General features: G+C 73.5%; 26 protein-coding genes (1 of these 26 running past the window's edge). 13 read left to right on the top strand and 13 right to left on the bottom strand.

The features are described from left to right. From ACH45E_RS35615 to ACH45E_RS35585, 7 genes are all read left to right on the top strand, one after another. Positions 1–5,530 carry the 3' portion of an SDR family NAD(P)-dependent oxidoreductase gene (locus ACH45E_RS35615; RefSeq protein WP_361456295.1) on the top strand. Its footprint begins 1,589 nt before the window's first position, so the window shows 5,530 of its 7,119 coding nt (coding positions 1,590–7,119); the start codon falls outside the window, past its left edge; it ends in the stop codon at positions 5,528–5,530. Between the two features lie 3 nt (positions 5,531–5,533). Next, positions 5,534–10,399, top strand: a complete 4,866-nt coding sequence (locus ACH45E_RS35610; RefSeq protein ID WP_361456292.1) for a type I polyketide synthase — start codon at positions 5,534–5,536, stop codon at positions 10,397–10,399. A gap of 100 nt (positions 10,400–10,499) precedes the next feature. Then, positions 10,500–25,949, top strand: a complete 15,450-nt coding sequence (locus tag ACH45E_RS35605; protein ID WP_399042276.1) for an SDR family NAD(P)-dependent oxidoreductase — start codon at positions 10,500–10,502, stop codon at positions 25,947–25,949. After that, positions 25,934–31,942: an SDR family NAD(P)-dependent oxidoreductase gene (locus ACH45E_RS35600; protein ID WP_399042274.1), complete on the top strand. Its 6,009-nt coding sequence runs from the start codon at positions 25,934–25,936 to the stop codon at positions 31,940–31,942. Before ACH45E_RS35605 ends, ACH45E_RS35600 begins: the two co-directional genes overlap by 16 nt. A gap of 81 nt (positions 31,943–32,023) precedes the next feature. Further along, positions 32,024–32,920, top strand: coding sequence for a proline iminopeptidase-family hydrolase (locus ACH45E_RS35595; protein ID WP_361457675.1), 897 nt, complete (start codon positions 32,024–32,026; stop codon positions 32,918–32,920). A gap of 634 nt (positions 32,921–33,554) precedes the next feature. Next, the gene (locus ACH45E_RS35590; RefSeq protein WP_361457678.1) at positions 33,555–35,198 is read left to right on the top strand and encodes an MFS transporter; all 1,644 of its coding nucleotides are present in this window, start codon (positions 33,555–33,557) and stop codon (positions 35,196–35,198) included. 287 nt (positions 35,199–35,485) lie between these two features. After that, complete coding sequence (locus tag ACH45E_RS35585) at positions 35,486–36,259, top strand: TetR/AcrR family transcriptional regulator (protein WP_361457681.1); 774 nt, start codon at positions 35,486–35,488, stop codon at positions 36,257–36,259. Here the strand turns inward: ACH45E_RS35585 and mftE are convergent. From mftE to ACH45E_RS35525, 12 genes are all read right to left on the bottom strand, one after another. Then, positions 36,253–36,981 carry a mycofactocin biosynthesis peptidyl-dipeptidase MftE gene (mftE, locus tag ACH45E_RS35580; protein ID WP_361457684.1) on the bottom strand — a complete coding sequence of 243 codons (729 nt, stop codon included), beginning with the start codon at positions 36,979–36,981 and terminating at the stop codon, positions 36,253–36,255. The genes ACH45E_RS35585 and mftE overlap by 7 nt on opposite strands. Beyond that, a complete protein-coding gene (gene mftF, locus ACH45E_RS35575) occupies positions 36,978–38,366 on the bottom strand; it encodes a mycofactocin biosynthesis glycosyltransferase MftF (protein ID WP_361457687.1) in 1,389 nt (462 codons plus the stop codon). The genes mftE and mftF overlap by 4 nt, the downstream gene beginning before the upstream one ends. Next, entirely contained in the window at positions 38,363–39,253 is an 891-nt protein-coding gene (locus ACH45E_RS35570; protein ID WP_361457690.1) for a mycofactocin-associated electron transfer flavoprotein beta subunit, read from the bottom strand. Before ACH45E_RS35570 ends, mftF begins: the two co-directional genes overlap by 4 nt. Continuing rightward, a complete protein-coding gene (locus ACH45E_RS35565; protein ID WP_361457693.1) occupies positions 39,250–39,561 on the bottom strand; it encodes a 4Fe-4S dicluster domain-containing protein in 312 nt (103 codons plus the stop codon). Before ACH45E_RS35565 ends, ACH45E_RS35570 begins: the two co-directional genes overlap by 4 nt. Further along, entirely contained in the window at positions 39,558–40,889 is a 1,332-nt protein-coding gene (locus ACH45E_RS35560) for an FAD-dependent oxidoreductase (RefSeq protein WP_361457696.1), read from the bottom strand. Before ACH45E_RS35560 ends, ACH45E_RS35565 begins: the two co-directional genes overlap by 4 nt. Continuing rightward, entirely contained in the window at positions 40,879–41,850 is a 972-nt protein-coding gene (locus tag ACH45E_RS35555) for a mycofactocin-associated electron transfer flavoprotein alpha subunit (RefSeq protein WP_361457699.1), read from the bottom strand. The genes ACH45E_RS35560 and ACH45E_RS35555 overlap by 11 nt, the downstream gene beginning before the upstream one ends. Next, a complete protein-coding gene (locus tag ACH45E_RS35550) occupies positions 41,847–43,814 on the bottom strand; it encodes a mycofactocin system FadH/OYE family oxidoreductase 2 (protein WP_361457702.1) in 1,968 nt (655 codons plus the stop codon). The genes ACH45E_RS35555 and ACH45E_RS35550 overlap by 4 nt, the downstream gene beginning before the upstream one ends. Further along, positions 43,811–45,754: a mycofactocin system FadH/OYE family oxidoreductase 1 gene (locus ACH45E_RS35545; protein WP_361457705.1), complete on the bottom strand. Its 1,944-nt coding sequence runs from the start codon at positions 45,752–45,754 to the stop codon at positions 43,811–43,813. The genes ACH45E_RS35550 and ACH45E_RS35545 overlap by 4 nt, the downstream gene beginning before the upstream one ends. Next, positions 45,751–46,965, bottom strand: a complete 1,215-nt coding sequence (mftC, locus tag ACH45E_RS35540) for a mycofactocin radical SAM maturase (RefSeq protein ID WP_361457708.1) — start codon at positions 46,963–46,965, stop codon at positions 45,751–45,753. Before mftC ends, ACH45E_RS35545 begins: the two co-directional genes overlap by 4 nt. Next, a complete protein-coding gene (gene mftB / locus ACH45E_RS35535) occupies positions 46,962–47,264 on the bottom strand; it encodes a mycofactocin biosynthesis chaperone MftB (protein ID WP_361457711.1) in 303 nt (100 codons plus the stop codon). The genes mftC and mftB overlap by 4 nt, the downstream gene beginning before the upstream one ends. Before the next feature lie 12 nt (positions 47,265–47,276). Then, positions 47,277–47,375 (bottom strand): mycofactocin precursor MftA, encoded by a 99-nt coding sequence (gene mftA, locus ACH45E_RS35530; protein WP_361457714.1) that lies wholly within the window; start codon positions 47,373–47,375, stop codon positions 47,277–47,279. A 114-nt stretch (positions 47,376–47,489) separates the two neighbouring features. Then, complete coding sequence (locus ACH45E_RS35525) at positions 47,490–48,128, bottom strand: TetR/AcrR family transcriptional regulator (RefSeq protein WP_361457717.1); 639 nt, start codon at positions 48,126–48,128, stop codon at positions 47,490–47,492. A 165-nt stretch (positions 48,129–48,293) separates the two neighbouring features. Between ACH45E_RS35525 and ACH45E_RS35520 the strand changes: the two genes are divergently transcribed. The 5 genes from ACH45E_RS35520 to ACH45E_RS35500 all read left to right on the top strand — a co-directional run bounded on the left by ACH45E_RS35520 (position 48,294) and on the right by ACH45E_RS35500 (position 55,261). Further along, entirely contained in the window at positions 48,294–49,256 is a 963-nt protein-coding gene (locus tag ACH45E_RS35520; protein ID WP_361457720.1) for an ACP S-malonyltransferase, read from the top strand. A 181-nt stretch (positions 49,257–49,437) separates the two neighbouring features. After that, positions 49,438–50,949: an amino acid adenylation domain-containing protein gene (locus tag ACH45E_RS35515; RefSeq protein WP_361457723.1), complete on the top strand. Its 1,512-nt coding sequence runs from the start codon at positions 49,438–49,440 to the stop codon at positions 50,947–50,949. Positions 50,950–51,113: 164 nt separating this feature from the next. Further along, a complete protein-coding gene (locus tag ACH45E_RS35510; RefSeq protein WP_361457726.1) occupies positions 51,114–51,884 on the top strand; it encodes an SDR family oxidoreductase in 771 nt (256 codons plus the stop codon). A 37-nt stretch (positions 51,885–51,921) separates the two neighbouring features. Then, the gene (locus ACH45E_RS35505) at positions 51,922–54,819 is read left to right on the top strand and encodes a BTAD domain-containing putative transcriptional regulator (protein ID WP_361457729.1); all 2,898 of its coding nucleotides are present in this window, start codon (positions 51,922–51,924) and stop codon (positions 54,817–54,819) included. 172 nt (positions 54,820–54,991) lie between these two features. Continuing rightward, positions 54,992–55,261 carry a hypothetical protein gene (locus tag ACH45E_RS35500; protein ID WP_361457732.1) on the top strand — a complete coding sequence of 90 codons (270 nt, stop codon included), beginning with the start codon at positions 54,992–54,994 and terminating at the stop codon, positions 55,259–55,261. A gap of 8 nt (positions 55,262–55,269) precedes the next feature. Here ACH45E_RS35500 and ACH45E_RS35495 read toward each other — a convergent pair whose 3' ends face one another. Continuing rightward, complete coding sequence (locus ACH45E_RS35495) at positions 55,270–56,349, bottom strand: alpha/beta hydrolase (RefSeq protein WP_361457735.1); 1,080 nt, start codon at positions 56,347–56,349, stop codon at positions 55,270–55,272. A gap of 215 nt (positions 56,350–56,564) precedes the next feature. Here ACH45E_RS35495 and ACH45E_RS35490 point away from each other — a divergent pair. Then, the coding region (locus tag ACH45E_RS35490) for a 2-oxoacid:acceptor oxidoreductase family protein (protein ID WP_399042225.1) at positions 56,565–57,671 on the top strand (1,107 nt) is incomplete at its 3' end.

The following is a 57,671-nucleotide window of genomic DNA, read 5'->3' as shown; positions in this document are numbered from 1 at the left end:
GGCCGGCTGCGGCACCCTGGACGAACTGACCCTGCACGCCCCGCTGGTGCTGCCCGAGCGCGGGGGAGTGGCCCTCCAGGTGCTGCTCGGCGCCCCCGACGACTCCGGCGCCCGCACCGTCGGCATCCACTCCCGCGCCGACGGCGACGACCAGCCCTGGATCCGGCACGCCTCCGGTGTGCTCACCCCGCAGACCTCCGACGCCGGCTTCGACCTCACCCAGTGGCCGCCCGCCGGCGCCGAGCCGATCGGCCTGGACGGCGCCTACGACCGCCTCTTCGGCCGCGGCTACGCCTACGGCCCCGTCTTCCAGGGGCTGACCGCCGCCTGGAAGCGCGGCGAGGAGCTGTTCGCCGAGGTGACCCTGCCCGAGCAGGCCCACGCCGACGCCCAGGCCTTCGGCCTGCACCCGGCGCTGCTGGACGCCTGCCTGCACGCCGAACTCGTGGGCGCCGAGGGCCAGGACGACGGAGAAACGGTCCTCCCCTTCGCCTGGACCGGAGTCAGGCTGCACGCCGTCGGCGCCACCGCGCTGCGCGTGCGCCTGGTCACCGACGCCCAGGGCAACACCCTGCTGGAGGCCACCGACAGCGGCGGCAGCCCGGTCGTCAGCGTCGAGTCCATCGTGGCCCGCGCCGTCTCCGCCGGCCAGCTCGAGGCCGCGGGCGGACGCCGTGAACTGCCCTACCGCCGCACCTGGACCGCCGTACCCGTGGACGGCGCCACCCCGGACGCCGGTCTCGTCCACGTCACCGCCCTGGACCAGCTCGACCCCGAGCAGCCCGTCCCGGCCACCGTGGTCGTCGAGTTCCCCGCACCCGACGCGGACGGCACCCTCGACGCCGTCCGGGACACCGCCCACCGCGCCCTGCACCTCGTCCAGACCTGGCTCGGCGACGACCGGTACGCCGACGCCCACCTGGCCGTCGTCACCCGCGGTGCCGTCGCCGCCCCCGGTGACACGGCACCCGACCTCACCCTGGCCCCCGCCTGGGGCCTGCTGCGGGCCGCACAGGCGGAGAACCCCGGCCTGATCACCCTGGCCGACCTGGACGACACCGACGCCTCCCGCAGCGCCCTGCCCGTCGCCCTGGCCACCGGCGAACCCGAACTCGCCCTGCGCGCCGGCATCCCGTACGCCCCCCGGCTCACCCGCACCCCCGACAACCCCACCCCCGCCGAGCCCACCCCGCTCGACCCCGAGGGCACCGTGCTGATCACCGGCGGCACCAGCGGCCTGGGCGCCCTCCTCGCCCGCCACCTGGTCGCCGAGCACGGCACCCGGCACCTGCTGCTCACCAGCCGACGGGGCGCCGACGCCCCGGGCGCCGCCGGACTGCGCGACGAACTCGCCGCCGCCGGCGCCACCGTCACCCTGGCCGCCTGCGACGTCGCCGACCGCGACGCGCTCGCCGCCCTGCTCGGCACGATCCCCGAAGCGCACCCCCTCACCGCCGTCATCCACGCGGCGGGCGTCCTCGACGACGGCACCGTGGCCGCCCTCACCCCCGAGCGCCTCGACACCGTCCTCGCTCCCAAGGCCGACGCCGCCTGGCACCTGCACGAACTCACCGCCGGACACGACCTGGCGCTGTTCGCGCTGTTCTCCTCCGCCGCCGGCACCCTCGGCGCCGCCGGACAGGGCAACTACGCCACCGCCAACGTCTTCCTCGACGCCCTCGCCGCCCACCGCCGCGCGGCCGGGCTGCCCGCCACCTCCATGGCCTGGGGGCTGTGGGCCGAGGCCACCGGCATGACCGGCGGCCTCGACGAGGCCGACACCGAACGCCTGCGCCGCCAGGGCTTCCCCGCCATGAGCACGGCCGAGGGCCTCGCCCTGTTCGACCAGGCGCTCGTCAGCGACGAGCCGCTCCTGCTGCTGCTCCATCTCGACCTGGCCGCCCTGCGCGCCCAGGCCGGCGCCGGCAGCCTGCACAGCATCCTCAGCGAGCTGGTCCGGGTCCCCGTCCGCAAGACGGCACGGTCCGGCGGCGCGGACGGCACCTCGCTGGCCGACCGGCTGGCCCGGCTGCCCGAGCAGGAACGCGACACGCTCCTGCTCGACCTCGTCCGCTCCCACGTCGCCGACGTCCTCGGCCACGACTCCGCCGACGCCGTCGAACCCGACCGCGCCTTCAAGGAACTCGGCTTCGACTCGCTGACCGCCGTCGAACTGCGCAACCGGCTCAGCGCCACCACCGGCCTGCGCCTGCCCGCCACCCTGGTCTTCGACCACCCCAACTCCCGCGCCGCGGCCCAGCACCTCAAGGAGACCGCGCTCGGCGCCTCCGCGACCGGCGCCCCCGCACCCGCCGCCACCACGGCCGCCACCGACGAGCCGATCGCCGTCGTCGCCATGTCCTGCCGCTACCCCGGCGGCGTCCAGACCCCCGAGGACCTGTGGCGGCTGGTCGCCGAGGGCACCGAGACCATCTCCGAGTTCCCCACCGACCGGGGCTGGGACATCGACGGCGTCTACCACCCCGAGCCGGGCACCCCCGGCCGCACCTACACCCGATCCGGCGGTTTCCTGTACGACGCCGCCGAGTTCGACGCCGAGTTCTTCGGCATCTCCCCGAACGAAGCGCTCGGCATGGACCCGCAGCAGCGGCTCCTGCTGGAGACCTCCTGGGAGATCTTCGAACGCGCCGGCATCGACCCCGCCACCCTCCGGGGCAGCCGCACCGGCGTGTTCACCGGCGCGATGTACCACGACTACGCCAACTCCCGCGCCACCGGCTCCATCAACTCCGGCCGCCTCTCCTACACGTACGGCCTCGAAGGCCCCGCCGTCACCGTGGACACCGCCTGCTCGTCCTCCCTGGTCGCGCTGCACCTGGCGATCCAGGCGCTGCGCTCGGGCGAGTGCACCCTCGCCCTGGCCGGCGGCGTCACCGTGATGGCCACCACCGAGGTCCTCGTCGAGTTCGGCCTCCAGCAGGGCCTGTCCCCCGACGGCCGCTGCCGGTCCTTCGCCGAGGGCGCCGACGGCACCGGCTTCTCCGAGGGCGTCGGTCTGCTGCTCGTCGAGCGGCTCTCCGACGCCCGCGCCCAGGGCCATCCCGTGCTCGCGGTCGTCCGCGGCTCCGCCGTCAACCAGGACGGCGCCAGCAACGGCATCTCCGCCCCCAACGGCCCCGCCCAGCAGCGCGTCATCCGCCAGGCCCTCGCCAACGCGGGGCTCCGGGCCGCCGACATCGACGTGGTCGAGGCCCACGGCACCGGCACCACCCTCGGCGACCCGATCGAGGCCCAGGCCCTGCTCGCCACCTACGGCCAGGACCGCCCCGAGGACCGGCCGGTCTGGCTGGGCTCCATCAAGTCCAACATCGGCCACACCCAGGCCGCCGCGGGCGTCGCCGGCCTGATCAAGGTCATCGAGGCCATCCGGCACGGCGTCCTGCCCAAGACGCTGCACGCCGACACGCCCTCCACCAAGGTGGACTGGACGGAGGGCAACCTGCGTCTGCTGACCGAGTCCCGCGACTGGCCGCAGACCGACGAGCTCCGCCGCGCCGCCGTCTCCTCCTTCGGCATCAGCGGCACCAACGCCCACGTCATCGTCGAGCAGGCCGCCGAGCAGACGGCCCCCGAGCCGACGGCCCCCGAGCCGTCCGGCGACACCGGCGCGGACGACACCGGTGTGCTGCCCTGGCTGCTGTCCGGCCGCACCCCGCAGGCCCTGCGCGCCCAGGCGGCCAAGCTCGCCGCCTGGCTCGGCACCCACCCGGACGCCGACGCGCCCGACATCGCCCAGGTCCTCGCCGTCGAACGCACCGCCTTCGACCACCGCGCGGCGGTACTCGCCGAGGACCGCGAACAGGCCCTGCGCGCCCTCACCGCCCTGGCCGACGGCGACCTCCCCGCCACGGCCGTGCGCGACCGGGCCCGCGCCTCCGGCCGCAAGCTCGCCTTCCTGTTCACGGGGCAGGGGGCGCAGCGGATCGGCATGGGCCGGGAGCTGTACGACGCCTTCCCGGTGTTCGCGGAGGCCTTCGACGCGGTGCTCGCGGAGATCGAGCTGCCGTTGCGGGAGGTGGTCTGGGGTGAGGACGCGGACCGGCTCAATCGCACCGAGTTCACTCAGCCCGCGCTGTTCGCGGTTGAGGTGGCGCTGTTCCGGCTGGTGGAGTCGTGGGGTGTCAGGCCGGACTATCTGGCCGGTCACTCGATCGGTGAGTTCGCCGCCGCGCATGTCTCGGGTGTGCTGTCGCTGGCGGATGCGGCGAAGCTGGTGGTCGCGCGCGGCCGTCTGATGCAGGCGCTGCCCGAGGGCGGTGCGATGGTCGCCGTGCAGGCCACGGAGGACGAGGTGCGTCCTCTCCTGGCGGACGGTGTCGGCATCGCGGCGGTCAACGGGCCTACGGCGGTGGTGGTTTCGGGCGTGGAGGCCGAAGCCCTGCGGATCAAGGCGCACTTCGAGGCCGAGGGCCGCAAGACGACCCGTCTGAAGGTCTCGCACGCGTTCCACTCCCCGCTGATGGAGCCGATGCTCGACGACTTCCGCGCGGTGGCACAGGAGTTGACGTACGGCGAGCCGACCATTCCGATCGTCTCCACCGTCACCGGCCTCCCCATCGGCGCCGAGGAGATCGGCACCCCCGAGTACTGGGTCCGGCACGTCGGTGCCACCGTCCGTTATGCCGAGGCGGTGGCCCAGCTCGAGGCGCGGCAGGTCGGGACCTTCCTGGAGATCGGCCCGGACGCGGCGCTGACCGCGACCGGCCCCGAGTGCCTGAGCGGCGGGGACGAGGCCGACGCCGTGTTCGTGGCCGCGCTGCGCCGGGGCCGCGAGGAGCGCCGGGAGCTGGCGGCGGCCGTCGCGCTGGCCCACTGCCGGGGCGCCGCCGTGAACTGGAAGGCGTACTTCGCAGGGCTCCCGGCCCGCCGGATCGACCTGCCCACGTACGCGTTCCAGCGCCGCTCCTACTGGCTCGCCGAGACCGGCGGGGACGGCGTCGTCGTCATCGGCGGCGACACCGGCGCACCCGAGCAGGAGGACGCCGACACCGGGCGCTGGCAGGAGATCCTCGCCCTGCCCGACGGCGAACGGGAGCGGGCCGTCCTGACCCTGGTGCGCGGCCAGGTCGCCGCGGTGCTCGGCCATGAGTCGGCCGACGCGGTCGAGGCCGACCGGGCCTTCACCGAACTCGGCTTCGACTCGGTGGCGGCCGGCGAACTTCGCAAACGGCTCACCCGCGTCACCGGACACGGGCTGCCGGCCACCCTCGCCTTCGACCACCCCAACTCCCAGGCGGTGGCGGCCCTGCTGCTGGAGGCGGACGCGACGGCCGAGGCCGGACCGGCCCACTCGCTCCTCACCGAACTCGACCGTGTCGAAGCGGTCCTGTCGGCCGCTCCCGAGCTCAACGGCGACACCGCCCGGGTCACCACCCGGATCGAGGCCCTGCTGCGTGCCTGGCGCGACGCCCGTGGGAGGGCGGCCGACGAGCAGCCGGACGACGACTTCACCACGGCCAGCGACGACGAGCTCTTCCAGGCACTGGACAACCTCGAGATTGGTTCATGAGCGATGGGGACTGACGACAAACTTCGTGAATACCTCAGGCGCGCCACGGCCGATCTCCAGCAGACCAAGCGGCGGCTGCGCGAGGCCGAGGCCAAGGATCACGAGCCGATCGCCATCGTGGCCATGAGCTGCCGGTACCCGGGCGACGTCAGCTCGCCCGAGGAACTGTGGGAGCTCGTCGACTCCGGCCGGGACGCCATCTCGTACTTCCCGGACAACCGCGGCTGGGACACCGAGGCGCTCTACGACCCCACGCCCGCCACCCCCGGCAAGACCTACAGCCGTGAGGGCGGGTTCCTGCACGACGCCGGGTACTTCGACGCCGACTTCTTCAAGATGAGCCCGAAGGAGGCCAAGGAGACCGACCCCCAGCAGCGGCTGCTGCTGGAGACGGCCTGGGAGGCCCTGGAGCGGGCGGGTATCGACCCGGTCACCCTCAAGGAGACCAAGACCGGCGTCTTCGTCGGCGTCGTCTACCACGACTACCTCGTCGGCGGCGGCACCGGCAGCCTGGCCAGCGTCGCCTCCGGTCGCATCGCGTACACCCTCGGCCTGGAGGGTCCGGCCGTCACCGTCGACACCGCCTGCTCCTCCTCCCTGGTCTCGCTGCACCTGGCGGTGCAGGCGCTGCGTGCCGGCGATTGCACCCTCGCCTTCGCGGGCGGTGCCACCGTCATGGCCCACCCGCACTCCTTCGTCGGCTTCAGCCAGGACCGCGGTCTGTCCCCCGACGGCCGCTGCAAGTCCTTCGCCGCCGCCGCGGACGGCACCGGCTGGGGCGAGGGCGTGGGCATGCTGCTCGTCGAGCGGCTCTCCGACGCCCGCGCCCAGGGCCACCCCGTGCTCGCGGTCGTCCGCGGCTCCGCCGTCAACCAGGACGGCGCGAGCAACGGCATCTCCGCGCCCAACGGCCCGTCCCAGCGCCGTGTCATCCAACAGGCTCTTGCCTCCGCCCAGTTGACCGCGGCCGACGTGGACGCGGTCGAGGCGCACGGCACGGGCACAGTGCTCGGCGACCCGATCGAGGCGCAGGCCCTGCTCGCCACGTACGGGCAGGGACGACCGGAGGACCAGCCCCTGTGGCTGGGCTCCCTGAAGTCGAACATCGGGCACGCGCAGGCCGCGGCCGGCGTCGGCGGCATCATCAAGGTCGTCGAGGCACTGCGCCACGGCGTGCTGCCCCGGACGCTGCACGTGGACGAGCCCAGCTCCAAGATCGACTGGTCCGAGGGCGCGGTACGGCTGCTGACCGAGGCCCGGGAGTGGCCCGCCACTCCGGGCCGCCCGCGCCGGGCCGGTGTCTCCTCCTTCGGCTTCAGCGGCACCAACGGCCACGTCATCATCGAGGAGGCGCCGACCGCCGAGGAGCCGGAAGAAGCCCAGGCCGAGCCGGTCACCGGGGCCGCCGAGGTCGTCCCCGTCCTCCTCTCCGGCAAGGGCGCGGACGCCCTGCGCGACCAGGCGCGCCGCCTGCTCGCCCGCGCCGAGGCCGACGACCGGCCCTCCCTGCTCGACCTCGGCCGCTCCCTGGCCACGGCCCGCACGGCCCTGCCGGACCGGGCCGCCGTCATCGCCGCCGACCGCACCGAACTGCTCCGCAGGCTCACCGCCCTGGCCGAGGGCCGCCCCTCACCCGGCGTCGTCCAGAGCGGGGCCGCACGCTCCGACGGCCTGACGGCGTTCCTGTTCACGGGGCAGGGGGCGCAGCGGGTCGGCATGGGGCGGGAGTTGTACGAGGCTTTCCCGGTGTTCGCGGAGGCTTTCGACGCCGTGCTGGCGGAGGTCGAGCTGCCGTTGCGGGAGGTCGTCTGGGGTGAGGACGCGGACCGGCTCAATCGCACCGAGTTCACTCAGCCCGCGCTGTTTGCCGTTGAGGTGGCGCTGTTCCGGCTGGTGGAGTCGTGGGGTGTCAGGCCGGACTATCTGGCCGGTCATTCGATCGGTGAGTTCGCCGCCGCGCATGTCTCTGGGGTGCTGTCGCTGGCGGATGCGGCGAAGCTGGTGGTCGCGCGTGGCCGTCTGATGCAGGCGCTGCCCGAGGGCGGTGCGATGGTCGCCGTCCAGGCCACCGAGGACGAGGTACGTCCTCTCCTGGCCGACGGTGTCGGCATCGCGGCGGTCAACGGGCCCACTGCGGTGGTGGTTTCGGGTGTCGAGGCGGAAGCCCTGCGGATCAAGGCGCACTTCGAGGCGGAAGGTCGTAAGACGACCCGTCTGAAGGTCTCCCACGCGTTCCACTCCCCGCTGATGGAGCCGATGCTGGCCGAGTTCCGCGCGGTGGCAGGGGAGTTGGAGTACGGCACCCCGTCGATCCCGATCGTCTCCACCCTCACCGGCGAGTCCGCGACCGCGGCCGAGCTGGCCGACCCCGAGTACTGGGTCCGCCACGTCCGCGAGGCCGTCCGCTTCGCCGACGCCGTAAGGGTGTTGGCGGACAAGGGCGTCACCACGTACCTCGAACTCGGCCCCGACGCGGTCCTGTCGGCCACCGGGCCCGCCTGCGTGGCGGCGGGGGAGCCGGACGACGTCGCCTTCGTGCCGCTGCTGCGCCGCGACCGGGACGAGGAGACCGAGCTGGTCACCGGTGTCGCGCTGGCCCACTGCCGGGGCGTCCGCGTCGACTGGCGGGCCTTCTTCGCCGGACGCGGAGCCGGGCTGGTCGACCTGCCGACGTACGCCTTCCAGCGCCGCTGGTTCTGGCGCGACCCGGAGACGGCCGCCACCGCCGCCACGCCGGTGACCGCCGACGCCGTGGACTCGGCCGTCTGGCAGGCGCTCGAAGGGGCGGACGCCGACACGCTGGCCGACCGGATCGGCGTCTCCGCCCCGGTGCTGGGCGAGGTGCTGCCCGCGCTGAACCAGTGGCGGCGCCGGCAGCGCGACGAGGCCCGCACCGACGGCTGGTGCTACCGCGTCGACTGGCAGCCCGTGGACCTCCCGGCCCCCGAGCGGACCACACCGGACGGGACCTGGCTGCTCGCCGTGCCCGAGGGACGTACCGACGACCCGCGGGTGCGCGCGGTCACCGAGGGGCTCGCCGCACAGGGCGTGTGGACGGTACGGCTGGAGGTCGGCGACGAGAGCCGCGAGGAGCTCGCCGGACAGCTGCGTGCCTACACCAACCTGGCCGGCACGCTTTCCCTGCTCGCCCTCGACGACCGCCCCCACCCGCGCCATGGCTCGCTGTCGCGCGGCACCGCCGCCACCGTCACCCTGGTGCAGGCACTGGAGGACGCCTCCCTCGGCGCCCCGCTGTGGTGCGTCACCGCCCAGGCGGTGGCCGCCGGACCCGACCAGGGCACCGCCGACCCGGCCCAGGCGGCCGTGTGGGGCCTGGGCTCCTCCCTCGCACTCGACCTGCCCGAGCGCTGGGGTGGCCTGGTCGACCTGCCGGGCACCGTCGACGAGGACACCGTGCGCCGGCTGTGCGAGGTGCTGGCCGGCCCCGGCGACGAGGACCAGCTCGCCCTGCGCGGCGACCGGGTGCTCGGCCGCCGCATGGTCCGCACCCCGCTCGCCGAGCGTCCCGCCACCCGCGACTGGACACCGCGCGGTACGACCCTGATCACCGGCGGCACCGGCGGTCTCGGCGCCCACGTGGCCCGGCTGCTCGCCGACCGGGGCGCCGAACACCTGCTGCTGACCAGCCGGCGCGGAGCGGACGCCGACGGCGTCATGGACCTGATCGACGAACTGGCCGCGCGCGGCACCCGGACCACCGTCGCGGCCTGCGACGTCGGCGACCGCGAGGCGGTGCGCCGCCTGCTCGACTCCATCCCCGAGGACCGGCCGCTGACCGCGGTCGTGCACGCGGCCGGCGTCATGCAGCGCATCGCCCCGCTGTCCGAGCTGACCCTGGAGGAGTTCGCCGCCGTCGCCGATGCCAAGGCGGGCGGCGCCCGGCACCTCGACGAACTGCTCGGCGACCGCCCGCTGGACGCCTTCGTGCTGTTCTCCTCCGGATCGGCGGTCTGGGGCAGCACCGGCCAGGCCGCCTACGGCAGCGCCAACGCCTGCCTCGACGCACTCGCCCGCGCCCGTCGCGCCCGTGGCCGCACCGCGACCTCCGTCGCCTGGGGCTCCTGGGACGGCGGCATGGTCGACGCCGAACTCGGCGCCGCCCTCGGCCGGATCGGCACGCCGCCGATGGACCCCGCGCTCGCCACCGCGGCCCTCGGCCGCATCCTCGACCGCGACCTGACCCACCTGGTGGTCGCCGACATCGACTGGCGGCGCTTCGCCCCCGTCTACACCATGGCCCGCCCCCGCCCGCTGATCGACGCCGTGCCCGAGACCCGGGCCGCCCTCGACAGCGGCACGGCGGAACCGGGCGGTGCGGGCCAGGAGGGGCAGAACCTCGCCGCGCGGCTGAAGGAGCTCTCCCAGGCCCAGCAGGGCCGGGCTGTCCTCGACATCGTCCGCGGTCACGTGGCCGCGCTGCTCGGCTACGACGACCCGTCGACCCTGGACCCGGCACGTCCCTTCACCGACCTCGGCTTCGACTCGGTGGCCGCGACCGACCTCAAGCAGGCGCTGACCGCTGCCACCGGCCTGCAGCTGTCGGCCACGCTCGTCTTCGACCACGCCACCCCGGCCGCGCTCGCCGCCCACCTGCGCGACGAGCTGTGCCCGGAGCCGGACGGCGGCGGGGTCATGGCCGTTTTGGCCGAACTCGACCGGCTGGAGGAGACCCTGGCGGCCCTGCCGCCCGAGGACGTCGAACGGCACCGCATCCCCGGCCGGCTCCAGACGCTCACCTCCCGGCTGACCGGCACCGGCGGCGGGCCGTCGCCGGACGAGCAGCTCGCCGACGACGCGAGCGTCGACGACGTCCTCTCCTTCATCGACAAGGAGCTCGGCCTTGCCTGAGCACCCCGGCACCGGCCGAACACGATGACCCGAACCACCCGAACCACCCGAACCACCCGAAGCACCCGAACCACCGGAACCATGCGTATCCCAAAGGATGTTGCGAGGCGGGCAGATGGCTGACGATCAGAAGCTCCTCGGGTACCTCAAGCGGGTCACGGCCGACCTGGCCCAGACCCGCCGCAGGCTCCAGGAGTACGAGGCCAGGGAGCAGGACCCGATCGCAATCGTGGCCATGAGCTGCCGCTACCCGGGCGGGGTCGCCTCCCCCGAGGAGCTGTGGCGGCTGGTGGCCGAGGGCGTCGACGCGGTCGGCCCCTTCCCGGCCGACCGCGGCTGGAACCTGGACTCCGTCGACGACGTCGACTTCGCCCGCCGCGGCGGATTCATCGACGGCGCCGCCGAGTTCGACCCCGCCTTCTTCGGGATCTCGCCGCGCGAGGCCGTGGCCATGGACCCGCAGCAGCGGCTGATGCTGGAACTGTCCTGGGAGGCGCTGGAACGGGCCGGCGTCCCCGCCGACAAGGTGCGCGGCGGCCAGGTCGCCGTCTTCGCCGGTTCCGGCTTCCAGGACTACGGTGACCTGCTCAACGCCGCCCCCGAGGCGGCCGGCCCCTTCATGGGCACCGCCGCGGTCGCCGCCGTCATCGCCGGCCGGGTCTCCTACACCCTCGGCCTCGAGGGCCCGTCGGTGACCGTCGACACCGCCTGCTCCTCCTCCCTGGTCGCCGTCCACCTCGCCGCCCAGGCCCTGCGGGAACGCGAGTGCAGCCTCGCCCTGGCGGGCGGCGTCATGGTGATGTCGACGCCCGGCCCGTTCATCGGCATGGCCCGGCAGGGCGGCCTGGCCGCCGACGGCCGCGCCAAGGCCTACGCCGACGCCGCCGACGGCACCGGCTGGGCCGAGGGCGCCGGCATCCTCGTACTGGAGCGCCTCTCCGACGCCCGCGCGCACGGCCACCCGGTGCTCGCCGTCATCAAGGGCTCCGCGATCAACCAGGACGGCGCCAGCAACGGCCTCACCGCCCCCAACGGCCCCTCCCAGCAGCGGGTCATCCGTGAGGCGCTCAGCACCGCCGGGATCTCCGCCACCCAGCTCGACCTGGTCGAGGGGCACGGCACCGGCACCACGCTCGGCGACCCGATCGAGGCGCAGGCCCTGCTCGCCACCTACGGCCAGGGCCGCTCCGACGACCGTCCCCTGTGGCTGGGCTCCCTGAAGTCGAACATCGGGCATGCCCAGGCCGCCGCCGGCGTCGGCGGCATCATCAAGATGGTCATGGCGATGCGGCACGCGACCATGCCGCGCACCCTGCACATCGACCAGCCCTCCACCCACGTCGACTGGAGCGCCGGCAACGTCCGCCTGCTCGCCGAGGAGCGCCCCTGGCCGCGCGGCGAACACCCGCGCCGCGCCGCCGTCTCGGCGTTCGGCGTCAGCGGCACCAACGCCCACCTCATCCTGGAGGAGCCGCCCGCCGCACCCGAACCCGCCGAGGACGAGGCCGACCAGGCCCCGGTCCCGGCACCGGTCGCCTGGCCGGCCGGTGTCCCGCTGCCCTGGACGGTCTCCGCCCGCAGCGCCGACGCCCTGCGCGCCCAGGCCGAGCGGATCGCCGCCTACGTCGAAGAGCGCGCCGACCTGGGCGCCCTCGACCTGAGCCACTCCCTCGGCACCACCCGTGCCGCACTGGAACACCGCGCGGTCGTCCTCGCCGAGGACCGCGCCGCCGCCGTCACCGCCCTCACCGGCCTCGCCCAGGACGAGACCCGCTCCGATGTACTGCGCGGGGTCGCCTCCGACGGCCTGACGGCGTTCCTGTTCACGGGGCAGGGGGCGCAGCGGATCGGGATGGGGCGGGAGCTGTACGACGCCTTCCCGGTGTTCGCGGAGGCCTTCGATGCGGTGCTCGCCGAGATCGAGCTGCCGTTGCGGGAGGTGGTCTGGGGTGAGGACGCGGACCGTCTCAACCGCACCGAGTTCACTCAGCCCGCGCTGTTCGCCATCGAGGTGGCGCTGTACCGGCTGGTGGAGTCGTGGGGTGTCAGGCCGGACTATCTGGCCGGTCACTCGATCGGCGAGTTCGCCGCCGCCCACGTCTCCGGTGTCTTCTCCCTGGCGGACGCGGCGAAGCTGGTCACGGCACGCGGCCGTCTGATGCAGGCGCTGCCCGAGGGCGGTGCGATGGTCGCCGTCCAGGCCACCGAGGACGAGGTACGTCCTCTCCTGGCCGAAGGCATCGGCATCGCCGCCGTCAACGGCCCCAACTCGGTGGTCGTCTCCGGCGTGGAGGCCGAAGCCCTCCGTATCAAGGCGCACTTCGAGGCCGAGGGCCGCAAGACGACCCGCCTGAAGGTGTCGCACGCGTTCCACTCGCCGTTGATGGAGCCGATGCTCGACGACTTCCGCGCCGTCGCACGGGAGTTGGAGTACGGCACCCCGTCGATTCCGATCGTGTCCACTCTCACCGGTGCCCTGGTGACCGGCGGCGAGCTGGCTGACCCGGAGTACTGGGTCCGCCATGTCCGCGAGGCGGTCCGTTTCGCCGACGCGGTGAAGGTGCTGGAGTCGGAGGGGGTCACCCGCTTCCTGGAGTTGGGCCCCGACGGTGTGCTGACCGCGATGGCGCAGCAGTCGGTCGAGTCGGAGACGGCGGTACTGACGGCCGCGCTCCGCAAGGACCGCCCGGAGGCCGCCGCCGTGCTCACGGCGGCCGGACAGCTGCATGCGCGCGGTGTCCCCGTCGACTGGGCGGGCGTCTTCGCCGGGCGCGGCGCGGCCCGCGTCGAACTGCCGACCTACGTCTTCCAGCGCGGCCATTACTGGATCACCCCCGAGAACGGCGCCGGCGACGTGGCCTCCGCCGGGCTCGACGCGGCCGACCACCCGCTGCTCGGCGCGGCCGTGACGCTGGCCGACACGGACGGCGTGGTGCTGACCGGCCGGCTGTCGACGTCCGCGCAGCCGTGGCTGGCCGACCACGTGGTGGGCGGCACGGTCCTGTTCCCCGGCACCGGCTTCGTCGAACTGGCCGTCCGGGCCGGTGACCAGGTCGGCTGCGACGTCCTGGAGGAGCTGACCCTCGAGGCCCCGCTCGCCCTGCCCGAGCGCGGCGCGGTCCAGGTCCAGGTCGCCGTGGGGGCGGCAGACGGCTCCGGCACCCGCACGCTGACCGTCCACTCCCGCCCCTCGCAGGAGGCCCCGTGGACCCGGCACGCCGCCGGTGTGCTGGCGCGCGGCGCGGACCAGGGGCGCTTCGACCTGACCCAGTGGCCGCCCCCTGGCGCCGAACCCCTCGATGTGGCCGGGCTGTACGAGGACCTCTCGGGGCTCGGTCTCCAGTACGGCCCGGTGTTCCAGGGCCTGAAGGCCGCATGGCGCGACGGCGAGACCGTCTACGCGGAGGTCACCCTCCCCGAGCAGGGCCACAAGGACGCGGAGCGGCTCGGTCTGCACCCCGCCGTCCTCGACGCCGCCCTGCACGCGGTGAGCTTCACCGGGGTGACCGGCGGGCAGGCCGCGCTGCCCTTCGCCTGGTCGGGGGTCACCCTGCACGCCGCGGGAGCGGCCGCCGTGCGGGTACGGCTGACGCCCACCGGTTCGGGCGTCGCCCTCGCCATCGCCGACTCAGGCGGTCGTCCGGTGGCCACGGTCGAGTCCCTGGTGCTGCGGCAGATATCCGAGGAGCAACTGGCCGCCGCCCGGACCGGTTTCCACGACTCGCTGTACCACGTCGAGTGGACGCCCCTTCCGGCCGTCCCGTCCGACGCCGGCCCGGCCACCGCCGTCTACGCCGGCGCTCCCGGCACGGACGCCGGGGAGGTGCGGTCGGCGGTGCACCGCGCGCTGGCCGAACTGCAGTCCGCGCAGGACCGGTTGGTGATCGTCACGCGGGGCGCGGTGGCGCTGCCGGGCGAGGACGTCACCGACCTGGCGGGTGCGGCCGTATGGGGTCTGGTCCGCTCGGCGCAGGCCGAGGACCCGGGCCGCTTCGTCCTCGTGGACGTGGACGTGGACGGGGGCAGCGCCGAGGACGCCGTCTCCCTCGCCCTGGCGACCGGCGAGCCGCAGGTCGTCGTGCGCGGCACGACCGCCCACGGCGCCCGCCTGACCCGTACGCCCGTCCCGCTGGACGAGCAGGACCCGGTGTTCTCCGCCGAGGGCACGGTGCTGCTGACCGGTGCCACCGGTACCCTGGGCGGGCTGTTCGCCCGGCACCTGGTGACCGAGCACGGTGTGCGTCGTCTGCTGCTGACCAGTCGCCGAGGCGAACAGGCCCCGGGCATGGCCGAGTTGACGGCGGAGCTGACCGCTCTGGGTGCCGAGGTGACGGTGGCCGCCTGCGACGCCGCCGACCGCGAGGCGCTGGCCGCGCTGATCGCCGACGTAGACCTGTCGGCGGTGGTCCATGTGGCCGGTGTCCTGGACGACGGCATCATCTCCTCCCTCACCCCGGAGCGGGTGGACAAGGTCCTCCGCCCGAAGGTGGACGCGGCCCTCAACCTGCACGAACTCACCGCCGACAAGAACCTCACCGCCTTCGTCCTGTTCTCCTCCGGCTCCGGCACCCTCGGCGCCCCCGGCCAGGGCAACTACGCCGCCGCCAACGCCTTCCTCGACGGCCTCGCCGCCCACCGCAAGGCGACCGGCCTGCCCGCGCGCTCCCTCGCCTGGGGCCTGTGGGCCGGGGGCATGGCCGACACACTCGACGAGACGGAGCGCGGCCGGATCTCGCAGGGTGGCATCCATGCCCTCGCCCCGGAGGAGGGGCTCGCCCTCTTCGACGCCGCCCAGCGCAGCACCGAGGCCACCCTCGTCCCCGTCAGGTTCGACCTGGCCGCACTGCGCTCCCAGGGCGAGGACGTCCCCGCCCTGCTGCGTGCCCTCGTCCCCGCCGGCACCCGGCGCCGCCGCAGCGCGGGCACCGCGAAGACCGAGACCGGCACCCTGAAGCAGCGGCTCGCCGTACTGCCCGCCGAGGAAAGGCAGCAGGCGCTGCTCGACCTCGTGCTCAACCGGGCGGCCGTCGTCCTCGGCTTCGCCGACGCCCGGGCGATCGAGCCCGAGCGCGCCTTCCGGGACCTCGGCGTCGACTCCCTTGCCGCCGTCGATCTGCGCAACGGCCTGAACGACGACACCGGCCTACGCCTGCCCGCCACCCTCGTCTTCGACTACCCGAGCCCGGTCGACGTGGCCCGCCACATCCTGGAGGAGCTGTCCGGCCAGGACGCGGACGCGCCCGCGGCCACACAGGCCGCCACCACCGCGCTCGACGGCGACGATCCGATCGTGATCGTCGGCATGAGCTGCCGTTACCCGGGAGGGGTGGAGACGCCGGAGGATCTGTGGCGGCTGGTGGCCGACGGGGTGGACGCGGTGTCGGAGTTCCCGGTCAACCGCGGCTGGAACATCGACGAGCTGTACGACCCGGACTCCGAGCGGCCCAACACCAGTTACGTCAAGCACGGAGGCTTCCTGCACGACGCGGCCGACTTCGACCCGGCCTTCTTCGGCATCTCCCCGAACGAAGCACTCGGCATGGACCCGCAGCAGCGCCTGCTGCTGGAGACCTCCTGGGAGGCGATCGAACGGGCCGGCATCGACCCCGCCACGCTCAAGGGTTCGGCGACCGGTGTCTTCGCCGGGATGATGTACCACGACTACGCGGCGAACAGCGGCACCGGCGCCATCGCCTCCGGCCGCGTCTCGTACGTCTTCGGCCTCGAGGGGCCGGCCGTCACCATCGACACCGCGTGCTCGTCGTCGCTGGTCGCGCTGCATCTGGCGGCGCAGGCGCTGCGGTCGGGTGAGTGCTCGCTGGCGTTGGCTGGCGGTGTGGCGGTGATGGCGACGCCGGAGGCGTTCGTGGAGTTCAGCCGTCAGCGGGGGCTCGCTCCCGACGGCCGTTGCAAGTCCTTCGCCGCCTCGACCGACGGCACCGCCTGGGGCGAGGGCGTGGGCATGCTCCTGCTGGAGCGCCTCTCCGACGCCCGCGCCCACGGCCACCCCGTCCTCGCCGTGGTACGCGGCACCGCCCTCAACCAGGACGGCGCGAGCAACGGCCTGACGGCACCGAACGGCCCTTCCCAGCGCCGGGTGATCCGTCAGGCGCTGGCCTCGGCGGGCCTGACCACCCACGACGTGGACGCGGTCGAGGCGCACGGCACGGGCACGACTCTCGGCGACCCGATCGAGGCGCAGGCCCTCCTCGCGACCTACGGCAAGGACCGTCCCGAGGACCGGCCCCTGTGGCTGGGCTCCATCAAGTCGAACATGGGCCACACCCAGGCGGCTGCCGGTGTCTCGGGCATCATCAAGATGGTCGAGGCGATCCGCCACGGCGTCCTGCCCCCGACCCTGCACGTGGACGAACCCACCCCGCAGGTCGACTGGACCGAGGGCAACATCCGTCTGCTGACCGAGTCCCAGCCCTGGCCCGAGACCGGCCGCCCCCGCCGCGCCGGTGTCTCCTCCTTCGGCATCAGCGGCACCAACGCCCACGTCATCATCGAACAGGCCCCGGAACCCACCTCTGAGCAGCCCGCGACCGGGGCGGAGTTCCCCGCCGTACCGTGGCTGCTGTCGGCGAAGACGGACGAGGCCCTGCGCGGCCAGGTCGAACGCCTGCGGGCCCACGTGGCGAACGATCCCGCCCTGCGCCCCGTCGACGTCGCCTATTCCCTCGCCGCCGACCGAGCCGCCATGGACCGCCGCCTCGCGGTGGTGGGCACGGACCGCGAAGAACTGCTGGCGGGCCTGACCGCGTTCCTGGAGGGCCGGGCGGCTGCGGGTGTGGTGCAGGGGGGTGTGCGGGGGGCCGGTCGTACGGCGTTCCTGTTCACCGGGCAGGGGGCGCAGCGGATCGGCATGGGGCGGGAGCTGTACGACGCTTTCCCGGTGTTCGCGGAGGCCTTCGACGCGGTGCTCGCCGAGATCGAGCTGCCGCTGCGGGAGGTCGTCTGGGGTGAGGACGCGGACCGTCTCAACCGCACCGAGTTCACTCAGCCCGCGCTGTTCGCCATCGAGGTGGCCCTATACCGGCTGCTCGAGTCGTGGGGTGTCAGGCCGGACTACCTGGCCGGTCACTCGATCGGTGAGTTCGCCGCCGCCCACGTCTCCGGTGTGCTCTCCCTCGCGGACGCGGCGAAGCTGGTCACGGCACGCGGCCGTCTGATGCAGGCGCTGCCCGAGGGCGGTGCGATGGTCGCCGTGCAGGCCACCGAGGACGAGGTACGTCCGCTGCTGGCCGAGGGCATCGGCATAGCGGCTGTCAACGGACCTACGGCGATGGTAATTTCCGGCGTCGAGGCCGAAGCCCTGCGGATCAAGGCGCACTTCGAGGCCGAGGGCCGTAAGACGACCCGCCTGAAGGTCTCCCACGCGTTCCACTCCCCGCTGATGGAGCCGATGCTCGACGACTTCCGCGCGGTGGCACAGGAGTTGGAGTTTGGCACCCCGTCGATTCCGATCGTCTCCACCCTCACCGGCGAGTCCGCGACCGCCGCGGAGCTGGGGGATCCCGAGTACTGGGTCCGCCACGTCCGCGAGGCGGTCCGCTTCGCCGACGCGGTGAAGGTGCTGGAGTCGGAGGGTGTCACCCGCTTCCTGGAGCTGGGTCCGGACGCCGTACTGACCGCGATGGGCCAGCAGTCCGCCGACAACGCCGTGTTCGTGCCCGCGCTCCGCCGTGACCGGCCCGAGGCGGCCGAGGTCGTCTCGGCCGTCGCCCGGATCGCGGTGCGGGGCGGCACGGTCGACTGGACGGCGTTCTACACGGGCACAGGAGCCCGGCGCGTCGACCTGCCGACGTACGCCTTCCAGCGGCAGCGCTACTGGCTGGACGCGCTGGAGTACTGGGCCGAGGCATGGGCGGGCGCGGACACCGGCGGGGTCACCTCTGCCGGACTCGACCGGGCGGCGCATCCACTGCTCGGTGCCGTGGTGGCGTCGCCGGACAGCGACGGCGTGGTCCTGACGGGTCGGCTGTCCGTCTCGTCCCAGCCGTGGCTGGCCGACCACGCCGTGGGCGGCACCATCCTCTTCCCGGGCACCGGACTGGTCGAGCTGGCGATCACCGCCGGTGAACGGGTCGGCTGCGACGGGCTGGAGGAGCTGACGCTGGAGGCGCCGCTGGTGCTGCCCGAGCGGGGCGGAGCCGCCGTACAGGTGGTGGTGGGCGCCGCCACCGACGACGGCACCCGGGACGTGAACATCTACGCGCGCACCGACGACGAGGAGCAGGTCTGGACGCGCCACGCGACCGGTCTGCTGTCCGCCCCGGTGCCCGCCGCCTTCGATCTGACCCAGTGGCCGCCGCGTGGCGCCGAGCCGGTCGACCTGACCGGCCTGTACGAGACGCTGGCGGAGGCCGGTCTGGAGTACGGGCCGGTGTTCCAGGGGCTGACGGCCGCCTGGCGCTCCGGTGAGGACGTCTACGCGGAGATCGCGCTGCCGGAGGACACGGTCGTCGACGGGTTCGGGCTGCACCCGGCGCTGCTGGACGCCTGCCTGCACGCGACCGGGTTGATGGCGGGCGGTGCCGAGACCACCCGCCTGCCCTTCGCGTGGACCGGTGTCTCCCTGCACGCCACCGGCGCCACCCGACTCCGGGTCCGGCTCTTCCGCGAGGGCGCCGAGGGTGTCGCCCTGGCGGTGGCCGACGACCAGGGCCGTCCGGTCGCGACGATCGGTTCGCTGGTCCTGCGCGAAGTGGCGGCGGACCGGCTGGCGGCGGCGCGGCCGGCGTTCCACGAGTCCTTGTTCCAGCTGGAATGGGTACGACTGCCGGGGGTGCGGACGCATGCTTCGACGCCGGGTGATGTGGTGGTGCTCCGCAGTACGGCGGGTGCGGACGCGGACGCGGTGCGGTCGGCGGTGCATCGGGCGCTCGCCGAACTGCGCTCGGCTGCCGGACGGCTGGCGGTCGTAACGCGCGGTGCGGTCGCGCTGCCGGGTGAGGACGTCACCGACCTGGCAGGGGCCGCCGTGTGGGGCCTGGTCCGCTCGGCGCAGTCGGAGGACCCGGACCGCTTCGTCCTCGTCGACGTGGACGAGGACGGCGACGCAGCGGTCTCCCTGGCGCTCGCGTCGGGGGAGTCCCAGGTCGTCGTGCGGGACGGTGCCGTGTACGGCGCCCGGCTCGTGCGCACCCCGGTGGCGCGGGACGACGACGCACGGCCCGCGTCGGGGTTCTCCGCCGAGGGCACGGTCCTGCTGACCGGTGCCACCGGCACCCTGGGCGGGCTGTTCGCCCGGCACCTGGTGACCGAGCATGGTGTGCGTCGTCTGCTGCTGACCAGTCGCCGAGGTGAACAGGCGCCGGGTATGGCGGAGTTGACGGCGGAGCTGACCGCTCTGGGTGCCGAGGTGACCGTCGCCGCCTGCGACGCCGCCGACCGCGAGGCGCTGGCCGCGCTGATCGCCGACGTCGATCTGTCCGGTGTGGTGCACGTGGCCGGTGTCCTGGACGACGGCGTGATCGCATCGCTCACCCCGGAGCGGGTGGACAAGGTGCTCCGCCCGAAGGTGGACGCGGCCCTCAACCTGCACGAACTCACCGCCGACAAGAACCTCTCCGCCTTCGTCCTGTTCTCCTCGGCCGCCGGCACCCTCGGCAACCCCGGCCAGGGCAACTACGCCGCCGCCAACACATTCCTGGACGCCCTCGCCGCCCACCGGCAGGCCCAGGGCCTGCCCGCGCAGTCCCTCGCCTGGGGCCTGTGGGGCGGCGGCATGGCCGGTGAGCTGAGCCAGGCCGATCTCGACCGGATGAGCGACACAGGCGTGCACGCGCTCACTCCCGAGCAGGGTCTGGCCCTGTTCGACACGGCGGGCGCGCTTCCCGCACCCGCGCTCGTCCCCATCCGCCTCGACGTCCGGGCGCTCGGCGCCGGAGCCGGCGAACTGCCCGAGCTGTTCCGCGCGTTGGTCCGTCGCCCCGCCCGCCGTGTGGTCAGCGGCACGGCGGGTGCCGGGGCCGGATCGGCCCTCGCCCAACGACTCGCCGGGCTGTCACCCGAGGCGCAGGAGGCGGAGATCCTCGGCCTCGTCCGGTCCACGGCCGCCGCGATCCTCGGCCACGCCGGACCGGAGGCCATCGACCCCGAACAGGCCTTCAGCGAGCTGGGCTTCGACTCGCTCAGCGCGGTCGAGTTCCGCAACGGGCTCGGCGAGGCCGTCGGCCTGAGGCTGCCCGCCACCCTCGTCTTCGACTACCCGAGCCCGGCCGTGCTCGCCCGCCATCTGGCCCAGGAGGTCACCGGAACCGGCGACGACCCGGTCGGCGCGGCCACCACCGTGGCCGTGACCGGCGGCGACGATCCGATCGTGATCGTCGGCATGAGCTGCCGTTACCCGGGAGGGGTGGAGACGCCCGAGGATCTGTGGCGGCTGGTGGCCGACGGGGTGGACGCGGTGTCGGAGTTCCCGGTCAACCGCGGCTGGAACATCGACGAGCTGTACGACCCGGACTCCGAGCGGCCCAACACCAGTTACGTCAAGCACGGCGGCTTCCTGCACCATGCCGGCGACTTCGACCCCGACTTCTTCGGCATCTCCCCGAACGAAGCCCTGGCCATCGACCCGCAGCAGCGCCTGCTGCTGGAGACCTCCTGGGAGGCGATCGAACAGGCCGGCATCGACCCCGCCACGCTGAAGGGTTCGGCGACCGGCGTCTTCGCCGGGATGATGTACCACGACTACCAGGACAACACGAACACCGGATCCGTCGCGTCCGGCCGTGTGTCCTACACCTTCGGTCTCGAAGGCCCCTCGGTGACGGTCGACACCGCGTGCTCGTCGTCGCTGGTCGCGCTGCATCTGGCGGCGCAGGCGCTGCGGTCGGGTGAGTGCTCGCTGGCGTTGGCTGGCGGTGTGGCGGTGATGGCGACGCCGGAGGCGTTCGTGGAGTTCAGCCGTCAGCGGGGGCTCGCTCCCGACGGCCGTTGCAAGTCCTTCGCCGCCTCGACCGACGGCACCGCCTGGGGCGAGGGCGTGGGCATGCTCCTGCTGGAGCGCCTCTCCGACGCCCGCGCCCACGGCCACCCCGTCCTCGCCATCGTCAAGGGCTCGGCGGTGAACCAGGACGGTGCGAGCAACGGCCTGACGGCACCGAACGGTCCTTCCCAGCGTCGGGTGATCCGTCAGGCGCTGGCCTCGGCGGGCCTGACCACCGACGCCGTCGACGCGGTCGAGGCGCACGGCACCGGCACGACCCTCGGCGACCCGATCGAGGCGCAGGCCCTCCTCGCGACCTACGGCAAGGACCGTCCCGAGGGCCAGCCGCTCTGGCTGGGCTCCATCAAGTCGAACATGGGCCACACGCAGGCCGCGGCCGGCGTGTCCGGCATCATCAAGATGGTCGAGGCGATCCGCCACGGCGTCCTGCCCCCGACCCTGCACGTGGACGAACCCACCCCGCAGGTCGACTGGACCGAGGGCAACGTCAAGCTCCTGACCGAGTCCCAGCCCTGGCCCGAGACCGGCCGCCCCCGCCGCGCCGGTGTCTCCTCCTTCGGCATCAGCGGCACCAACGCCCACGTCATCATCGAACAGGCCCCTGCCGAGGACCGTGCGGAGGCCCGCGCCGAGGACTCGGGCACGACTCCCGCCACGGTCGTCTGGCCGCTCTCCGGCAAAACCCCGGAGGCCCTGCGCGCCCAGGCCGCACGCCTGCGGGCATACGTCGAGTCCGGCCCCGCCCCGCGCCCCCTGGACGTCTCCTACTCCCTCGCAACCCGCCGCACCGCCCTCGACTTCCGGGCGGCCGTGGTGGGCGCGGACCGGGAGGAACTGCTGGCGGGCCTGTCCGCGTTGGCGGAGGGTCGGTCGGCGGCCGGTGTGGTGCAGGGGGGTGTGCGGGGGGCCGGTCGTACCGCGTTCCTGTTCACCGGGCAGGGGGCGCAGCGGATCGGCATGGGCCGTGAACTCCACGCAGCCTTCCCGGTGTTCGCGGAGGCCTTCGACGCGGTGCTCGCCGAGATCGAGCTGCCGTTGCGGGAGGTGGTCTGGGGTGAGGACGCGGACCGTCTCAATCGCACCGAGTTCACTCAGCCCGCGTTGTTCGCCATCGAGGTGGCGCTGTACCGGCTGGTGGAGTCGTGGGGTGTCAGGCCGGACTATCTGGCCGGTCACTCGATCGGTGAGTTCGCCGCCGCGCATGTCTCTGGGGTGCTGTCGCTGGCGGACGCGGCGAAGCTGGTGGTCGCGCGTGGTCGTCTGATGCAGGCGCTGCCCGAGGGTGGTGCGATGGTGGCCGTGCAGGCCACGGAGGACGAGGTACGTCCTCTCCTGGCGGACGGTATCGGCGTCGCGGCCGTCAACGGCCCCAACTCGGTGGTCGTCTCCGGCGTGGAGGCCGAAGCCCTCCGTATCAAGGCGCATTTCGAGGCCGAGGGCCGTAAGACGACCCGTCTGAAGGTCTCGCACGCGTTCCACTCGCCGCTGATGGAGCCGATGCTGGCCGGCTTCCGTGCGGTGGCAGGGGAGTTGGAGTACGGCACCCCGTCGATCCCGATCGTGTCCACTCTCACCGGTGCCCTGGTGACCGGCGGCGAGCTGGCTGACCCGGAGTACTGGGTCCGCCATGTCCGCGAGGCGGTCCGTTTCGCCGACGCGGTGAAGGTGCTGGAGTCGGAGGGGGTCACCCGCTTCCTGGAGTTGGGCCCCGACGGTGTGCTGACCGCGATGGCGCAGCAGTCGGTCGAGTCGGAGACGGCGGTACTGACGGCCGCGCTCCGCAAGGACCGCCCGGAGGTGCCCGCACTGCTGGCCACCGTGGCCCGGCTGCACGTCGCCGGGGTCACGCCCGACTGGACGGCGTTCTACGCCGGCACCGGCGCCCGCTCGCTGGAGGGGCTGCCTACGTACGCCTTCCAGCGCGGCACGTACTGGCTGGAGAGCATCCCCGAGACGGGTACCGCCCTGTCCGAGATGGGCATCGGCTCCTCCGGGCACGCGCTGCTCGGCGCGGCCGTGACACTGGCCGACAGCGACGGCGTGGTCCTGACGGGCAGGCTGTCGGTCTCGTCGCAGCCGTGGTTGGCCGACCATGCCGTGGGCGGCACCGTCCTCTTCCCGGGCACGGGACTGGTCGAGCTGGCCATCCGCGCCGGCGACGAGGTCGGCTGCGACCGGCTGGAGGAGCTGACGTTGGAGGCGCCGCTGGTGCTGCCCGAGCGGGGCGGTGTCCAGGTCCAGGTGTCCGTGGGGGCGCCCGGCGAGTCGGGCGCCCGGCCGGTCGGCATCCACTCGCGTGCCGAGGGCGCCGACGAGCCCTGGGTGCGCCATGCCGTGGGTCTGCTCTCCGCCGCCGCAGTCGAGCCCGTCTTCGACCTGGTGCAGTGGCCGCCGGCGGGTGCGGAGTCGGTGGATGTGGAGGGTCTGTACGACGGGCTGGCGGAGGCGGGTCTGGAGTACGGGCCTGTGTTCCAGGGTCTGACGGCTGCCTGGCGCTCCGGTGAGGACGTGTATGCGGAGATCGCGTTGCCGGAGGAGACGGGTGTCGAGGGCTACGGGGTGCACCCGGCGCTGCTGGACGCCTGTCTGCACGCCATAGGGCTGCGGGAGTCCGGTGAGGGCGACCGTTCGGCGCGGCTGCCCTTCGCGTGGACGGGTGTGTCCTTCCACGCCTCGGGTGCCACCCGGGTCCGGCTGAAGCTCACCTTCACGGGCGAGGCGGTCTCGCTGACCGTCGCCGACGGCACGGGCCGTACGGTGGCCAGTGTCGAGGCGCTCGCCCTGCGGGAGATCTCCGCCGACCAGCTGGCGGCGGCCCGGTCGGCGTTCCACGAGTCGCTGTTCCAGCTGGACTGGGTGCGACTGCCGGCGGCGCGGAGCGGACCGGTGCCGGGTGACGTGGCCGTACTGCACACCACCCCCGGAGCGGACGCGGAGACGGTACGCACCGAGGTCCACCGGACGCTCGCCGAACTTCAGTCAGCCGATGGCCGGTTGGTGATCGTCACCCGCGGTGCGGTCGCGCTGCCGGGCGAGGACGTCACCGACCTGGCCGGAGCCGCCGTCTGGGGCCTGGCCCGCTCGGCGCAATCCGAGTCCCCCGACCGTTTCCTGCTGGTCGACACCGACGAGGCCGGAGCGGACGAGGCCGTGTCCCTGGCTCTGGCGACCGGCGAACCGCAGGTGGTCGTGCGCGGCACGACGGCCTACGGCGCCCGGCTCGCCCGTACACCGGTGGCCGTGGACGAGCAGAACCCGGTGTTCTCCGCCGAGGGCACGGTGCTGCTGACCGGTGCCACCGGCACCCTGGGCGGGCTGTTCGCCCGGCACCTGGTGACCGAGCATGGTGTGCGTCGTCTGCTGCTGACCAGTCGCCGAGGCGAACAGGCCCCGGGCATGGCGGAGTTGACGGCGGAGCTGACCGCTCTGGGTGCCGAGGTGACGGTGGCCGCCTGTGACGCCGCCGACCGCGAGGCGCTGGCCGCGCTGATCGCGGACGTCGACCTGTCGGCGGTGGTGCACGTGGCCGGTGTCCTCGACGACGGGGTGATCTCCTCCCTCACCCCCGAACGCCTCGACAAGGTGCTCCGCCCGAAGGTGGACGCGGCCCTCAACCTGCACGAACTCACCGCCGAGAAGAACCTCTCCGCCTTCGTCCTGTTCTCCTCCGCGGCCGGTGTCTTCGGCAACCCCGGCCAGGGCAACTACGCCGCCGCCAACGCCTTCCTGGACGCGCTCGCCGCGCACCGGCAGGCCCAGGGCCTGCCCGCGCAGTCCCTCGCCTGGGGCCTGTGGGGCGACGACGCCGAGGGCATGGCCGGTGAACTGAACCAGGCCGACCTGGAGCGCATGCACCGCACCGGCGTGCACGCGCTGTCGGCCGCTGAGGGCCTGGCCCTGTTCGACACGGCGGGCACGGTCCCCGCGCCCGCGCTCGTGCCGATCCGCCTCGACCTGAAGCCGCTGCGCTCGGCGGGCGAGGAGCTGCCCGCCCTGTTCAAGGGCCTGGTCCGCACCCCCGCCCGGCGCGCCGCGGCGGCGGGTGCCGACCCCGCCTCGGCGAACGTCCTCAAGCAGCGCCTCACCGGCCTCTCCCCCGCGGAGCGGGAAGCGCTGCTGCTGGAGACCGTGCGCGAGCACGCGGCGACGATCCTCGGCCACGCCGGTGCGGATGCCATCGACCCGGACCGGGCCTTCAGCGAGCTGGGCTTCGACTCGCTCAGCGCGGTGGAGTTCCGCAACGTGCTTAACGCCCTCAGCGGACTGCGGCTGCCGCCGACGCTGGTCTTCGACTACCCCAACGCCAGGGCCCTCGCCGACCACATACGAGCGGAACTCGTCCCGGAATCGGGCGGTGACGGCAACGCTGAGGGGTCGGGCGAGACCCAGATCCGCGCGGTCCTGCAGACGATTCCGCTCAGCAGGCTGCGGGACGCGGGTCTGCTGGACGCCCTGCTCGAACTCGGCGGCGTCAGCGACGCACTGACCGAACCGGACGAGGCCGACGAGGCCTGGGAGGGCTCGATCGACGACATGGACGCCGAAAGCCTCATCAGCCTGGCGCTCAGCGGCGGGGAATCGGGAGATGCGTAATGGCCGGCTCTGACCAGAACAAGCTCGTCGACGCGCTCCGGTCGGCGCTGAAGGAGACCGAGCGGCTGCGCGCACAGAACAAGAAGCTCACCGCGACGCTCCGCGAACCGATCGCCATCATCGGCATGAGCTGCCGCTACCCCGGAGGCGTGCAGACCCCCGAGGACCTGTGGCGGCTGGTCGCCGACGGGGTGGACGCGGTGTCGGAGTTCCCCGTCGACCGGGGCTGGGACGCCGACCAGCTCTTCGACCCCGAGGCACAGCGCCCCAACACGACCTACGTCCGTCAGGGCGGCTTCCTGCACGACGCCGCCGACTTCGACCCGTCCCTCTTCGGTATCGCGCCGAACGAGGCCCTGATCATGGACCCGCAGCAGCGGCTGCTGCTGGAGACGGCCTGGGAGGCGATCGAACGGGCCGGCATCGACCCGGCCACGCTGAAGGGTTCGGCCACCGGCGTCTTCGCCGGGATGATGTACCACGACTACGCGGCCAACGCGAACACCGGCTCCATCGCCTCCGGCCGCGTCTCCTACGCCCTCGGCCTCGAAGGGCCGTCGGTGACGATGGACACCGCCTGCTCCTCGTCCCTGGTCGCCCTCAACTCCGCCGTGCACGCGCTGCGTTCAGGTGACTGCTCACTCGCCCTCGTCGGCGGCGTCTGTGTGATGGCGACGCCCGAGACCTTCGTCGAGTTCAGCCGGCAGCGAGGCCTGTCCCGCAGCGGCCGGTGCAAGTCCTTCGCCGCCGCCGCGGACGGCACGGCGTGGGGCGAGGGCGCGGGCATGCTGCTCGTGGAACGCCTCTCCGACGCCTGCGCCAACGGCCACCCGGTCCTCGCGGTCGTCCGCGGCGTCGCCGTCAACCAGGACGGCGCGAGCAACGGCCTGACCGCGCCCAACGGTCCCTCCCAGGTCCGTGTCATCCGTCAGGCACTCGCCAACGCCCAGCTCGCCCCCGACCACATCGACACGGTCGAGGCCCATGGCACCGGCACCACGCTCGGCGACCCGATCGAGGCGCAGGCCCTGCTCGCGACCTATGGCAAGGACCGTCCCGAGGACCGTCCCCTCTGGCTCGGCTCACTGAAGTCGAACATGGGCCACACCCAGGCGGCGGCCGGCGTCGGCGGCATCATCAAGATGGTCGAGGCCATCCGCCACGGCGTCCTGCCTCCGACCCTGCACGTGGACGAGCCGACCCCGCAGGTCGACTGGGAATCCGGCCAGGTCCGCCTGCTGACCGAGTCCCGTCCCTGGCCGGAGACCGGCCGCCCGCGCCGCGCCGGTGTCTCCTCCTTCGGCATCAGCGGCACCAACGCCCACGTCATCATCGAACAGGCCCCGGAACCCGAACCCGAGGAACCCACGACCGGCGACCGCGCCCTCCCCGCCGTCCCCCTCCTCCTCTCCGGCAAGACGGAACAGGCCCTCCACGACCAGGCCCGGCGCCTGAAGACCCACCTCGACACCCACCCCGACCTGCGCCCCCTCGACATCGCCCACTCCCTCACCAGCACCCGCACCGCCCTCGACTTCCGGGCAGCCGTGGTGGGCACGGACCGGGAGGAACTGCTGGCGGGTCTGACCGCGTTGGCGGAGGGCGAGTCGGCTGCGGGTGTGGTGCAGGGGGGTGTGCGGGGGGCCGGTCGTACCGCGTTCCTGTTCACCGGGCAGGGGGCGCAGCGGATCGGCATGGGGCGGGAGCTGTACGACGCCTTCCCGGTGTTCGCGGAGGCCTTCGACGCGGTGCTCGCCGAGATCAACCTGCCGCTGCGGGAGGTGGTCTGGGGTGAGGACGCGGACCGGCTCAATCGCACCGAGTTCACCCAGCCCGCGCTGTTCGCCATCGAGGTGGCGCTGTACCGGCTGGTGGAGTCGTGGGGTGTCAGGCCGGACTATCTGGCCGGTCACTCGATCGGCGAGTTCGCCGCCGCCCACGTCTCCGGTGTCTTCTCCCTGGCGGACGCGGCGAAGCTGGTCACGGCACGCGGCCGTCTGATGCAGGCGCTGCCCGAGGGCGGTGCGATGGTCGCCGTCCAGGCCACCGAGGACGAGGTACGTCCTCTCCTGGCCGAAGGCATCGGCATCGCCGCCGTCAACGGCCCCAACTCAGTGGTCGTCTCCGGCGTGGAGGCCGAAGCCCTCCGTATCAAGGCGCACTTCGAGGCCGAGGGCCGTAAGACGACCCGCCTGAAGGTCTCCCACGCGTTCCACTCCCCGCTGATGGAACCGATGCTCGACGACTTCCGCGCCGTCGCACGGGAGTTGGAGTACGGCACCCCGTCGATTCCGATCGTCTCCACTCTCACCGGCGAGTCCGCGACCGCCGCGAAGCTGGCCGACCCGGAGTACTGGGTCCGCCACGTCCGCGAGGCCGTCCGCTTCGCCGACGCCGTAGGGGTGTTGGCGGACAACGGCGTCACCACGTACCTCGAACTCGGCCCCGACGCGGTCCTGACCGCGATGGGCCGGCAGACCACCGACGGAACCTTCGTGCCCAGCCTGCGCCGCGATCGCGACGAGGCCCGCGAGCTGGTCTCCGCGGTCGCGAGGATCGCGGTGCGCGGCGGGACGGTCGACTGGACGGCGTTCTACACGGGCACGGGCGCCCGGCGCGTCGACCTGCCGACGTACGCCTTCCAGCGGGAGCGTTACTGGTTCCACACCCTGGACTACCTGGCCGAGTCGTGGGTCGCCGCCGAACTGGGGGGCGGGCTGTCGCAGGCCGGTCTGGAACCGGCCGGTCACGCGCTGCTCGGCGCCGCCGTGCCCCTTGCCGAAAGTGACGCCGTGGTGCTGACGGGCCGGCTGTCGGTCTCGTCGCAGCCGTGGCTGGCCGACCACGCCGTGGGCGGCACCATCCTCTTCCCCGGTACCGGACTGGTCGAGCTGGCGCTGGCCGCCGGTGAGAGGGTCGGCTGCGACCGGCTGGCGGAACTGACGTTGCAGGCGCCGCTGGTGCTGCCGGAGAGCGGCGGCGCCGTGGTGCACGTAGTCGTCGACGAGCCGGACGAGTCCGGGACGCGCCGGGCCGTGCGGCTGTACACCCGTACCGACGACCCCGACGACGTCCAGTGGACCCTGCACGCCACCGGGACCCTCTCCGCCGCCGCAGCCGAGCCCGTCTTCGACCTGGTGCAGTGGCCGCCGACGGGCGCGGAGTCGGTGGATGTGGAGGGTCTGTACGACGGGCTGGCGGAGGCGGGTCTGGAGTACGGGCCGGTGTTCCAGGGTCTGACGGCCGCCTGGCGCTCCGGTGAGGACGTCTACGCGGAGATCGCGTTGCCGGAGGAGACGGGCGTCGAGGGCTACGGGGTGCACCCGGCGCTGCTGGACGCATGCCTGCACGCCATAGGGCTGCGGGAGTCCGGTGAGGGCGACCGTTCGGCACGGCTGCCCTTCGCGTGGACGGGTGTGTCCTTCCACGCCTCGGGTGCCACCCGGGTCCGCCTGCAGCTCTCGCCCGCCGGTGCCGACGGCGTGGCCCTCCGGGTCGCCGACGAGGAAGGCCTGCCGGTGGCCACCGTGGAATCCCTCGCACTGCGGGAGATCTCCGCCGGCCGGCTCGCCTCCGCGCAGTCGCAGGCGCACGAATCGCTCTTCCAACTCGACTGGGTGCCCCTGCCCGCCGCTCAGGTGAACGGTACGGCGCCCACCGACGTGACGGTCCTGCGCACCACCCCCGGCACGGACGCCGAGGCGGTACGGGCGGCGGTGCACCATGCGCTGGCTCAACTACAGTCAGCGGAAGGGAAGTTGGTGTTCGTCACTCGGGGTGCGGTGGCGCTTCCCGGGGAGGACGTCACCGACCTGGCCGGGGCAGCCGTGTGGGGTCTGGTCCGCTCGGCGCAGTCGGAGGAGCCGGGTCGCTACGTCCTGGTCGACGCGGACGGCGACGACTCCGCCGTCTCCCTCGCCCTGGCGACCGGCGAACCGCAGACCGTCGTGAGGGGCGGTACCGTCCACGGCGCCCGCCTCGCCCGTACGCCGGCTCCCACCGACCCCGCCACCGACCCCGCCACCGGGCCCCGCTTCTCCGCCGAGGGCACGGTGCTGCTGACCGGTGCCACCGGCACCCTGGGCGGGCTGTTCGCCCGGCACCTGGTGACCGAGCACGGTGTGCGTCGTCTGCTGCTGACCAGTCGCCGAGGCGAACAGGCCCCGGGCATGGCCGAGTTGACGGCGGAGCTGACCGCTCTGGGTGCCGAGGTTACGGTGGCCGCCTGCGACGCCGCCGACCGCGAGGCGCTGGCCGCGCTGATCGCCGATGTCGACCTGTCGGCGGTGGTGCACGTGGCCGGTGTCCTCGACGACGGGGTGATCTCCTCCCTCACCCCCGAACGCCTCGACAAGGTGCTCCGCCCGAAGGTGGACGCGGCCCTCAACCTGCACGAACTCACCGCCGAGAAGAACCTCTCCGCCTTCGTCCTGTTCTCCTCCGCGGCCGGTGTCTTCGGCAACCCCGGCCAGGGCAACTACGCCGCCGCCAACGCCTTCCTGGACGCGCTCGCCGCGCACCGGCAGGCCCAGGGCCTGCCCGCGCAGTCCCTCGCCTGGGGCCTGTGGGGCGGCGGCATGGCCGGTGAGCTGAGCCAGGCCGACCTCGACCGGATGAACAGCACCGGCGTGCACGCGCTCACCCCCGAGGAGGGGCTGGAGCTGTTCGACACCGTCGGCACACTTCCCGCACCCGCCCTCGTCCCCATCCGCCTCGACCTGAAGGCCCTGCGCTCGGCGGGCGAGGAGCTGCCTGCCCTGTTCAAGGGCCTGGTGCGGGTGACGAAGCGTCGTACCGCCCGGTCCAAGGCGGACCCGTCGGCGCTGCGCGGACGGCTCGCCGCACTGGAGCCGGCCGACCGCGAGGAGGCCCTGCTGGCGCTGGTGCTCGAGCACACCGCCCGCGTCCTCGGACACGCCTCCGTGGACGCCATCGCGCCCGAGCGGGACTTCCTGGAGGCGGGCGTGGACTCGCTCAGCGCCATGGAGCTGCGTGGCGCGCTCAACTCCGCCCTCGGGCTCGACCTGCCGCCGATGGCCGTGTTCGACAGCAAGACCCCGGCCGGGCTGGCCCGCGAACTCGTGGAGGCGCTCGACCGGTTCGACGACACGGCGCCCGCGGCCGGCGCGCCGGGCGGCCGGACGGCCCAGGGCGACGAGGACACCGTGACCGGCCTCTTCCGCCGCACCGTACTGGAGGGCCAGACCACCAAGGCGTTCGGTCTGCTGCGCGCGGTCGCCGATCTGCGGCCGACCTTCGACAGCCACCGCGAGCTCGCCGCCCCGCTGCGCCCGGTGCGGCTGGCGGACGGCCCGGCCCGGCCGCGGCTGATCTGCCTCGGCACCCCCATGGCCACCGGCGGCACGCACCAGCACGCCCGGCTGGCCTCGCACTTCAGGGACGTACGCCCCGTGACCAGCCTGCCCTCGCCCGGCTTCGAACGTGGCGAGAACCTGCCCGCCTCGGTCGGCGCGCTGACCTCGGCACTGGCGCACGCCGCGCTGGAGGCCGCGGAGGGCGAGCCGTTCGTCCTGTTCGGCTACTCCTCCGGCGGGCTCCTCGCCTACGGGACCGCGGCCTGCCTGGAGCGCGAACTCGGCACACCCGCGGCCGGCGTCGTCCTGGTGGACACCTACGTGGTGACACAGGAGGCGGGCGGCGGCATGCAGGCCCAGGTGTTCGAGCAGATGTCCGCCGCGCTCGTCGAACGCGACTCCCAGTACGGCCTGTTCGACTCGGCGGGACTGTCCGCCATGCGCGCCTACTTCGACCTGCTCCCGCTGTTCTCGCTGGACGCCGTCGACACCCCGGTGCTGTTCGTGGGCGCCGAACGCAGCTTCCTCGCCGACGCCGCCGACGACTCCTGGAAGGCCCGGCCCTGGAACGCCGGGCACACCTACCGCTCCGTGCCCAGCGACCACTTCACCATCGTGGAGGAGGAGGCGGGCCAGACCGCGCGGACCGTGCAGGAGTGGCTGTCAGGGGTGCTCTAGGGGCGGCCCGGGCCGGGCGCCCGTCCTAGGGTCGCCGACAACCCCCCAGAACATCCCATACAGGTGAAGAAGGTGAGGACCATGACGCCGGCCCCGAGCGCCAAGGGAACCGTTTCTTTCGGCGAGTACAAGACCTGGTACCGCGTCACCGGCGACCTCGGCTCGGGCCTCGCGCCCGTCGTGGTGGTGCACGGAGGCCCGGGCTCCACGCACGACTACCTGCTGCCGCTGGCCCGGCTCGCCGAGGACGGCCGTCCGGTCGTGCACTACGACCAGATCGGCAACGGCGGATCGACGCATCTGCCCGGCAGCGGCCCGGACTTCTGGACCGTGGACCTGTTCCTCGCCGAACTCGACAACCTGCTCACCGAGCTGGGCATCGCCGACGACTACATCCTCTTCGGACAGTCCTGGGGCGGCCTGCTGGTGGCCAAGCACGCCGCCGCCCGCCCCGCCGGCCTGCGCGGCCTCGTCATCGCCAACTCGCCCGCCTCCTACCCGCTGTGGCTGTCCGAGATGGCGGTGCTGCGCGCCGACCTGCCGCCCGGCGTCAACGAGACGCTGCTGCGCCACGAGGCCGCCGGGACGACGGACAACGAGGAGTACTACGAGGCGATGACGCCCTTCTACGAGAAGCACGTCTGCCGCCTCAAGCCGTGGCCGCGGGAGTACCGGGCCTCGTTCTACGAGGTCTACAACGACCCGACGGTGTACTACGCCATGAACGGCCCCAGCGAGTTCCATGTCGTCGGCACGCTGAAGGACTGGGGCGTGGAGGACTGCCTGCCGGACATCGCCGTGCCCACGCTGGTCCTGTCCGGCCGCCACGACGAGGCCACGCCGAAGACCGTCCGGCCGTACGACGAGCTCATCCCCGACTCGCGCTGGGTGATCTTCGAGAACTCCAGCCACCTCCCGCACCTGGAGGAGCCGGAGGCCTTCCACGAGGTCATGACGGACTACCTCAAGAGCCTCTGAAGGGCCCCGCTCGAATCCGCTCGCCGAGGCGGTGGTAATTCCGCTGGGGAATCGCTTGAATTTCGCTGGAGCACGACTCGAATTCCCCTGGAATCCGCGGCGTTGTGAGTATGGCGAGAAGCCGTCCGTCAAATCGCGGGACCGGCTCCGCCTTCCCTGGGTCTGCGGTGCACCTTGTCGTCCGTCGCCCCTCGTGGAGCTGGCAACTGCTGCCTGACCTGCTCGAACGGGTTCGGATTCGGTGATTCCGGGCCGCTGGAGCGGCCGTTGGGACGACTCTTTCCGGCCATCCGCGATGCCCTGTGATCGAAGTGCTTCTCGAGTTCCACTTGAGCGGCGGAATTACCCTCGTTCGGCCACGACGCGGCACGGCTATGGTTTCGGATAAGGCTCTGCGTCAAGCCCGGCGGGGAGTCTGCTAGGGGAAGGGCTAGCCACGAAACCGCCGTGCGGGACGGGGCGGGACCGACCATCTCGCGCCCCCTGGCGGCCTGTCAGCGCACAGCCGCGATGCCGTCAACTCCGATCTCTCCTGATCCGATTGACCCTCTCCCTGGTTCTGCGTATGGTCTACACAGTGCCGCGTGCGCCGCACGCAGTAAAAGGCTCGATCCGATCACGGGAGGCATCGAACATGCCTGAAGTCACTCGCAAGGCCGGCCGGAAGGAGTGGACCGCACTAGGTGTGCTCATGCTGGCCCTGCTGCTCGTGTCGATGGACATGTCGGTGGTGTACTTCGCAGTTCCGAACATCACCGAACAGCTCGAGCCCAGCGCCACCCAGCAGTTGTGGATGTTCGACGCGTACAGCTTCGTGCTGGCGAGCCTCTACATCACGATGGGCTCCATCGGTGACCGGATCGGCCGCCGCAAGCTGCTGATGCTGGGCGCCCTCGTCTTCGGCGTCGGCTCGATCATCGCGGCCTACAGCCAGAGCTCGGAGATGCTCATCTTCGCCCGCATCTTCCAGGCCGTCGGCGGCGCGACCCTAGAGCCCACGGCCATGGCGCTGCTGCGCGTGATGTTCCACGACCCGAAGGAGCGCACCAAGGCGGTCGCGATCTTCGTCGGCACGCTCGGCACGGGTGTGACCGCGGGCCCGGTGCTCAGCGGTCTGCTCCTCGCCCACTTCTGGTGGGGTTCGATCTTCCTGATCAACGTGCCGTTCATGGTGATGCTGCTGATCACGGCTCCGATGCTGCTACCGGAGTCCAAGATCCCGCGGGCCGGCAAGTTCGACGTGCTGGGATCGCTGCTCACCATCATCGGTCTGTTCCCGCTCATCTACGGCATCAAGGAGATCGCGGCCAACGGCGCCGACTCCCTGCGCCTGGCCTGCATCGCCATCGGTGTGGTCAGCCTGATCGCCTTCGCCATCCGGCAGCGCGCCTCCGACCACCCGATGCTGGACATGTCGCTGCTGCGTCGGCGGGCCGTCAGCGGTGCGGTGATCACCAAGCTCATCGGCTCCTTCGCGCTCATCGGCTTCACCGTCTTCACCGCGCAGTACCTCCAGTCGGTGCAGGACCGCACTCCGCTGAACGCGGCGCTGTGGAGCCTGGTGCCCTCGGTGGGCGTGATGATCGTCCAGCCGGCCACCGTCGGGTTCCTGGAGAAGGGCGTGCGGCGCTCGTCCATCACCGCGGGCTGCTTCGCGATGGCGCTGGGCGGCTTCGCGATCATGTCGCAGCTGGACGCCGGGTCGCCGCTGTGGCTGATGCTGGTGGCGATGAGCCTTCAGGCCGGCGGTCTGGTCTCGGTCCTGGGCCAGTGCACGGACATGCTGGTCGCCAACGTCAACGAGGAGGAGGCCGGTTCGGGCACCGCGGTGCTCGAGACGGGCTCGCTGCTCGGCGGTTCGCTCGGTATGGCCCTGCTCGGCAGCGTCGGCGCCTACGTCTACGGCAACGACGTCAAGGACAAGCTGCCCAGCGGACTGCCCAAGGAGGCCTACAACACGGCTCCCGACACCCTCGGCGGCGCGATCGTCGCGGCGCAGAAGATGCCCGGCGAGACCGGTCGGACCGTTCTCAAGGTGGCCCGTGACGCCTTCACGCACGGCCTCAACCTGGCGGCCGTCGCGGCCGGCGCCGTGGTCATCCTGGGCATGCTGTTCGTGACCGTGGCCCTGCGCAAGGTGCCCAACGCCCCGCAGGCCGACCAGGAGTCGGAGTCGACCGTGGTCGCGCAGCAGACGCCCGACTCCTGGCAGGCCGGGACCACGAGCCACGCGCAGGCCGCGATGCTGACGGACCGGACCCAGCCGCAGAGGTACTGACCACCCGCCGAACCCCCACCCGTCAGGCACGGGCCCCCGGACGGCGATCGCACCCCAGCGTTCGTCGGCCGGGAGGTCCGTGCCTTTCTCTTTGGGCGCGGTTGACGCCGGTGAACGTACTGCGTACGGTATATATGCAACAGCGTGCGCCGCACGCAATGACCATGGTGGGCGTCGATCGCACGCGTTCCCCCGTCCGGCGATCGACACGAGGGCGTGACGCCCGCACCCTGCGCGCGGGCGTCACGCCCTTGGTCAGACACACGGCCGGAAGAAGGCGGGCGCATATGGGCAACGACGGCATCGGCCTCCCGGCGAGCATCGAGGTGGCCTGGGGGCTCAGAGAGCCCTCGCAGAAGGGACCCAAGCGTGTCCTGAGCCTGAGCCGCATCGTGGAGACCGCCGTACGGATCGCGGACGCCGAGGGAATCGGCTCCATCTCCATGAGCCGTATCGCCAAGGAGCTGAACTCCTCGACGATGTCCCTCTACCGCTACATCTCCGCCAAGGACGAGCTGCTGCCCCTGATGGTGGACGCCGCCTTCGGCCCGCCCGTCCCCCACCCCGACCCCAAGCCGCACTGGCGGGCGGGCCTGGAGCACTGGAGCCGCTCCTACCTGGCCGTACTGCGCCGGCACTCCTGGGTGGTGCGCATCCCGATCAGCGGGCCGCCCTCCACTCCCCACCAGATCGCCTGGGCCGAACAGGGGCTGTGTTTCCTGCAGCGCACCGGCCTCAACGAGGCGCGGAAGATGTCCGTGATCCTGCTGCTGGCCGGCCTGGTCCGCAACGAGGCCCAACTCAGCGACACCTACGAGGCGTTCTCCAAGCCCGCCACCCAGGGCGCCGAAACCATGCTGGACTACCGCCGGCTCATCGAGAAACTCGCCGACCCCGACCGCTTCCCCGCGATCCACGCGGCCATGGAGGCGGGGGTCTTCGACGACTCCGACGGTGAGGACACCGAGTTCGAGTTCTCGCTGAACTGCGCCCTGGACGGAATCGACGCGCTGATCCGCCGCCGGCGACGGGAGTCCCGGCAGGCGAAGCAGAGTCAGTGACCCGGCGCACGCCGAGGTGAGGCGGTCGAGACGGGCCGCCAGTTCTCGCTCGCGGCCAGCAGCGCGGCCGTCCACCGGTCCAGCAGGGCCCGGCCCCGGTCGGCATCCGCGTCCGTCGGGTCGCCGAGCACCCCGTTGGCGGTAACCGCCCGCAGGCCGCCCTGCCGCAGCCGGGGAATCAGCACGGACAGCGGACGGGTGTCACCCGGCTCGGCCCGCTCCCGGTGTACCGTCGCCGGCCGCAGGGCGAGCATCGCCGAGGTCTCGTCCCGGCCGGCGTGGCTGTCGGCGGGATCGCCGGACGGCTCCCAGAAGTGCGCCGTACGGCCCTCGGCCCGCAGCCGGGCCACCGCACGCCGCACCGGTACGGCGTTCCCGCCGTGCGCGGAGACGAACGCCACCGCGGCGAACGCGTCGGCGGAACGGCCGAGTTCGGTCAGCAGCAGTTCGACGGCCGCCCGGCCGACGGAGAGCGTGCCCGGGAAACCCGCGTGCTCGCCGCTGGACCCGTAGGCCACCGGCGGCGCCAGCACCACCCACTCCCGCACCCCGGCCAGCCGCTCGGCGAGCGCCACCGCGATGTCGGTGTCCACGGTGCACGGCAGGTGCGGCCCGTGCTGCTCGGTCGAGCCGACCGGTACGGTCAGCACACCGCCGGCGGCCACCGCCGCCACCTCGGTCCACGCCAGCTCGGCCAGCCGCCTCGGTACCGTGCCGCTCACGCCCGCCGCACCCCGTCCCGACCCGGCCAGGGCGCGGTGTCGGGGCGCAGCGGGGCCAGTGTGCGGTGACGCAGGGCGCCCCACCACACGCCGGCACCGTAGGTGAGGTCGTCGGCGACCCGGGCCGCCAGCCAGTGGGGCAGGGGCAGGTCAGGACGCCGGGTGCGCCAGTCGTCGACGTGACGGGCGAAGGCCGCGGCCAACAGCACCCGGCCGGTACGGGAGGCGGCCAGGGCGGGTACCGCCACCGGCCACCATGAGCGGGTCACCGCGTCCGCGAACACCCGGCCCGCCCCCCAGTGCCCGCGCAGCGCCAGTGCCACCGACTCCTTGGCCGGCACGCCCACCCCGCGCAGCTTGCGCGGCAGCAGCCCCGCGGTGACCAGCGCCGTACCGGCGGCAGCGGCCGGCCGCCCCGCGGCCACGGCGGTCCAACAGGCCAGCGTCCACGGGGAGACCCGTACCGGAGCCGCCGCCGTGCCGTGCCGCAGGGCCAGCGGCGCCGCGGAGGTGCCGTAGTGGAAGCGCTGCCGCACCCAGGCCGGCCAGGTGGGGCGTGGCGCGTGCCGTACCCGGGACGCCGGTTCGTAGCGCACCCGCAGGCCGCGGCCGGCCAGCCGCCACACCAGGTCGACGTCCTCGCCGTAGCGCATCGACTCGTCGAAGCCGCCCAGCGCGCGCAGCGCCGAGACCCTGACGACGAGCGTGGCCGTGGGCACATAGCTCACCCGGCTGCCGGGCCGCACCACGGCGGGCAGCGGACCCAGGTCGAGCGGGGAGCGCTCCTGCTCGTAGCGGGCCAGGGCACTGCTGCCCGGCCGGCTGCACACCCGCGGCGCCACCGCCACCACCTCCGGGTCGGCGAAGTGCGGCAGCAGCGCCTCCAGCCAGCCCGTTTCGGGCACCACGTCCGCGTCCAGGAACGCCACCAGTTCCGTACCGGCCAGCCTCCAGCCACTGTTGCGCGCGGCGGCAGGGCCCCGGGAGACCGGATGACGCACGGCGGCACCGGGCAGCGGCACGGCCGAACCGTCGTCCACGACCACGACGCCGGCGAGTTCCGCGAGACCGCCGAGCGTCTCGGTCACCTCGGGGTGGTCGCGCACCGGCAGCACCGCCGTGACGTCGGCGGCGGTGAACGGGCCCGGTGCGTACCGGGGGTGCACCAGCCCGGCGGAGACCAGCTGATCGGCCAGCCGGCGCTGCCCCGGACGGTCGGCCACCTCCTCCCCGCCGAGCCACCCGTCCACCAGCCGGGCCCCGGCCCCGCTCAGCCGCAGCACCCGGTAGGGCGAGCCGCCGAGCAGGGTACGGCCGCCGTCGAGGCGGGTGAGGGACGGGTCGGCGGTGAGGTGCACGCGTACGGCGATGGCAGGAGAACTCACGGCGTGACACCTCCGTCCACGTCGACGCCGTGTTCGCGCAGATGCGCCAGCAGCAACCGGGCCGCCTCCTCGGGGGAGTCAGGGGTCAGCACCCGGGGCGGGGTGCGGGGCGGGACGAGGGCGCCGGTGAGGGCCAGGAGCCGCCGGCGGGTGCCACCCTCCGGGGCGGGCAGCGCCTTGGGGCGCGGCCGGTAGGGACGGGGCCGGCCCACCCGTACGGCAGCACCCTCCGGATCGGCCACCCGCACCACCGGTATCCCGGCCCGCCGCGCCGCGAGCACCGCGGCCAGCGTCGCCCGGCGCGGTCGCACGCTCCCGGCCTCCACCGAGCACACCGCGGGCAACACCACCCGCAGCTCCTCGGCCCGGCCGCCGTCCAGCCGCCGCACGGCCCGCAACGACAGGCCGGCCGGCCCGGCGCCGTCGTCAGCGGCGTCCGCCACCGTCAGCTCCACCAGCCCCAGCGCCTGCGCCGTGCCCAGACGAGCGGCCAGGTGGGCCGGCGTGGCCCCCGTGCCGCGGTCCACCGAACGGTCCCCGCACACCACCACGTCGGGCACCGGGCGCCCACCCGCGGTGAGCCCGGCCAGCAGACTGTGCGCCGTGGCCGCCTCGTCGGTGTCCGGGCCCTCGATGCGCAGCGTTTCGTGCGCGCCGGCGGCCAACGCCTCGCGCAGCATCTCCTCGGCCCCCGCCGGACCCACGGTGACCGCCAGACAGCGCCCGCCGAGCCGTTCGGCCAGCCGCAGCGCCTGCTCCAGGGCACACCGCTCGGCCGGTGAGGCCCCGGCGGCGTACGGCGCGCCCGGGGCCGTGCCGGTCAGGGGATGCGCCACGGCCCGCGGGTCCGTCCAGCGCAGCGCGGCGGCCACCAGCACGGCGCTCACCCCTGCCGGAAGGCGACGCCGTGGCCGCCCTCGGGGTAGGTCCAGGAGATGGCGCCCGGCGCGTCGCAGACCTGGTAGCAGGTGCCGCACTCGAAGCACTGCTCGTAGTTGAAGAGGATCCCGCCGTCGCCGGTGGGCACGAACAGGTCGGCGGGGCAGGCGTGCACGCAGGCGCGGACCTCGCAGGACCGGCACACGTCGGTGTCGACCGTGATGTGCGCCTTCTCCGCGACCCGGAAGTCCACGGTGGCCATGCGGTCCTCGAAGGAGACTTCGGGCAGGGTGTCGTGGGCGGGCGGCTGGGTCATCCGAAGGACCTCGTTCCGGTGAACGCGTCGGACAGCAGGTGGCGCAGCCGGACGCCGCGCCGGCGAGCCGCGCCCGTCAGCAGCCGGCGCAGACCGGGCTTGGGACGCGGATTGTCGACCGTGAAGAACCCCTGGGCCACGTCGCACAGCAGCCCCGGGTACGACTGCTGCACCCGGTCGGAGAAGACCAGCCCCGGCACCCGGCGCAGCCGACGGTGGTCGGCGAGGACGAAGGACTCCTCCAGCAGCCGGCGGTACCCGGCCAGCCCGGCCCGGGAGGTGTCGCCCGAGGCGACGGCCGCGGCGGCGGCCCGCCCGGCGTACATGCCCGCGCCCAGCGCGTAGTTGACGCCCTCCAGCCACACACCCGCGGCCAGGCACATCGCGGCCGCGTCCCCGGCCACCAGCATGCCGTCGGTGACCAGCTCCGGCATGGTGTCGTAGCCGCCCTCGGGGATCAGGTGGGCGGAGTACTCCTTCAGCTCGGCGCCGCGCAGCAGCGGGGCGATCGCCGGGTGCCGCTTCATCCGGCCGAGTACCGCCTCGGGCCGGGTGCCGGAGGCGGCGAGCCCGGTCAGCGACAGCACCACGCCGACGCTGACGGACTCCAGGTTGGTGTAGAGGAACCCGCCGCCGGGGATGCCGCCGGTGCAGCCGAGGACCTCGATGTCCTGGCCGTGCCGCCCGCTGACCCCGAACCGCTCCTCGATCACCTCGCGCGGCAGGGCCAGGGTCTCCTTCACGCCCAGCGAGGTGTGCTCCGCCTGCTTGCCCGGCACCTTCGAGAACAGCCCCGCCTCCTTGGCGAGGAAGGAGTTGACGCCGTCGCAGGCGATGACCACCCGGGCGGTGAGATCGCCGTCGGGCCGGTCGGTGCGCACCCCGCAGACCCGGCCGGCCCCGTCGCGCAGCAGGCCGGTGGCGGTGGTGGCCGGCACCAGGACGGCGCCGGCCCGCTCGGCGAGGGAGGCGAGCCAGCCGTCCAGTTCGGAGCGGAAGGCGGTGGCGCCGTTGTACGGAGGACGCCCCCAGTCCTCGGTGCGGAAGTCGACGGTGAGCGCCTGCTGTTCGGTGAGCAGCATCGTGGAGCGCCGGGTCACCCAGCGCTGCACCGGCATGTGCTCCCACCAGTCGGGCACCAGTTCGTCCAGGATCCGGCCGTAGACCACACCGCCGTACACGTTCTTGGCGCCCGGATACGGCCCGCGCTCCAGCAGCGCCACCGACCGCCCGGCCCGGGCCGCCTCCAGCGCGGCGGCCGATCCGGCCGGGCCCGCGCCGACGACGACCACGTCGAAGGCGGGCGCGCCGTTCGTCTCAGGCGGCATCGCGCGCCTCCCGCTCCTCGGCGGCCCCGCGCACCAGCCGTACGAGCGCGCTGAGCACGGCGGGCGCGTCGGCCACGATGCCCAGGTCGGCCATGGCGGTCATCGGGCAGTACGGATCGGTGTTGACGCTCACCACATGGTGTGGCGAGCCGAGGCCGCCGGTGTGGTGCGGGGCGCCGGAGACACCGAAGGCGACGTACAGGTCCGGGTCGACGGTGACGCCGGTGGTGCCGATCTGGCGGGCGTACTCCAGCCAGCCCGCGTCGGTGACCACCCGGGTGGCGCCCACCGCCATGCCGAACGCGGCGCCGAGCTCACCGAGCAGCGCCACCGCCTCGGGCCCACCGAGCCCGCCGCCGGCACCGAGCAGCCGCCGGGCGCCCGCGAGATCACCGCCGTCGGCGGAGGTGTCCAGGGCGGCGACGTGCACCGCGTCCACGGTGGTCTCCGGTGCGTCGGGCAGCGTGAGTACGGTGGTCTGAGGCGGTCCGGCCACGGGAGTGGCGCCGCGTACCCCGGGTTCCAGGGTGGCCACGAACGGCCCGTCCGCGGTCAGTTCGACCAGCGCGCTGCCGCCCAGGCGCAGCACGTCCGCGCCGTGCGGGAGCACTTCCTGGGCGCCCGCGAGCAGCGGCCGGCCCAACTCGGCGGCCAGCCGCGGCGCCAGGTCCCGGCCGTCGGCGGAGGCGGGGAGCACCACGGTGTGCACCGGCGCGAGCAGCGGCGCGAGGGCGCCGGCCAGCGCGGCGGGCGCGACGCCGCTCTCGGCCGCCCACACCCGGCGGGCCGCGACGAGCCCCGCGGCCGCGTCCCCGGCCCCCGAACCGGCCACGACCACCGCCCCGCCGGCCTCGGCCACGGCCTCGTCGGCGCCGAGCGGCAGCACCCCGTCCCGTACGACCAGCACGGCGATCCGCGCGGGAAACCCGAAGGCGGCTCCCGGCCGTGGCGTGCCGCTCACAGTGCCACCCCCGCCCGGTGTCCCTCGACGACCGCGGCGTGGGCACGGCGGGGGGTCAGGCAGTCCCCGGCGCGGTGGACCGGGAACGGCGCGTCCTTCAGGGCGTGCCACAGGGAGTCCTCCGGCGCCTGGTGCACCGCGCAGACCACCCAGTCGTAGTGCTCCTGCGCCGTGGTCCCGGTGGTGTGCGTGAGGATGTCCAGTTCCACTTCGCCGTCCCCCTGCCCGCTCGGGCGGGCCCCCGTCACCACCTGGTCGGTGATGTGCTCGATGCCCTTGGCGTGGGCGCGCACGCTGTACGTCTCCAGGTCCAGCGTGATCCCCAGGTCCTGCCCGACGACCATGCCGGGCGTGCTGATCCGCACCCGGCAGCCCCGGTCGGCCAGCACTTCGGCCACGGAGGTGGCCTGGTGGAAGCCCAGTTCGTCGACGACCAGGACCCGCTGCCCGGCCGCGGGCGCGGCCCGCCCCTCCAGCACGTCCCGTACGTCCACCACCCGCTCCAGTCCGTCTGCCCAGTAGGGCGGTTGCGGCCGGGCCCCGGTGGCCAGCACGATCGCGTCGGGTGTTTCGGCGCGCAGCGAGTCGGCGGTGGCCTCCACCCCGGTGCGGATGTCCACGCCGTGGCGCAGGCACTCGGCCAGCAGGTTGCGTACGACGTCGAGGAACTCGGCGCGGCTGGGCGCGGTCGCGGCCGTCGCCACCTGGCCCCCCGTGGCCGGCGCCCGCTCGTACAGCGTCACCTCGTGCCCGCGCCGCGCGGCCGTCGCCGCCGCCTGCAGTCCGGCCGGGCCGCCGCCGACGACCACGACCCGGCGCGGCCGGGGTCCCGGGGCCGGCAGCGGCACTGCCTCGCGGCCCGCCCGCGGGTTCTCGATGCAGCCCAGCCAGCGGTTGAGGCCCATGCGGCCCACGCACTCCTGGTTGCAGGACAGGCAGGTACGGATGTGCGGGGTGTGCCCGGCACGCGCCTTGGCGGCGAAGTCGGGGTCGGCGATCTGCCCGCGCACCACACCCACCAGGTCGCAGTGCCCCTCAGCCAGGGCCCGTTCGGCCTGCACCGGATCCTTGATGCGGCCGACGCCGATCACCGGCAGCCGTACCGCCGAGCGGATGGCGTTGGAGACGAACAGGGCGTAGCCGGGCGGCACCGACATCGACGCCTCGATCATGTAGAGCGTCGACGTGGCCACGCCGATCGAGGTGTTGATGTAGTCGACCTTGCCGGTGGCCTCCACCAGCCGGGCGGTCTCGACGGCCTCCTCGACGGTGGTACCGCCGTCCAGCAGTTCGTCGCCGCACAGCCGCACTCCCAGTGCGCGGCCGGGGCCGATGGCCTCGCGGACCGCGTCGACGATCTCCAGCAGGATGCGTACGCGGTTGCGCAGGGGGCCGCCGTAGCCGTCGGTGCGCAGGTTGGTGGCGGGGGAGAGGAAGCCACGCACGATCGAGGAGTGCGAGCACTGCAGCTCCACGCCGTCGAAGCCGCCGTCGGCGCAGTGCCCGGCCACCGTGCCGTACCCGGCGACGATCTCGGCGATCTCCGCGGTGCTGACCTCCTTGGGCACCTCCCGGAACAGCGGGTCCGGTACCGGCGACGGCGCCCACACGGGCAGCCGGGAGTACATCGAGGACGCCTGGCCGCCGTTGTGGTTGAGCTGGGCGAGGATCGGCGTGCCGTGCGCGTGCACGGCCTCGGTGATGCGCCGGTAGCCGGCCACGGCCTGGGGCCGGAAGCCGTGGATCAGTTTCTCGTACGGCCAGTCCGTCGCGTGGGTGGAGTGCTCCTCGGTGATGATCAGCCCGGCGCCGCCGGCCGCCCGTGCCGCGTAGTACGCCGCGTGCTGCTCGCTGGGCAGGCCGTCCTCGGCGTAGTTCGTCAGGTGCGCGGAGAACACGATGCGGTTGGCGAGGGTGAGCGGGCCGAGCCCGATCGGTGAGAAGAGCAGCTTGAGTCGGCTCATCGGGCCGTGTCCCCTCCCGTGCCGCACATCGCGAGCGCCGCGCGCCGGCCCTCCAGCAGGGCCTCGTGCACGGTGCGCGGGGCCACCCGGTCGCCCGCGGGGAGCGCGCCGTCCGGGGCGGCCAGGGAGGCGTCGGGCAGCCGGTGCCCGCAGTGCACCACGGCCGCGCACTCCACCTTGTGCTGCTCGCCGGTGAACACGTCCTCCACCAGGGCGAAGTCCCGCGACGCGGCGCGCAGTACGGTCCGCCGCAGCAGGGTCACCCCGGCCCGCACCAGCCGTGCGTGCGCGTCGGCGAGGTCACCGGTGAGCGCCAGCTGGGTGCCGGCCACCTGGTCCGCGGTGACCAGGGTGACGGCCCGGCCCTCGGCGGCCAGCCGCTCGGCGAGGGCGACGGCGGTGGCGTCCCCGACCGGGTCGTCCACCAGCACCGGCCCGCCGAGCAGCGGGGCACGCCCGGCCAGCAGGTCGGCCGCCTCCAGGACCGTGCCGCCGTCGACGTCGTACCGGCGGGGCCCGGGACGTGACCCGGTGGCCAGTACGACCCGGCGCCCGGCCAGGTCTCCGGGGCCGACGGCGGTCGCGGTGCGTACGGTGACGCCCAGCCGCCGCACCTCCGACTCCAGCCAGTCCAGCAGCGGCGCCCACCGCTCGCCCGCGACCCGCAGGATGCCGCCGAGCCGCTCCTCGCGCTCCACCAGCTCCACCCGCCGCCCGTTTACGGCCAGCACCCGCGCGGCCTCCAGGCCGGCGGGCCCGCCGCCGACGACGAGGACCGCGGCCTCCTGTTCCGCAGCGGCCACGGACACCGGCTCCCGCCCGACGGGGGAATCGGGCGCGTCCTCGGTCTCGTGACCGCTGCGGGGCTCCACGGCGCACGAGACGACCGGGTTGCGGTTGTCCCGTACGCGGCACTTCTGGTTGCACAGCACACACGGCCGCACCCGCTCCGGGTGCCCGGAGCGCACCAGCCCGACCAGCTCCGGGTCGGCGATCTGGGCCCGGGTCATCTCCACCAGGTCGGCGACCGCGTCGTCCAGCGCCCGCTGGGCGTGCGCCGGGTCGGTCACCGAGCCCTGCAGCACCACGGGCACGGCCCCGCCCACCGCCGTGCGCACGGCCGAGCACACCTCGCCGTTGAAGCCCGGCGGGGTGTGGAAGTCGGGCCGGGTGGCCGCGGTGGACATGGCCGAACCGCGCACCACCACCAGATAGTCGAGCAGCGGGGCCAGCTCACGGGCGAGGTCCTCGGCGTGCTGCGGGGTGATGCCGGCCCACGGCGCGAGCTCGTCGCAGCACAGGCGCAGCCCCACGATCCGGTCCTCGCCCACCGCCTCGCGCACGGTGTGCAGCACCTCCCGCAGCAGCCGCGGCCGGTCGGTGCCGTAGCCGTCCTGGCGCAGGTTGGTCAGCCCGGACAGGAACTGGCGCAGCAGGCTGTACTGCCCGGCCTCCACCTCCACCCCGTCCAGGCCGGAGCCGGCCGCCAGCCGGGCCGCGGCACCGAACCCGTCGCGCAGCGCGGCGAGCTCGGGCTCCTCCAGCTCCATCGGCAGCTCGCGGCTCGCCACGTCGGGGACCCGGGAGGGCGCCCACAGCGCCGACTGGTGGTACGCGGACGAGCCCTGCGATCCCGAGTGGCCGAGCGAGGCCACCACCAGCGTTCCGTACGGCGCGCAGGCCGCCTTCGTCGCCGCCCAGCCGGGCCCGCAGTCCGCGGCCAGCGGGGCCCGCTCGTAGGGCCAGTCGGAGGGGTGCACGCTCGCCGTCTCGGTGACGAGCAGTCCGGCGCCGCCGGCCGCCCGCCGCGCGTAGTAGGCGACGTGCCGGTCCGACAGCGCCCTGTGGCGGGCCAGATTGGTCTCGTGCGGCCCGAACACCACCCGGCTGGGGGCGGTGCGCGGGCCCAGCGCGACGGGCTCGGTCAGACGCATGGTCATGCGGCTCCCGTGCGGTCCGGGGCGAACCCGGCCAACGGGCTGGTGTCACAGGCCCGGTCCGGCACCCCGGCACTCGCCGGCCGCCGTCCGATGGTCACCGGCACCGGGCCGGACCCGCCGCGCGTGCGGTGCGAGTGGTCACCGCTGGGGCGGGGCGCCGTACCCGCGCCGACCGCGGCCAGCGCCCGCTCCCCGTTGCCCTTGACGCATTCGGGGTCCGGGCCGTCCAGCGGCAGCCCCGTGAAGAACTTCGCCGCCATGCAGCCGCCCCGGCAGGCGTCGTACGCCGAGCAGGCCGTGCAGGCACCACCGGTCTGCGGTGAGCGCAGCTCGGTGAACAGCTCCGACTCCCGCCACACGGAGGTGAAGCCGCCCGGGGAGCGGACGTTGCCGGCGAGGAAGGTGTCGTGGATGGCGAACGGGCAGGCGTAGACGTCGCCGACCGGGTCGATCAGGCACACCACCCGGCCCGCCCCGCACAGGTTGAGACCCGGCAGCGTAGCCGGACCGAGGGCGTTGAGGTGGAAGAAGGAGTCGCCGGTCAGCACCTGCTCGCCGTGCGCCAGCAGCCATTCGTACAGCGAACGCTGCTGCTCGGCGGTGGGGTGCAGCTCGTCCCACACATCGGCGCCGCGCCCGGACGGCCGCAGCCGGGTGATGCGCAGCTGGGCGCCGTGCGCGTCGGCGATGGCCCTGAAGTCGTCGAGCTGGCCCGCGTTGTGCCGGGTCACCACCACGCTGAGCTTGAAGTCACGCATGCCGGCGTCCGCGAGGTTGCGCATCGCAGCCATCGCGGTGTCGTACGAACCCGGGCCGCGCACCGCGTCGTTGACCTCGGCGGTCGCCCCGTCCAGGGAGATCTGCACGTCGACGTAGTCGCTGGCGGCCAGCCACCGCGCCCGCTCCGGGGTGATCCGCACGCCGTTGGTGGAGAACTTCACGCCGACGTGGTGGGCGGTGGCGTACTCGACGAGCTCCCAGAAGTCGGGGCGCACGGTGGGCTCGCCGCCGCCGATGTTGACGTAGAAGACCTGCATCCGCTCCAGCTCGTCGATCACGGCCTTGCACTCGGCCGTGGTCAGCTCCCCCGGGTCGCGCCGGCCGGAGGAGGACAGGCAGTGCACACACGCCAGGTTGCAGGCGTAGGTGAGCTCCCAGGTCAGGCAGATGGGAGCGTCGAGACCGCGCTCGAAGTGGTCGACGAGCTTCACGCTGCCTCCTGAAGGCGGCCGGCGGCCGGTTCCCCGGGACGGGGTTCGATCACTCCGCCCGCGGCCAGCCCGGCGAGGGCACTGAGATAGGCGGTGCGCTGCCCGGCGGGCAGGGCGGCCTGCTCCAGCGCCGAGTGGACGTCCGGATGATCGGCCAGCGACCGTACGACCGCGACGAGTTCGGGGGTCTTCAGGAAACACAGCCGACGCGTGCCGAAGTGGTAGGCGAGCGCCCCGAAGGGCTCCGGGCGCAGGGCCACGCTGGGGGAGCACCGGTAGGGGCGCTCGGGGGTGAACACCACGGCCTCCAGTCAGTAGACGCCGCACATGCCGTCGATCGACACCTCTTCGACGAGCAGTTCCTCGGCGTACTCGGCGTCCTCGGCCTCCACCGTCTCCTCGACGTCCATGGCGGCCCTCCCTCCGCTGTGTGGGCACGGTCCTGGAAGGAAATGGTGCGTGCGGCCACCGAAAAGGAACACCCCTACAAAAATAGGGGTGGAGAGGGGGTGCACCCTCCGAATTCACGCGGCCCGGCGGGATTTCCGTTCCGTTTCCGTGACTCCGTCGAGTACGCCGAGATCGGTGCGCGGGCCACCGGTGATCGTGCGCAGCGCGAGGGAGAGGTCACGACCGGTCGGGGCGGATTCCGGGTCGATCAGCCACTGTGCCATCACCCCGGTGATCAGAGCCTGGTGGAAGAGACCGACCGCGCGAGCCGCACCGCCTTCCGGTGCTTCCCCCATGCGGTCCGGAATGAATTCCCCGAGTCCGGCCTGCGCCTCCGCCATCCCTTTCGCCAGCGCCGCGCGCACTTCGGGAGAATGCCCGGCCTGGGTGATCGCCTCGAAGTTCGCCGCCCACAGCATGCGGTGCTCGGTGAACAGTTCGGTCACCTTGGTCCACAGCGCCTCGATCCGCTCCCCGGACGCCTCCGGGCCCCGGACGCCATGGGTCAGAGCCGCCTTCAGCGCCTGGCCCCACTCGATGTTGGCCTGGATCAGCGCCTCGTTGAGCAAGGCCTCCTTGGAGCCGTAGTGGTAGCCGATGGAGGCCAGGTTCGCGCCCGACGCCGCGACGATGTCGCGGGCCGTCGTGCGCGCGTAGCCCTTTTCGGCCAGGCACTGCTTGGCACCCTGGAGTAAAGCCTCGCGATGTCCCACGCAGGCAGGGTCCTCTCCCCACCGCTTCCTGAAAACCCCCTAAACGGCCGGTACGGCAACGCTAGGGGTGCCTGACAGGTTGGCCCGGGCGAGGCCGGTGCGCCGAGAAGCTAAGGGGCAACTAGGGGTTAAGAGCCCGGCGGGCCGGACACCACACTGGCTCCCATGAAGAATGAGAACCGGACGAAAAGCGCCCTGGTATTCCCGGGGATGGGGCCCTCCCCCTTCGCTGAAGTCGGCAAGTTCATGCTTGTCAACCCCTTCGCCCGGAAACTCGTCGCGGAAGCCGACGACACTCTCGGCTATTCACTCTTCGACCGTTTCCGGGAAGCGGAGGGCGACTACTCGGTCCACGCCCAGGTCGCCTTCTTCGTGAACTGCCTGGCCCTCGCCCAGTGGGCCGAGGCCGAGTTCGGCGTCGAGCCCGCCTTCGTCACGGGACCGAGCTTCGGCGGCAAGGCCACCGCCGTGCGCTCCGGCGCCCTGTCCTTCGCCGACGGGATCCGCCTCACCGAACGGTTCGCGCACTGCCTCGACGCGTTCTTCGCCGACGACTACCCGGAGGAGGTCGCCACCCAGTCCTTCGCCCGCACCTCCGGCGAGGCCCTGGAGGAGATCCTCGCCGAACTCGCCGAGCAGGACGAGTGGTACGACGTCACCTGCGTGCTCGACGACGACTTCCGCATGCTCACCCTGCGAGCCTCTCATCTGGACTGGCTCCAGCAGCGGCTGCGCGCGGCCGGCGGACTCCCGCTGTACGTCATGCGGCCGCCCATGCATTCCGCGGCGTTCGCCGCGCTGCGGGCCCGGGCCGCCCGCGAGGTGATGGACGGCCTGGAGTTCCGGGACCCCACCCTGGCGGTCGTCTCCGACCAGGACGGCGGCCTGCTGACCACCGGCACGGAGGTCAGGGACCTGCTGCTCGACTGCTGCGTCCGCGCGGTCGACTGGCCGACCGCCCTGGGCTCGTTGCGCGACCGGGGCGTCGGCACCCTCTACGTCGCCGGGCAGGACGCCCTGTTCGGCCGGGTCGGCGTCGCCACGAAGAACTTCAAGGTGGTCGGCGCCAACCCGCGCCTGGCCCTGCGCCCGAGGCGCCGCCCGAAAACGGTGGCGGCGGCTGCCTGACCCCCGGCCACCGGCCGTCTCCCCCCCCCACCGGCGCACTACGCCCCACCGCACTACGCCCCACCGCACTACGCCCCACCGCACTACGCCCCACCGCACGCACGCCCCACCGCACGCACGCCCCACCGCACCACGCCCCGCGCGTCCCGATCCCGTCGGCCGCGTCCCACCCGGAGGAACCATGACCCAGCAGCACCCCGGCGGCCTGCACGAGCGCTTCCTGCGCGGGCTGGCCCGGTCCGCCGACCGCCCCGCCCTGCGCATCGGCGCCGAGACGATCACCTACCGGGACCTGCACGCACAAGCCCTCACCTGGGCGGGCTCCCTCGGTGACGCCAAGGCCGTCGGCGTCCTGGCGGGCAAGACCGTGACGGCGTACGCGGGCATCCTCGGCGCGCTGTACGCGGGCGCCACCGTCGTCCCCCTGCACCCTGACTTCCCGGCCCCCCGCACCCGGCACATGCTCGAACTGTCCGGTGCCACCGCGGTCGTCGCCGACGAACGCGGCCGCGCGGTGCTGGCCGGCCTCGGCGACGACACGCCCGCCCTGGAGGTCGTCGACCCGGACCCGGCCCGCGCCCTGCCGGAGCCGCGCCACGGCGCCGCGCCCACTGACACCGCCTACATGCTGTTCACCTCCGGCTCCACCGGCCGCCCCAAGGGCGTGCCCATCAGTCACGGAAGCACCCGGCACTACTTCGAACTCCTCGACGAACGCTACGACTTCACCCCGGACGACGTCTTCTCGCAGACTTTCGACCTGAACTTCGACTGCGCGATGTTCGACCTGTTCTGCGCCTGGGGCTCCGGTGCCACCGTCGACGTCACCCCGCAGACCGCCTACCTCGACCTGCCGGCCTACCTCGCCGGGCACGGCGTCACCGTGTGGTTCGCCACGCCCAGCGCCATCGCCCTGACCCGCCGGATGGGCGGCCTCACCCCGGGCGCGCTGACCGGCCTGCGCTGGAGCTTCTTCGCCGGCGAGGCCCTGCGGGCGCACGACGCCACCGACTGGCAGACGGCCGCGCCCGCCTCCACCCTGGAGAACATCTACGGGCCGACCGAACTGACCGTCACCATCACCGGCCACCGATGGGACCCGGCGACCTCCCCGGACCGCTGTGTCAACGGCCTCGTCCCCATCGGCACCGTGCACGCGGGGCACGACCACGTCCTGGTCGACGAGGCGGACCGGGCGACCCCCGCCGAGGGCGAACTGCTCATCACCGGGCCGCAGATGTCGGCCGGCTACCTCGACCCCGCCGACGACGCGGGCCGCTTCGTCGAGCGCGACGGCCGCCGCTGGTACCGCACCGGCGACCGGGTGCGCCGGCTGCCGGACGGCGAACTGGTCTACCTCGGACGCCTCGACTCCCAGGTCCAGATCCAGGGCTGGCGGGTGGAACTCGCCGAGGTCGAACACGTCCTGCGCTCCTGCGAGGGTGTGCAGGACGCGGTCGCCGTCGGCGCCACCACCCCCTCCGGCACCGAACTGGTCGTCTACTACACCGGCGAGCGCCGCCCCGCCGGCCGCTTCGCCCGCGCCCTGCGCGAACTGCTGCCCAAGGGCATGCTGCCCCGCCGCTTCGAGCACCTGCCGGAGTTCCCGCTGAACTCCAACCGCAAGGTCGACCGCAAGGAACTCACCCAGCGGGCCACCACGCTGCTCACCCCGTCCCGCCCCGCCGCCTGAACACCGCCGCCACCGGCAGGACTCCTCACCAGCAGGACCCAGACCCCTCACCGCCCGGCGGGGACCGGTGAGTCCGCGGTGAGCGCGCGGTGAGGGCCGCTGCCCAAGGTGGTGTCCGTCCGGTTCCACGAGGGAGCCGGACGGACACCGACGGGAGCGGAACGATGGCTGAGCTGACCGGGAAGACGGCACTGGTGACCGGGGCGTCGCGGGGTATCGGGCGGGCCGTGGCCCTGCGCCTGGCAGCCGAGGGCGCGCACGTCGCCGTGCACTACGGCAGCGACGAGCAGGCCGCCGTGCGGACGGTGGAGCAGATCGAGAAGGAAGGCGGCCAGGCGTTCGCCGTACAGGCCCGGTTCGGTGAGGAAGGCGCGGTCGACCGGCTGTTCTGGCAGCTGGGCGCCGGCCTCGACGGGCGCGGCCTCGACATCCTGGTCAACAACGCGGGCATCAGCTCCGGCCACCCCATCGCCCACGTTACCCCGGAGGAGCTGCGGCAGCTGTTCGAGGTCAATGTCAGCGCCCCGTTCTTCGTCACCCAGCGCGCGCTGTCGTTGCTGAACGACGGCGGCCGCGTCATCAACATGGGTTCGACGGCCAGCCGTTTCGCCGTCTCCATCCAGATCGGCTACACCCTCACCAAGGCGGCCCTCGAAGCCCTCGCCCCGACGCTCGCCAACGAACTCGGCCACCGCGGCATCACCGTCAACACCGTCGCCCCCGGCGCCATCCGCACCGACCTCACCGCGGGCTTCACCTCCGTCCCCGAAGTGGTCGCCGAACTGGAGGCCATGACAGCACTCGGCCGCATCGGCGACCCCGAGGACGTGGCCGACGTCGTCGCCTTCCTGGCCGGCCCCCGCGCCCGCTACGTCACCGGCCAGACCGTCGACGTCTCCGGCGGCACCTACCTCGGGCCCATCATGCGGGGATGACCGGGAGCCGCACCCCGCCCGGTGAATAATCCCGGGCATGAGGTTCTCCATCCTCGGCCGGACCCGGGCCCACCACGACGACGGAACCGAGGTCCCGCTGGGCGGGCCGGCCCGGCGGGCGCTGCTGGCGGCGCTGCTGATCGAGCCCGGCCGGGTGGTGCCGGCCGAGCGGCTGGCCGAGGAGACCGGCACCGGCAAGACCGCCTCCGCGCACGCCGTACAGTCGCAGGTGTCCCGGCTGCGCTCCGCGCTCGGTCCCGCCGCGCCCGTCGAACGGGCCGGGACCGGCTACCGGATCATCGTCCCGTACGACGCCGTGGACGCCGGCCGGTTCGAGCGGCTGACCCGGGAGGGCCGCACGGCACTGGCCGCGGGCGACCCGGGCCGGGCGGCGGAGCTGCTGCGCGAGGCGCTCGGGCTGTGGCGGGGCCCCGCACTGGCCGACCTCGCCGACTCCGACTCGGCGCGAGCCGCCGTCGTACGCCTGGAGGAACTGCGGCTCGCCGCACTCGAGGACCGCCTCGACGCCGAGCTGCTGCTCGGCGAACACCGGGCGGCGATACCGGAGTTACGGCAGCTGACCGAGGACCACCCGCTGCGCGAACGGGCGGCCGGGCTGCTGATGCGGGCCCTGTCCGCCGAGGGCGGCCAGGCCGCCGCCCTGGCCGTGTACGAGGCGACCCGGCGCCACCTCGCGGAGGAACTCGGCGCCGACCCCTCCCCCCACCTCACCGCACTCCACCAGGAGTTGCTGAGCGCCGACCCGGCCCCGCGCCCCGCCCGCCCACCGGCCCAGCTGACCGCGCTCGTCGGCCGTGACACGGAGGTCGCCGCACTCGCAACGCTGCTCGACCGGGCCCGGCTGGTCACGCTGACCGGGCCGGGCGGCGTCGGCAAGACCCGGCTGGCCGTCGCGGCGGCCGCCGCCTGCGGAGAGGTGTGCTTCGTCCCGCTGGCGGCCCTGCGCGACGACACCGCCGTCCCCGGGGCCCTGCTCGGCGCGCTCGGCCTGTCCGGCACCGGCCTGCGCCTCGGCCCGGACGGCCCGGCACCCCTCGACCGGGTGGTCACCGCACTGTCCGACCGCACTGTGCTGCTGGTCCTGGACAACTGCGAACACCTGCTGGACGCCACCGCCACGCTCACCGCACGGCTGCTCGCCGCCTGTCCCGAGCTGCGCGTCCTGGCCACCAGCCGGGAGCCGCTCGGCATCATCGGCGAACACCTGCACCCCGTACGGCCCCTGGACCCCGCCTCGGCCGTCCGCCTCTTCACCGACCGCGCCACCGCCGTCCGCCCCGCCCTCACCGCCGACCAGGACACCGTACGACGCGTCTGCGCCGCCCTCGACAACCTGCCGCTGGCCGTCGAACTCGCCGCTGCCCGGCTGCGCACCCTCGACCTCGACGACCTCGCCCGCCGGCTGGACGACCGGCTCGGCATGGCCGCGCGCGGCGGACGCACCGGCGACGGACGGCACCGCACCCTGCGCTCGGTGGTCGCCTGGAGCTGGGAGCTGCTGCCCGAGACCGAACGCCGCGCCGCCCGGCGGTTCGCCGTGTTCGCCTCCGGCGCCACCGCGGCCACCGCACTGCGGGTGTGCGGCACCGACCCGGACACCCTGGAGGCACTGGCCGACAAATCCCTCCTGGACCCCGCCGACGGCCGCTACCGCATGCTGGAGACCGTCCGCGCCTACGCCGCCGAACAGCTCGACGCGGCCGGCGAGACCGATACGGTCCGCCGCGCCCACGCCGCCCACCTGCTCGACCTGGCCCGCACCGCCGACCCGCACCTGCGCGGCGCCGGCCAGCTCGCCTGGCTGGCCCAGCTCACCGCCGAGCACGACGACCTGCTCGGCGCCGTCCGCTGGGCGGTCGAGGCCCCCGCACCCGAGACCGCCCTCGCCCTGCTCGCCGCCGCCGCGCACGCCCTGTGGATCCGCTCCGCCCCCGCGGACGCCGCCCACGACGCGGCCCGCCTCCTGGAGATCCTCGACGGCGAACCGCCCGCCGGCCACGAGGAGGAGTTCGCGATCTGCGTCCTGCTCGCCGCGTCCGGCCCCGACGGCGGCATCCTCTGGCACCGGTACCGGGCTCGCGCCGAGGCCGCCCTGGGCACCGTATGGCCGGACACACCCGGCACAACGCACACGCGGGGCCGGCATCCCGCCGCACTGCTGCTGTGGACGCTGCGCAACGCCGTCGACGGCGACCCGCACCGGGCCCACGCCCTCCTGGCGGCCCGGCGCGACGACGCGGACCCGTGGCTGCGGGCCGTCGCCCACTACGTCACCGCGTACGGCGCACTCGGCGCGGACGACCCCGGCCGCGCCGAGGAAGCCCTGCGCACCGCCGCCGACATCTTCCGCACCCTCGGCGACCACTGGGGCACGGCCCTGGTCCTGGACACGCTGGCCGCTCTGGCCGGTGCCCGCGGCGACCGTACGCACGCGGTCGCCCTCACCGACGAGGCTCTCACCCTCACCGAACGACTCGGAGCCCACGCGGACACCGCCGACCTCCTGGCCGCCCGGGGCGACCACCTGGCCGGCACCGATCCGGCCCTGGCCCACGCCGACTACACCCGGGCCGCCGACCTGGCCCGCCGCACCGGCAGCCCCGCCTCCCTGGCGGCGACGCTGCGCGGGCTCGGCGACCTCGCCCTGTCGGACGGCGACCCGGACGGCGCGGAGCGCCTGTACCGGGAGGCGCTGGAGCGGCTGGACGCCCGCTGGGTCCGCAGCCTCGGCACCCGGGTGCGCACCCTCACCGGGCTGGCCCGCGTCGCCGAGGCCCGCGGCGAGGGGGACACGGCCCGGCTGTACTACCGGCAGGCCGCCGAAGCGGTGTCCCTGCCCGGCGCCACCGCCCCGGCCGTCCTGCGTCTGCTGGGCCTGCCGGAGCCGGTCGCGCAGGCGGTCCGACGGGGGTGAGACCCCCTGCGACGCGACCTGTGCCCCCTCCCGCATGGTGGTGCCGGCACCACCCCCGCCCGGCGCCCAGGCCCATGGCCGCCCCCTCCCCCGTCGGGAGATGCTCGATGCACCGGCCGGGAACCACACCCGACCGGAACATCGCTCGAAGGACCGTCGAGGAGGAGCAGCCATGCGAGTCGTACCGGGTGAGGGAGTGACCAGCACCGCCCTGGCGAGTGGACAGATCGCCCTGCGCGCGAAGGGCCGCGCGGAAGGATTCCGCTGCACGCCCCTCGCCGCGACGATGTGGTTCGCCCTGCGCCACAACGACGGCTTCGTCGACCTCGCCGTCGACACCCTGACGGACCTGTGGGACACCGACCGGGACAAGGTCCGTACGGTGGTGGACGCCTGGTCCCGCGAACTGATCCGCGAGGGCTGGCTGCGACAGGCCGCCTAGGGCGGGCCCTAGCCCGCCGCTCGTCCCGCCGTCAGGTGCGGGCGGACCCGGCCGAGAAGAAGCGCGAGGAACCGGTCGGGATGGCTGTACGCGGCGAAGTGGGCCGCGTCCTCGACCAGTTCGAAGTGTTTGGCGGGCGCCTCGACGTCGTCGAGGAAACGCCGGGCCCGGCCGGGCGGGGTGACCAGGTCGTGCGCGCCCTGGAAGACGAAGAACGGCACCTCGAAGCGCGTACCATCCGCCCAGTCGTCGAAGTCGGCCGTGTCCGGGAAGATCTGCGCCGACAGCTTCATGCCCTGGAAGAAGGCGGGCAGGTCGGGCAGCGAGTGCAGCGGCGAGAACCACAGCGACGGCAGCACCACCGACTTCAGCGCGGCGAGGCTCTCCGGGTTGGAGGCCATCACGTAACGGTGGTACAGGGCGTGCTGCTCCGCCGTCCAGGAGCGGTGGTCGGGCCCCATCGCCTCCGCGGCGGCGGCCTCCTTCTCCTTACCCGCCGCACGCAGCCGCACCAGCAGGTCCTTGTACGGCGACTCGTCGCGGTCCCCGTCGTACACGTTCTGGTCGATCCCCACGTACGCGGAGAAGCGCTCCGGATGCTCGCGGACCAGCCGCACCCCGAAACCGGTGCCCAGCGAGTGCCCCACCAGCACGACCCGTTCGACCCCGAGCCGGGCGCGCACATGGTCGACGACCTCCAGCGCGTCGGCGTACAGCCGGTCGTAGGTGAGGTCGCCCTGCCCCTCCTCCCCGCCGCGCCGCAGGGTCTTCCCGGCGCCCCGCATGTCCCAGCGCACCACCGTGAAGTGGTCCTCCCAGGCCCGGGTCCGCACGGTGAACACCGAGGTGACCGCGCCCGGCCCGCCGTGTATCTCCACCAGCACCGGGTTGGACCGGTCGGCGCCCCGCACCGACAGCCACTGCTCGATGCCGCCGATCTGCGTGTAGTACTGCTCGTCGATGCTCCGGCCGCCGTCGAGGCGTAACAACCGCGCGTTCCGCCCCCGGATCAGGGACCGATGGGCCAGCACTCCCGCCGAGGCGACGGCACCGGCGCCGGCCACAGAGGTCGCAAGTCGTCCGAACATAAATCCCACCCACTCACTGCCTGTTTCTGAGGAACGTCAAGAGGAACATCACAGACGGCCGTATACAAGCCCACCCCGCCCGACGGCGGCCCGCCCACGACGACACAAGCGGGCCTCTAACGCGCCTGATTAGCCTCTGGCCAGGTGTACGACCTGCCCTGGACCGCACAGCAAAGGGGCCGTCCGCCGTCGGACTGACAGGAGCCGATACACGTATGTCTGTGGAAACCACCGCGCCGCCCGCACCCGCAGCGACGACGCCGCCCGTCAAGGAGACCCGCCGTCTGGACCGGGTGATCATCCGGTTCGCGGGCGACTCGGGTGACGGTATGCAGCTCACGGGTGACCGGTTCACGTCGGAGACGGCGTCCTTCGGCAACGACCTGTCGACGCTGCCGAACTTCCCCGCCGAGATCCGTGCTCCCGCAGGGACCCTGCCGGGCGTGTCCTCCTTCCAGCTGCATTTCGCCGACCACGACATCCTGACCCCTGGTGACGCGCCGAACGTGCTGGTCGCGATGAACCCGGCCGCGCTGAAGGCGAACATCTCCGACCTGCCGCGCGGCGCCGAGATCATCGTCAACACCGACGAGTTCAGCAAGCGGGCCCTGCAGAAGGTCGGCTACGACACCAACCCGCTGGAGGACGGCTCCCTCGACGGCTACAACCTTCACCCGGTGCCGCTCACCACGCTCACCATCGAGGCATTGAAGGACTTCGGCCTGTCCCGTAAGGAGGCCGAGCGCAGCAAGAACATGTTCGCGCTGGGTCTGCTGTCGTGGATGTACCACCGTCCGACGGAGGGCACGGAGAGGTTCCTGAGGTCGAAGTTCGCGAAGAAGCCTCAGATCGCGGCGGCGAACGTCGCGGCGTTCCGGGCGGGCTGGAACTTCGGGGAGACGACGGAGGACTTCGCGGTCTCCTACGAGGTGGCCCCGGCGGCGAAGGCGTTCCCGGTCGGCACCTACCGCAACATCTCCGGGAACCTCGCCCTGGCCTACGGCCTGGTCGCGGCCTCCCGGCAGGCGGAGCTGCCGCTGTTCCTGGGCTCGTATCCGATCACTCCGGCCTCGGACATCCTGCACGAGCTGTCGAAGCACAAGAACTTCGGTGTGCGGACGTTCCAGGCGGAGGACGAGATCGCCGGGATCGGCGCGGCACTGGGTGCGGCCTTCGGCGGGTCCCTCGCCGTGACCACGACCTCCGGCCCGGGGGTGGCGCTGAAGTCGGAGACCATCGGCCTGGCGGTGTCGCAGGAGTTGCCGCTGCTGGTGGTGGACATCCAGCGCGGTGGGCCGTCGACGGGGCTGCCGACGAAGACG

Origin of the sequence: Streptomyces sp. NPDC020299, assembly GCF_044387825.1 — a bacterium.
GTDB lineage: Bacteria > Actinomycetota > Actinomycetes > Streptomycetales > Streptomycetaceae > Streptomyces.
This window is presented reverse-complemented; position numbering and strand designations above follow the sequence as displayed.

Coding starts and splice junctions, on each gene's coding strand:
- ACH45E_RS35595 (WP_361457675.1), top strand. CDS start 32,024: ATGACGCCGGCCCCGAGCGCCAAGGGAACCGTTTCTTTCGGCGAGTAC.
- ACH45E_RS35545 (WP_361457705.1), bottom strand. CDS start 45,754: ATGACCATGCGTCTGACCGAGCCCGTCGCGCTGGGCCCGCGCACCGCC.
- ACH45E_RS35510 (WP_361457726.1), top strand. CDS start 51,114: ATGGCTGAGCTGACCGGGAAGACGGCACTGGTGACCGGGGCGTCGCGG.
- ACH45E_RS35495 (WP_361457735.1), bottom strand. CDS start 56,349: ATGTTCGGACGACTTGCGACCTCTGTGGCCGGCGCCGGTGCCGTCGCC.
- ACH45E_RS35560 (WP_361457696.1), bottom strand. CDS start 40,889: ATGCCGCCTGAGACGAACGGCGCGCCCGCCTTCGACGTGGTCGTCGTC.
- ACH45E_RS35505 (WP_361457729.1), top strand. CDS start 51,922: ATGAGGTTCTCCATCCTCGGCCGGACCCGGGCCCACCACGACGACGGA.
- ACH45E_RS35585 (WP_361457681.1), top strand. CDS start 35,486: ATGGGCAACGACGGCATCGGCCTCCCGGCGAGCATCGAGGTGGCCTGG.
- ACH45E_RS35610 (WP_361456292.1), top strand. CDS start 5,534: ATGGGGACTGACGACAAACTTCGTGAATACCTCAGGCGCGCCACGGCC.
- ACH45E_RS35515 (WP_361457723.1), top strand. CDS start 49,438: ATGACCCAGCAGCACCCCGGCGGCCTGCACGAGCGCTTCCTGCGCGGG.
- ACH45E_RS35565 (WP_361457693.1), bottom strand. CDS start 39,561: ATGACCCAGCCGCCCGCCCACGACACCCTGCCCGAAGTCTCCTTCGAG.
- mftA (WP_361457714.1), bottom strand. CDS start 47,375: ATGGACGTCGAGGAGACGGTGGAGGCCGAGGACGCCGAGTACGCCGAG.
- ACH45E_RS35590 (WP_361457678.1), top strand. CDS start 33,555: ATGCCTGAAGTCACTCGCAAGGCCGGCCGGAAGGAGTGGACCGCACTA.
- ACH45E_RS35550 (WP_361457702.1), bottom strand. CDS start 43,814: ATGAGCCGACTCAAGCTGCTCTTCTCACCGATCGGGCTCGGCCCGCTC.
- ACH45E_RS35500 (WP_361457732.1), top strand. CDS start 54,992: ATGCGAGTCGTACCGGGTGAGGGAGTGACCAGCACCGCCCTGGCGAGT.
- ACH45E_RS35520 (WP_361457720.1), top strand. CDS start 48,294: ATGAAGAATGAGAACCGGACGAAAAGCGCCCTGGTATTCCCGGGGATG.